The 57671-nt window shown below is 33.5% G+C and carries 55 protein-coding genes and 1 tRNA gene (2 of these 56 cut by a window edge); 25 read left to right on the top strand and 31 right to left on the bottom strand.

Annotated features, from left to right (window positions below; all coding sequences use genetic code 11):
• The 3 genes in view from hemE to hemA are tightly spaced (at most 5 nt apart) and all read right to left on the bottom strand, a layout consistent with a single transcriptional unit that may run on beyond the window.
• On the bottom strand, nucleotides 1–842 hold the 5' portion of the coding sequence (gene hemE, locus LBV24_RS03705) for a uroporphyrinogen decarboxylase (protein ID WP_224477251.1). The gene continues 184 nt to the left of window position 1, outside the view; only the first 842 of its 1026 coding nucleotides appear in the window; it begins with the start codon at nucleotides 840–842; its stop codon lies off the left edge, out of view.
• A 5-nt stretch (nucleotides 843–847) separates the two neighbouring features.
• A complete protein-coding gene (gene hemC / locus LBV24_RS03700; protein WP_224477250.1) occupies nucleotides 848–2422 on the bottom strand; it encodes a hydroxymethylbilane synthase in 1575 nt (524 codons plus the stop codon).
• Nucleotides 2415–3665, bottom strand: coding sequence for a glutamyl-tRNA reductase (hemA, locus tag LBV24_RS03695; RefSeq protein WP_224477249.1), 1251 nt, complete (start codon nucleotides 3663–3665; stop codon nucleotides 2415–2417). The genes hemC and hemA overlap by 8 nt, the downstream gene beginning before the upstream one ends.
• 200 nt (nucleotides 3666–3865) lie before the next feature.
• Here hemA and LBV24_RS03690 point away from each other — a divergent pair, with 200 nt between their 5' ends.
• From LBV24_RS03690 to LBV24_RS03660, 7 genes are all read left to right on the top strand, one after another.
• Nucleotides 3866–4777 carry a helix-turn-helix transcriptional regulator gene (locus LBV24_RS03690; RefSeq protein WP_224477248.1) on the top strand — a complete coding sequence of 304 codons (912 nt, stop codon included), beginning with the start codon at nucleotides 3866–3868 and terminating at the stop codon, nucleotides 4775–4777.
• A gap of 82 nt (nucleotides 4778–4859) precedes the next feature.
• A complete protein-coding gene (hemH, locus tag LBV24_RS03685) occupies nucleotides 4860–5897 on the top strand; it encodes a ferrochelatase (RefSeq protein WP_224477247.1) in 1038 nt (345 codons plus the stop codon).
• The gene (locus LBV24_RS03680) at nucleotides 5897–7258 is read left to right on the top strand and encodes an MATE family efflux transporter (RefSeq protein WP_224477246.1); all 1362 of its coding nucleotides are present in this window, start codon (nucleotides 5897–5899) and stop codon (nucleotides 7256–7258) included. Before hemH ends, LBV24_RS03680 begins: the two co-directional genes overlap by 1 nt.
• A 41-nt stretch (nucleotides 7259–7299) precedes the next feature.
• A complete protein-coding gene (locus tag LBV24_RS03675) occupies nucleotides 7300–10386 on the top strand; it encodes a WD40/YVTN/BNR-like repeat-containing protein (RefSeq protein ID WP_224477245.1) in 3087 nt (1028 codons plus the stop codon).
• 3 nt (nucleotides 10387–10389) lie between these two features.
• Nucleotides 10390–10938, top strand: a complete 549-nt coding sequence (locus LBV24_RS03670) for a CopD family protein (RefSeq protein ID WP_224477244.1) — start codon at nucleotides 10390–10392, stop codon at nucleotides 10936–10938.
• A gap of 41 nt (nucleotides 10939–10979) precedes the next feature.
• Nucleotides 10980–12434, top strand: coding sequence for a sensor histidine kinase (locus tag LBV24_RS03665; protein WP_224477243.1), 1455 nt, complete (start codon nucleotides 10980–10982; stop codon nucleotides 12432–12434).
• A 4-nt stretch (nucleotides 12435–12438) separates the two neighbouring features.
• Nucleotides 12439–13221 carry an enoyl-CoA hydratase/isomerase family protein gene (locus LBV24_RS03660; RefSeq protein WP_224477242.1) on the top strand — a complete coding sequence of 261 codons (783 nt, stop codon included), beginning with the start codon at nucleotides 12439–12441 and terminating at the stop codon, nucleotides 13219–13221.
• Here LBV24_RS03660 and LBV24_RS03655 read toward each other — a convergent pair whose 3' ends face one another.
• Complete coding sequence (locus LBV24_RS03655; protein WP_224477241.1) at nucleotides 13222–14646, bottom strand: Gfo/Idh/MocA family protein; 1425 nt, start codon at nucleotides 14644–14646, stop codon at nucleotides 13222–13224.
• Between the two features lie 369 nt (nucleotides 14647–15015).
• Between LBV24_RS03655 and LBV24_RS03650 the strand changes: the two genes are divergently transcribed.
• Complete coding sequence (locus tag LBV24_RS03650; protein ID WP_224477240.1) at nucleotides 15016–16089, top strand: PA0069 family radical SAM protein; 1074 nt, start codon at nucleotides 15016–15018, stop codon at nucleotides 16087–16089.
• Between the two features lie 60 nt (nucleotides 16090–16149).
• Here LBV24_RS03650 and LBV24_RS03645 read toward each other — a convergent pair whose 3' ends face one another.
• Nucleotides 16150–16707, bottom strand: coding sequence for a hypothetical protein (locus LBV24_RS03645; protein WP_224477239.1), 558 nt, complete (start codon nucleotides 16705–16707; stop codon nucleotides 16150–16152).
• 279 nt (nucleotides 16708–16986) lie between these two features.
• On the opposite strand from LBV24_RS03645, the gene LBV24_RS03640 reads away from it, so the two are divergent.
• Both LBV24_RS03640 and LBV24_RS03635 read left to right on the top strand, forming a co-directional pair.
• On the top strand, nucleotides 16987–17859 hold the full coding sequence (locus LBV24_RS03640; RefSeq protein WP_224477238.1) for an AraC family transcriptional regulator: 873 nt from the start codon (nucleotides 16987–16989) through the stop codon (nucleotides 17857–17859).
• Between the two features lie 12 nt (nucleotides 17860–17871).
• On the top strand, nucleotides 17872–18045 hold the full coding sequence (locus LBV24_RS03635) for a hypothetical protein (protein ID WP_224477237.1): 174 nt from the start codon (nucleotides 17872–17874) through the stop codon (nucleotides 18043–18045).
• A 1-nt stretch (nucleotide 18046) separates the two neighbouring features.
• Here the strand turns inward: LBV24_RS03635 and LBV24_RS03630 are convergent, their stop codons facing one another.
• The 3 genes from LBV24_RS03630 to LBV24_RS03620 form a co-directional block, all read right to left on the bottom strand.
• A complete protein-coding gene (locus LBV24_RS03630; RefSeq protein WP_224477236.1) occupies nucleotides 18047–18700 on the bottom strand; it encodes an HD domain-containing protein in 654 nt (217 codons plus the stop codon).
• Complete coding sequence (locus LBV24_RS03625; protein ID WP_224477235.1) at nucleotides 18700–19437, bottom strand: lysophospholipid acyltransferase family protein; 738 nt, start codon at nucleotides 19435–19437, stop codon at nucleotides 18700–18702. Before LBV24_RS03625 ends, LBV24_RS03630 begins: the two co-directional genes overlap by 1 nt.
• 63 nt (nucleotides 19438–19500) lie before the next feature.
• A complete protein-coding gene (locus tag LBV24_RS03620) occupies nucleotides 19501–19911 on the bottom strand; it encodes a BrxA/BrxB family bacilliredoxin (protein WP_224477234.1) in 411 nt (136 codons plus the stop codon).
• A 118-nt stretch (nucleotides 19912–20029) separates the two neighbouring features.
• On the opposite strand from LBV24_RS03620, the gene LBV24_RS03615 reads away from it, so the two are divergent.
• The 3 genes from LBV24_RS03615 to LBV24_RS03605 are packed head-to-tail and all read left to right on the top strand — an operon-like array spanning nucleotide 20030 to nucleotide 21348.
• On the top strand, nucleotides 20030–20821 hold the full coding sequence (locus LBV24_RS03615; protein WP_224477233.1) for a TerB family tellurite resistance protein: 792 nt from the start codon (nucleotides 20030–20032) through the stop codon (nucleotides 20819–20821).
• Nucleotides 20822–20830: 9 nt separating this feature from the next.
• Nucleotides 20831–21019, top strand: a complete 189-nt coding sequence (locus LBV24_RS03610) for a hypothetical protein (protein ID WP_224477232.1) — start codon at nucleotides 20831–20833, stop codon at nucleotides 21017–21019.
• A gap of 5 nt (nucleotides 21020–21024) precedes the next feature.
• Nucleotides 21025–21348 (top strand): TraR/DksA family transcriptional regulator, encoded by a 324-nt coding sequence (locus tag LBV24_RS03605; protein WP_224477231.1) that lies wholly within the window; start codon nucleotides 21025–21027, stop codon nucleotides 21346–21348.
• Between the two features lie 5 nt (nucleotides 21349–21353).
• Here LBV24_RS03605 and LBV24_RS03600 read toward each other — a convergent pair whose 3' ends face one another.
• Nucleotides 21354–23648, bottom strand: coding sequence for a TonB-dependent receptor (locus LBV24_RS03600; RefSeq protein ID WP_224477230.1), 2295 nt, complete (start codon nucleotides 23646–23648; stop codon nucleotides 21354–21356).
• A 99-nt stretch (nucleotides 23649–23747) separates the two neighbouring features.
• Between LBV24_RS03600 and LBV24_RS03595 the strand changes: the two genes are divergently transcribed.
• Together LBV24_RS03595 and LBV24_RS03590 are read left to right on the top strand one after the other, a co-directional pair.
• A complete protein-coding gene (locus LBV24_RS03595; RefSeq protein ID WP_224477229.1) occupies nucleotides 23748–24404 on the top strand; it encodes a metal-dependent transcriptional regulator in 657 nt (218 codons plus the stop codon).
• Between the two features lies 1 nt (nucleotide 24405).
• Nucleotides 24406–25230 carry a ZIP family metal transporter gene (locus tag LBV24_RS03590; RefSeq protein ID WP_224477228.1) on the top strand — a complete coding sequence of 275 codons (825 nt, stop codon included), beginning with the start codon at nucleotides 24406–24408 and terminating at the stop codon, nucleotides 25228–25230.
• 3 nt (nucleotides 25231–25233) lie between these two features.
• Here LBV24_RS03590 and LBV24_RS03585 read toward each other — a convergent pair whose 3' ends face one another.
• The 7 genes from LBV24_RS03585 to LBV24_RS03555 all read right to left on the bottom strand — a co-directional run bounded on the left by LBV24_RS03585 (nucleotide 25234) and on the right by LBV24_RS03555 (nucleotide 34450).
• Nucleotides 25234–26361 carry an efflux RND transporter periplasmic adaptor subunit gene (locus tag LBV24_RS03585; RefSeq protein ID WP_224477227.1) on the bottom strand — a complete coding sequence of 376 codons (1128 nt, stop codon included), beginning with the start codon at nucleotides 26359–26361 and terminating at the stop codon, nucleotides 25234–25236.
• Between the two features lie 9 nt (nucleotides 26362–26370).
• A complete protein-coding gene (locus LBV24_RS03580) occupies nucleotides 26371–30699 on the bottom strand; it encodes a CusA/CzcA family heavy metal efflux RND transporter (RefSeq protein WP_224477226.1) in 4329 nt (1442 codons plus the stop codon).
• Nucleotides 30700–30773: 74 nt separating this feature from the next.
• Nucleotides 30774–31166, bottom strand: a complete 393-nt coding sequence (locus LBV24_RS03575) for a hypothetical protein (RefSeq protein ID WP_224477225.1) — start codon at nucleotides 31164–31166, stop codon at nucleotides 30774–30776.
• A gap of 71 nt (nucleotides 31167–31237) precedes the next feature.
• The gene (locus tag LBV24_RS03570; RefSeq protein WP_224477224.1) at nucleotides 31238–31375 is read right to left on the bottom strand and encodes a FeoB-associated Cys-rich membrane protein; all 138 of its coding nucleotides are present in this window, start codon (nucleotides 31373–31375) and stop codon (nucleotides 31238–31240) included.
• Nucleotides 31376–33475: a ferrous iron transport protein B gene (gene feoB, locus LBV24_RS03565; RefSeq protein ID WP_224477223.1), complete on the bottom strand. Its 2100-nt coding sequence runs from the start codon at nucleotides 33473–33475 to the stop codon at nucleotides 31376–31378. It abuts the gene before it with no gap.
• Nucleotides 33459–33695 (bottom strand): FeoA family protein, encoded by a 237-nt coding sequence (locus tag LBV24_RS03560; protein ID WP_224477222.1) that lies wholly within the window; start codon nucleotides 33693–33695, stop codon nucleotides 33459–33461. Before LBV24_RS03560 ends, feoB begins: the two co-directional genes overlap by 17 nt.
• An 80-nt stretch (nucleotides 33696–33775) precedes the next feature.
• Nucleotides 33776–34450 (bottom strand): SCO family protein, encoded by a 675-nt coding sequence (locus LBV24_RS03555; RefSeq protein WP_224477221.1) that lies wholly within the window; start codon nucleotides 34448–34450, stop codon nucleotides 33776–33778.
• A gap of 192 nt (nucleotides 34451–34642) precedes the next feature.
• On the opposite strand from LBV24_RS03555, the gene rseP reads away from it, so the two are divergent.
• Together rseP and LBV24_RS03545 are read left to right on the top strand one after the other, a co-directional pair.
• Nucleotides 34643–35983, top strand: a complete 1341-nt coding sequence (gene rseP, locus LBV24_RS03550; RefSeq protein WP_224477220.1) for an RIP metalloprotease RseP — start codon at nucleotides 34643–34645, stop codon at nucleotides 35981–35983.
• A 95-nt stretch (nucleotides 35984–36078) separates the two neighbouring features.
• Nucleotides 36079–36152 (top strand) — tRNA-Asn (locus tag LBV24_RS03545).
• Nucleotides 36153–36187: 35 nt separating this feature from the next.
• On the opposite strand, the gene LBV24_RS03540 is transcribed toward LBV24_RS03545, so the two are convergent.
• Nucleotides 36188–37144 carry an NAD-dependent epimerase/dehydratase family protein gene (locus LBV24_RS03540; protein WP_224477219.1) on the bottom strand — a complete coding sequence of 319 codons (957 nt, stop codon included), beginning with the start codon at nucleotides 37142–37144 and terminating at the stop codon, nucleotides 36188–36190.
• 165 nt (nucleotides 37145–37309) lie between these two features.
• Between LBV24_RS03540 and LBV24_RS03535 the strand changes: the two genes are divergently transcribed.
• Both LBV24_RS03535 and LBV24_RS03530 read left to right on the top strand, forming a co-directional pair.
• Nucleotides 37310–37843, top strand: coding sequence for a hypothetical protein (locus LBV24_RS03535; protein WP_224477218.1), 534 nt, complete (start codon nucleotides 37310–37312; stop codon nucleotides 37841–37843).
• Between the two features lie 93 nt (nucleotides 37844–37936).
• Entirely contained in the window at nucleotides 37937–40000 is a 2064-nt protein-coding gene (locus LBV24_RS03530; protein WP_224477217.1) for a M13 family metallopeptidase, read from the top strand.
• Between the two features lie 60 nt (nucleotides 40001–40060).
• Here the strand turns inward: LBV24_RS03530 and LBV24_RS03525 are convergent, their stop codons facing one another.
• Nucleotides 40061–40768 carry a hypothetical protein gene (locus LBV24_RS03525; RefSeq protein ID WP_224477216.1) on the bottom strand — a complete coding sequence of 236 codons (708 nt, stop codon included), beginning with the start codon at nucleotides 40766–40768 and terminating at the stop codon, nucleotides 40061–40063.
• Nucleotides 40769–40836: 68 nt separating this feature from the next.
• The gene (locus LBV24_RS03520) at nucleotides 40837–41643 is read right to left on the bottom strand and encodes a Rossmann-fold NAD(P)-binding domain-containing protein (RefSeq protein WP_224477215.1); all 807 of its coding nucleotides are present in this window, start codon (nucleotides 41641–41643) and stop codon (nucleotides 40837–40839) included.
• A 115-nt stretch (nucleotides 41644–41758) separates the two neighbouring features.
• On the opposite strand from LBV24_RS03520, the gene LBV24_RS03515 reads away from it, so the two are divergent.
• Entirely contained in the window at nucleotides 41759–42244 is a 486-nt protein-coding gene (locus tag LBV24_RS03515; RefSeq protein ID WP_224477214.1) for a CBS domain-containing protein, read from the top strand.
• Here LBV24_RS03515 and LBV24_RS03510 read toward each other — a convergent pair.
• The gene (locus tag LBV24_RS03510) at nucleotides 42241–42591 is read right to left on the bottom strand and encodes a hypothetical protein (protein ID WP_224477213.1); all 351 of its coding nucleotides are present in this window, start codon (nucleotides 42589–42591) and stop codon (nucleotides 42241–42243) included. The two genes, LBV24_RS03515 and LBV24_RS03510, sit on opposite strands and share 4 nt — an antisense overlap.
• Nucleotides 42592–42769: 178 nt before the next feature.
• Between LBV24_RS03510 and LBV24_RS03505 the strand changes: the two genes are divergently transcribed.
• A complete protein-coding gene (locus tag LBV24_RS03505; protein ID WP_224477212.1) occupies nucleotides 42770–43102 on the top strand; it encodes a single-stranded DNA-binding protein in 333 nt (110 codons plus the stop codon).
• 66 nt (nucleotides 43103–43168) lie between these two features.
• Here the strand turns inward: LBV24_RS03505 and LBV24_RS03500 are convergent, their stop codons facing one another.
• From LBV24_RS03500 to metG, 5 genes are all read right to left on the bottom strand, one after another.
• Nucleotides 43169–44476 (bottom strand): T9SS type A sorting domain-containing protein, encoded by a 1308-nt coding sequence (locus LBV24_RS03500; protein WP_224477211.1) that lies wholly within the window; start codon nucleotides 44474–44476, stop codon nucleotides 43169–43171.
• A 357-nt stretch (nucleotides 44477–44833) separates the two neighbouring features.
• Entirely contained in the window at nucleotides 44834–45358 is a 525-nt protein-coding gene (locus tag LBV24_RS03495; RefSeq protein WP_114302014.1) for a ferritin, read from the bottom strand.
• 108 nt (nucleotides 45359–45466) lie between these two features.
• Nucleotides 45467–46369: a histone deacetylase family protein gene (locus tag LBV24_RS03490; protein ID WP_224477210.1), complete on the bottom strand. Its 903-nt coding sequence runs from the start codon at nucleotides 46367–46369 to the stop codon at nucleotides 45467–45469.
• A gap of 23 nt (nucleotides 46370–46392) precedes the next feature.
• Nucleotides 46393–48768: a hypothetical protein gene (locus tag LBV24_RS03485; protein ID WP_224477209.1), complete on the bottom strand. Its 2376-nt coding sequence runs from the start codon at nucleotides 48766–48768 to the stop codon at nucleotides 46393–46395.
• Nucleotides 48769–48878: 110 nt separating this feature from the next.
• Nucleotides 48879–50933, bottom strand: a complete 2055-nt coding sequence (gene metG / locus LBV24_RS03480) for a methionine--tRNA ligase (protein ID WP_224477208.1) — start codon at nucleotides 50931–50933, stop codon at nucleotides 48879–48881.
• Nucleotides 50934–51017: 84 nt separating this feature from the next.
• Between metG and LBV24_RS03475 the strand changes: the two genes are divergently transcribed.
• From LBV24_RS03475 to LBV24_RS03465, 3 genes are all read left to right on the top strand, one after another.
• A complete protein-coding gene (locus LBV24_RS03475; RefSeq protein WP_224477207.1) occupies nucleotides 51018–52040 on the top strand; it encodes a S66 peptidase family protein in 1023 nt (340 codons plus the stop codon).
• Nucleotides 52041–52060: 20 nt separating this feature from the next.
• On the top strand, nucleotides 52061–52420 hold the full coding sequence (locus LBV24_RS03470) for a YraN family protein (protein WP_224477206.1): 360 nt from the start codon (nucleotides 52061–52063) through the stop codon (nucleotides 52418–52420).
• Between the two features lie 95 nt (nucleotides 52421–52515).
• A complete protein-coding gene (locus tag LBV24_RS03465) occupies nucleotides 52516–53184 on the top strand; it encodes a hypothetical protein (protein ID WP_224477205.1) in 669 nt (222 codons plus the stop codon).
• A gap of 133 nt (nucleotides 53185–53317) precedes the next feature.
• On the opposite strand, the gene LBV24_RS03460 is transcribed toward LBV24_RS03465, so the two are convergent.
• From LBV24_RS03460 to LBV24_RS03445, 4 genes are all read right to left on the bottom strand, one after another.
• Nucleotides 53318–53656 carry a hypothetical protein gene (locus LBV24_RS03460; protein WP_224477204.1) on the bottom strand — a complete coding sequence of 113 codons (339 nt, stop codon included), beginning with the start codon at nucleotides 53654–53656 and terminating at the stop codon, nucleotides 53318–53320.
• Nucleotides 53657–53735: 79 nt separating this feature from the next.
• A complete protein-coding gene (gene nadD / locus LBV24_RS03455; protein WP_224477203.1) occupies nucleotides 53736–54314 on the bottom strand; it encodes a nicotinate (nicotinamide) nucleotide adenylyltransferase in 579 nt (192 codons plus the stop codon).
• Between the two features lie 2 nt (nucleotides 54315–54316).
• On the bottom strand, nucleotides 54317–54901 hold the full coding sequence (gmk, locus tag LBV24_RS03450) for a guanylate kinase (protein WP_224477202.1): 585 nt from the start codon (nucleotides 54899–54901) through the stop codon (nucleotides 54317–54319).
• 15 nt (nucleotides 54902–54916) lie between these two features.
• Nucleotides 54917–55774, bottom strand: coding sequence for a YicC/YloC family endoribonuclease (locus tag LBV24_RS03445; protein ID WP_224477201.1), 858 nt, complete (start codon nucleotides 55772–55774; stop codon nucleotides 54917–54919).
• Nucleotides 55775–55905: 131 nt separating this feature from the next.
• Here LBV24_RS03445 and LBV24_RS03440 point away from each other — a divergent pair, with 131 nt between their 5' ends.
• Nucleotides 55906–56388, top strand: a complete 483-nt coding sequence (locus tag LBV24_RS03440; protein WP_224477200.1) for an acyl-CoA thioesterase — start codon at nucleotides 55906–55908, stop codon at nucleotides 56386–56388.
• Nucleotide 56389: 1 nt separating this feature from the next.
• Here the strand turns inward: LBV24_RS03440 and LBV24_RS03435 are convergent, their stop codons facing one another.
• Together LBV24_RS03435 and LBV24_RS03430 are read right to left on the bottom strand one after the other, a co-directional pair.
• Nucleotides 56390–57520: a peptidogalycan biosysnthesis protein gene (locus tag LBV24_RS03435; protein ID WP_224477199.1), complete on the bottom strand. Its 1131-nt coding sequence runs from the start codon at nucleotides 57518–57520 to the stop codon at nucleotides 56390–56392.
• 4 nt (nucleotides 57521–57524) lie between these two features.
• Nucleotides 57525–57671 carry the end of a DMT family transporter gene (locus tag LBV24_RS03430; RefSeq protein WP_224477198.1) on the bottom strand. The gene runs 747 nt beyond the window's last position, so 147 of the gene's 894 nt are visible here — the last part of the coding sequence; its start codon lies off the right edge, out of view; its stop codon occupies nucleotides 57525–57527.

Raw genomic sequence — 57671 nt, 5'->3', positions numbered from 1 at the left:
TGTAGTGTTATGTTGCCACCTGTTAAATAGCGTGCATTTCTAGCAGAACAAGTCCAGTCTATTCCCAATGCTGACGCATTGGATTTTGCCATTTCTCCAAGAGCAAACCAACACCCTTTACCAAAAGCAATAACAGGAGCGTCATCCTTCAACGCCTCTATAATTTGATTAATGTACTGCCATGAGAATTCTTGATAATCAACTGGAGATAACATGCCACCCCAAGAATCGAAAATCTGTACCGCATCACATCCTGCCTTTACTTTTGCCTTTAGATATGCAATTGTTGTATCAGTAATTTTTTGTAACAGTTGATGTGCCACTATAGGATTGGTAAAACAAAATTCTTTGGCCTTATCAAAATTTTTACTGCCCTGTCCTTGTACGCAATAGCATAAAATGGTCCAAGGTGATCCGGCAAAGCCAATTAAAGGAATCTCGTTATTCAATAATTCCTTGGTAGCCTTAATGGCTTGCATCACGTAGTCTAATTCTACATTTACATCCGGAATAATGACATAGTCTACGTCTTTTTGATTACGAACAGGATTTGGTAAATATGGACCAAAATTTGGTTTCATTTCTACCTCTATGTTCATGGCTTGAGGAATAACCAAAATATCGCTAAATAAAATTGCCGCATCCATACCATATCTCCTTATAGGCTGAACAGTAATCTCACTTGCAAGCTCTGGTGTTCTACATCTTGTAAAGAAGTCATATTTAGCCTTTATCTCCATGAATTCAGGCAAATAACGCCCTGCTTGACGCATCATCCATACAGGAGGACGTTCAACAGTTTCACCTTTTAATGCTCTTAGATATAAATCGTTCTTAATCATAGTTATTAAACATAATTTTCATTCACCAGCTCAATCACACTTTCTACAGTAGGGACTTTCGCTATTCTCACATCTTCAAAAAATTGATTTGCTACTTTGGCTGTAGTTTCACCGATACAAAATGCTATACCAGAAGCCTTGTTTTGTTTTAAATAGCTTTCAACGGTTGATGGGCTATAAAACATTACTCCATCAAGATTGCTCTCAACCTTATCTGCATTGTATTTCGTTTGATAAGCCTCTACTTCATTAACGGTTATATTATTTTCTACTAAGATATTTGGCAGGTCGTCTAATCTTAAATCACTACAGAAATAAGTGACTTCTGCACCTTCCATATATTCCACAAGGTGTTCGGCTAATTTTTTAGCGTTTGCTTCAATATGCTTTACATTACCTATGCGTTTTTCAATCATTCTCTTTGTGCGTCTTCCAACACAATAGATATTTTTAAATTGAAGTTCTGCAGGTGCAAAATTATGTAGTAGGGCTTCTACACCATTTTTACTGGTAATAATTACATTTTCAATCTCTTTTCTGACTACACTTTTAGGAATACGGTTAAGACTAATTTTTATGGCATCATTACTATCTGCAACAACATTATTATGAAATAACTGCAACTGCCCATCCGTTAATTTTTTAGTAGAGTAGATATTGGTATTTCTGTCACCACGCTGTAATTGATCCATCAACGTTTTACCACCTTTACCAATTATATAGTCGGCACAAAATTCACCAATATCTGAATGCTCACCAAGCGGAACCACTTTTGAGACTTCTATTTTTTTTGAACCGTCTTTACTTAATAAGATTCCTTTGAAATTTACCTCCTCATTTTTAATATATGCTAAAGCACCTATTGGAGCTGTGCATCCGCCTTCAAGTTGTCTTAAGAACTTTCGTTCAATAGTTGTACAAATTTCTGTTTCCTCATGGTTAATTTCAGCGCATATTGTTCGGATTTCCTCATCACTTTCTAAAGCGGTTATCATTACAGCACCTTGGGCTGGTGCCGGAATCATCCAATGAAGATTAATAGCATTTTCAGGCTTAATATTTAGCCTACCTATACCAGCCGCTGCAAATATTGCAGCGTTCCAGTCATTGCTTTCGAGTTTTTCTAATCTAGAGTTAACATTACCACGAAGCCCAACAACGGTATGTGTTGGATATCGATTTAACCATTGTGCACGTCGGCGTAAACTACCTGTGGCAACAATAGCATCCTTAGCAGAAAGAAACTCTTCGTTGTTTTTATAAACAAGTGTATCATTGACATTACCGCGTTTTATAACTGCTGCTTGTACAATTCCTTTTGGTAATTGCGTTGGTACATCTTTTAACGAGTGTACTGCGATATCAATATCTTCATTGAGCATAGCAATATCTAAGGTTTTGGTAAATATGCCTGTAATACCCAGCTCATAAAGTGGTTTGTCTAGAACAATATCTCCAGTTGATTTTATTGGGACTAATACCGTTTTATGACCAAGTTTTTCAAGAAGTGATTGTACGGTTTTAGCTTGCCACATAGCGAGTTTACTATCTCGTGTGCCAATGCGAATTATTTTAGACATTATCGGTAGTTTCTAACTGGAATATTTTTTTGATAAGCTCAATGCTTTCGTCTGATGAACTGTTGTCTTCGCGTAAGTGATGTGCAAACTGATTTGTAATCTTTTGAATGATATTATTTGAAATCAATTCCGCTTGATCTTCATTAAAATCAGCAATTTTTTTGCGTTGAGAATTTAGTTCTGAATTTTTAAGATGTGTCAATTTATGTTTAATTGCCTGTATAGTAGGGACAAATTTTAGAGTATCTAACCAAGCGTTAAATTCTCCCATGATCTCAGAAATAATAGACTCTGCCTGAGGAATATAGGCTTTACGTTTTACTAAAGTATCATCTGTAATCCTTGCTAAATCATCCATGTGAACCAATGATACATTTTGAAGATCTTTCACATCCTCGTTAACGTTTTTTGGAATAGACAAATCCAATATTAATAACGGACGATTTGTAGAAATAAGGTTTTTGAAAACGGTAGGATCTTGTGCACCAGTTGCTACAATTACGATATCAGAATTATTAATTTCTGACTGTAACTCCACATAATCTTTAACAATAAGATTAAATTTTCCCGCAACTTCTTCGGCTTTGGTTTTAGTTCTATTAATTAAAGTTATATGAGAGTTCTTAGTATGCTTAACTAAATTCTCACATGTGTTTCTTCCAATTTTACCTGTACCAAAAAGCAAGATATTTTTGTCAGCAATATCCTGAACATTATTCATGATATATTGAACTGAGGCAAACGAAACTGACGTCGCACCTGATGACAATTCTGTCTCTGTTTTAATCCTTTTACTGGCCTGTATAACCGAATTGATTAGTCGTTCTGTAAATGAATTTAACAATCCTTGTTTTTTTGATTGTCTAGCACTAACCTTTATTTGACTAATTATTTCAAAATCTCCTAGAATTTGACTGTCTAAACCAGAACCCACTCTAAATATATGGTTTATTGCCTCCTTGTTTTTATAAACATAGGCCACTTCTTGAAATTCTTCTACAGTACCCTTGGTGTTTTCACAAAGTAAATGAATAAGCTGATATGGATGCTCCGCAAAACCGTAAAGCTCGGTCCTATTGCATGTAGAAATAACAACAAGACTTTCAATGCCACTATCTTTAGCCTGTAACAACAAATTATTTTTGGCAGTATCACTTAGGCTAAAATGACCACGCACTTCTGCATCAGCTTTTAAATAGCTGAGGCCAATGGTATAAAAATGTGTGCTTTTTTGCTGTTGCATTCGCTCGTTTACCTGACTTGGAAATTAACAAGGCAAAAATAATTTTGTTACTATCAAAAAAATAACGCTAGAGGAACTTTAAATGTCGTTTGTGGGTTTTTAAGTTTCTTTTTTATAAAAATATGATAATTGTCATATTTTTGCCTTGAATAAAGGGTTTTTTGACTTTTTGTTTAGAACGAATCTAAATAATAGGAAAAATGGATTTAAATATTTCGTCTTCAAAAAGTGTCGCTAGAGGTACTTTTGAAGAAACGTTTTTAGAAGATGGTTTTTTTGTACTAATGCATAAAAATGAAAATAACGATGTTGAAATTCTTGAACGCGAGATAGATAGTAGTTATTTACAATTTCATTTTTGCACTAAGGGATTAGCTGTATTTGTTTTTAATCAAGGCAATTACAAATTAAATATCAATGAAGAAACCTCTTTATTACTTTACAATCCTCAGCGAAATTTACCTATACATGTAGAGCTTCAGCCACACTCTTGGATTGTTTCTGCTGTTATTTCTATAGAGAAATTTCACAATTTATTTTCAAAGGATGCTAACTACGTTACTTTTTTAACTGATGAAAACAAGGACAAAAAATATTACAATGATGGCAAAATAAATCCATCGATGGCCGTGGTATTAAATCAAATGATTAGTTATAACCTTAATTCATCTGTAAAGCCATTATATTTTAAAGGTAAAGTGTACGAGTTATTAAGCCATTATTTTAATAGAAGTGAAGATGCAGATGTAGAACAGTGTCCTTTTTTAGTTGATGAAGTCAATGTAGCAAAACTAAAAAGAGCAAAGGACATTGTTGTTTCAAGAATGGCAGAACCACCAACACTAAAAGACTTAGCGACAGAAGTAGATTTAAGCCTTAAAAAATTGAAAGAAGGATTTAAACAAATTTATGGCGATACAGTTTATGGTTTTTTGTTTGATTATAAAATGGAAGTTGCTCGAAAATTACTTGAATCTGGTGAATTCAACGTAAATGAGGTTGGGCTAAAAGTTGGTTATAGTACAGCCAGTCATTTTATTGCAGCGTTTAAAAAGAAATTTGGGACTACACCAAAACGCTATGTCAGTAGCACAAACGGCCAAAAGAATTAATCTATAGAACAATATTAAAATACAATAAAACCCATTTAGTTTTGGGTAATTGAGTTGTATTTTTGCATTGCAAAAAAATAAGATGAAAAAAGGAATATTATTAGTAAATCTTGGTTCGCCAGATAGTCCAAATCCTAAGGATGTAAAAAGATATTTAGGCGAATTTTTAATGGACGAACGTGTGATTGATGTACCACTTTGGGCACGTACTCTTTTGGTAAAAGGAATAATTCTAAACACAAGGCCAAAAGCTTCAGCAAAGGCATACAAAAAGATCTGGTGGGATGAGGGATCGCCATTAATTGTTTTGTCAGAAAGACTTCAAGAAAAAGTTCAGAACCAATTGGATGTCCCAGTGGCTTTAGCTATGCGCTATGGCAGTATGACTATAAAAAAAGGTCTTCAAGAGTTAGTAGATAAAGGATGCACAGATATTAAAACCATTCCATTATATCCTCAGTTTGCTATGGCTACCACTGAAACCATTGACGTAAAAGTAGATGAACTTGTTTCAAAATATTTTCCGCAAGTAAAAATTACACGCACACCTGCGTTTTATAATAGACAAGATTATATTGATGTACTGTCTGCGAGTATAGCTGAAAAGCTTGAGGACTTGGATTATGAACATATCCTCTTTAGTTATCATGGTGTTCCAGAGCGCCACATTAGAAAAAGTGATGTAACTAACGGCAATTGTAAAATGGATGGCAAGTGTTGTTTTAAAAAGGGTAGTCTACAGCATGAGTTTTGCTACCGTCATCAATGCGAAATTACTACGATAAATGTTGCTAAAAAATTAGGCTTAAAGAACGGAACTTATTCTACAACGTTTCAATCTAGATTAGGCTTTGATCCATGGTTAAAACCATATACGGACCGCACCATTGAGCGAATGGGTAAAGAGGGTATTAAGAAAATGGCTATTGTAACACCGGCTTTTGTTAGTGATTGTTTAGAAACCCTTGAAGAAATTGCTATGGAAGGGGAAGAAATATTTCACGAAGTTGGTGGAGAAGAATTTACTGTTATTCCTTGCCTAAACGAACGAGATGATTTTGCTCAAGTACTTTCTAATATTACAATGGAGTGGATTGCCACTGAAACTGTAATTGCCTAATGGCTAAAGTAACCTCTCAAGATTTAGGACATCAACCCATTGGTAAATTACTAATAAAGCAGGCAGTACCAGCTTCTATTGGTATTTTAGTGATGTCTTTGAATATTCTTGTAGATACCATTTTTGTTGGTAATTGGATAGGATCTGTAGCTATTGCGGCAATTAATGTTGTATTGCCAGTTTCATTTTTTATTGCGGCATTAGGAATGGCAATTGGTATTGGAGGGTCATCTATTATCTCCAGAGCACTTGGTGCTGATAATCGTAAAAAGGCGCTTACAACTTTTGGCAACCAAATAACGCTCACTTTATTATTAACTGTCGCATTAGTAATCCCAGGTTTATTATTTGTTGATAGTATTATTCCTGCTTTTGGTGGTAAAGGTGCAATTTTTGGTCCTGCCAAGGTATATTATGTTATTGTGCTTTACGGTATTCCGTTTTTAGCGCTTTGTATGATGGGTAATACTGTTATCAGAGCAGAAGGCAAACCCAAATTTGCCATGTATGCCATGATGATTCCTTCCATTGGAAATTTGGTTTTAGATTATATTCTTATAAGAATATTTGATTTCGGAATGCATGGTGCAGCTTGGGCAACTACCGGTTCTTATTTACTTTGTTTAGCGTTTATTCTTTGGTTTTTTCTATCTAAGAATTCGGAATTAAAAATAACAGATTGCTTTTATAAATTGAATTTTCCAATAATTAAAGAAATTGGCAGTTTGGGATTTGTAACCTTGTCAAGACAGGCTGTGGTAAGTGTTACGTATTTGTTGATGAATAACATTTTGTTTGATTTTGGTGGTGAAACATCCGTGACAGCCTACGCAATTGTAGGTAGAATGTTAATGTTTGCCTTATTTCCTGTTTATGGTATTACTCAAGGATTTTTACCAATTGCAGGATATAACTATGGGGCAGAAAATTATAGCCGAGTCCGGGAATCAATAATGACAGCCATAAAATACGCGGCCTTACTAGCGGGAATTGTTTTTGTTTTCTTAATGATTTTTCCTGAAGCTATCACAAGCTTATTTACTCAAGACCAAGCAGTATTAGTAGAAACACCTCCAGCAATGCGATGGGTATTTGCTGCAACTCCAATTATAGCGATTCAATTAATAGGCGCGGCATATTTTCAGGCTATTGGTAAGGCAACACCAGCATTATTACTTACTTTATTAAGACAAGGCCTTTTCTTTATTCCCTTAATTTTCATTCTGCCTCATTTTTATGGTGAGTTAGGCGTGTGGATTGCATTTCCTGTATCAGATATACTTGCTACAATTGTGACAGCTTATTTTTTACATAGAGAAGTGACGTTAAATTTGTTACCAAAAGAATCAGAATCATATTAAATTCTTAATTTTAGGATTCTATAACTAACCTTTTAATTACAATGAGATTTTCTTCGTTTTTTACAGTTTTACTGTTATCATTTTTTAGTTTAAACATTCAATCACAAAATATTCAAGAAGCTGATTATGCAGCTCTAGAATATAGACTTGTTGGACCTTTTAGAGGAGGAAGAAGTGCGGCTGTTACAGGTGTTCCCAATCAACCAAACCTATATTATTTTGGTGCAGCTGGTGGTGGAATTTGGAAAACTACTGATGGTGGACGCCAATGGGAAAACATTTCAGATGGATATTTTGGCGGTAGTATAGGATCTATCACGGTTTCTAAAAGTGACCCAAATGTTATCTATGTCGGAGGTGGTGAAAAAACAGTTAGAGGTAATGTTTCTTCTGGCTATGGTGTATGGAAAAGTGTTGATGCAGGTAAAACTTGGTCGAAATCAGGTTTAGAAAAATCAAGGCATATACCAAGAATTGCAATTCATCCTACTAACCATAATATTGTGTATGCTGGTGTAATGGGTAATATTTATAAGCCAACACAGGAGAGAGGTGTTTATAAAAGTACAGATGGTGGAAAATCTTGGCGCAAAGTATTGTTTTCGAATGCACATTCAGGTGTTGTAGATTTACAAATTGACCCAACAAATCCTAGAATTTTATACGCATCAACCTGGAGGGTACAACGTACTCCATATAGTTTAAGTTCGGGAGGTGAAGGATCTGCACTTTGGAAGAGTACAGATAGTGGTGAAACTTGGACTGAGATTTCAACAAACAAAGGATTTCCTGAAGGTATTTTAGGAATTATAGGAGTAACGGTTTCTCCCGTAAACAGTCAACGTGTTTGGGCAATTGTAGAAAACAAAGACAAAGGAGGCCTTTATAGAAGTGATGATGGTGGTGAATCTTGGAATCAAGTGAATAGTGAACGAAAATTAAGACAACGTGCTTGGTATTACACAAGAGTTTACGCTGACACCAAAGATGTCAATACCGTTTATGTACTAAACGTAAGCTATCATAAGAGTACAGATGGAGGAAGAACCTTTGGGAACTATCGAGCGCCACATGGTGATCACCATGATTTATGGATTGCTCCGGAAGACCCAAATAGAATGATAATTGGAGATGATGGTGGAGCACAGGTTACTTACGATGGTGCTGAAACTTGGAGTACATATCACAACCAGCCAACTTCTCAATTCTATAGAGTGACAACAGATAATGCCTTTCCATATAGAATATATGTAGCTCAACAAGACAACTCAACAATAAGAATACCTCATAGAACAGATGGTAGATCAATTTCAGAAGATGACTGGGAAAGCACGGCTGGAGGTGAGTCTGCCCATATTGCAGTAGATCCTGAAGATAATGATATCGTTTATGGTGGTAGCTATGATGGATTTCTAACTAGGGTGAATCATAAGACAGGTACCGTAAGAGCTGTAAATGTTTGGCCAGATAATCCTATGGGTCATGGAGCTGAAGGAATGAAATACAGATTTCAGTGGAACTTCCCAATAGTATTTTCAAAACACAATCCGGATAGATTATATACTTTCTCACAACACGTTCATGTTACAGAAAACGAAGGTCAATCTTGGGATATTATTAGTCCTGATTTAACAAGAAATGATCCTGTAAAACTAAAATCTTCTGGTGGACCTATTACTCAAGATAATACTTCGGTAGAATACTACTGTACTATTTTTGCCGCTCAGGAGTCTCCGCTTAAAGAAGGGTTGTTATGGGTAGGTAGTGATGATGGCTTAATCCATGTTACTCAAGATGGAGGTAAGACTTGGGATAATGTTACGCCAAAAGGTATGCCAGAGTGGATGATGATTAATAGTATTGAACCAAGTGCGTTTGATGAGGGAACTTGCTATGTTGCTGGTACAAAGTACAAAACCGGAGATTTTGCACCATATTTATATAAAACAACTGACTATGGTAAGTCTTGGAAGAAAATAACCAACGGAATTAATGAAGAACACTTTACAAGGGTATTGAGGGAAGACCCAAAGCAAAAGGGGTTATTATATGCAGGAACTGAAACAGGAATGTATATCTCATTTAATGACGGTAAGGAATGGAAACCTTTTCAACTAAATTTACCAATTGTACCAATCACAGATTTAACAATTAAGGACAATAACCTTATTGTTGCTACTCAGGGAAGAAGCCTTTGGATGATAGATGACCTTTCCGTTATACATCAGCTTTTTAATAATGAGGTAAAAGGGAATCGTTTGTTTAAACCAAAAGATACTTATAGAATGCGTGGTGGCAGTAGAAAGGGGAGTAAGACTACTGGGACAAACCATCCTAATGGTGTTATAACCTATTTTAATTTAAAGGATGTAAATGAGGATGATAAAATATCTCTAACCTATTTTGATAAGAAAGGAGATACGATTAAAACATTTTCAAATGCTAGTAAAAAAGACAAGTTAAGCGTCAAAAAAGGGGCTAATCAATTTGTTTGGAATATGACTTATGATGGCGCTGAGCGATTAAAGGGAATGATCTTATGGTGGGCAAGTTTAGAAGGACCAAGAGCGGTACCTGGAAATTATAAAGTGAGTCTAAACGTTAATGGAGAGGAGCAATCGCAACCATTCACAATACTGGCTGATCCTCGTGCTGAGAGTACATTGGAAGATATGCAAACTCAATTTGATTTTATAAAGGATGTCAATAAGACAATGGATGAAGCACACAAATCCATAAAGAAGATTAGAAATATTAATACACAACTAAGTGCGTTTCAAAAACAATATAAAGGAGATGACAATGTTGTAGAATTGCTTAAAAAAGCAAAAACCTTGGCAGAGCAATTATCAGATATTGAAAAGGCATTATACCAGACACAAAACAGAAGTGGCCAAGATCCATTAAACTTTCCAATAAGACTTACAAATAAGTTAGGACACCTCAATTCTTTAGTTAGAATGGGAGATTTTGCACCTACAGAGCAAGATATAGCTGTAAAAAATGAGCTTACTGGAAAAATAGAAAAACAGTTAAATACATTTAATGACCTTATTAAAAGTGAGGTAAAAGAATTTAATGAAGCGTTTAACGGTTTGAATTTAAACTATTTATTTGTTGAAGATTAATAAATGGAGTATTACAATTATATTAAATCACTACATCTCATTTTTGTCATTACCTGGTTTGCTGGTTTGTTTTATATACCGCGTTTATTTGTATATCAGATAGAAGCATTCCATAAACCATCTCCAGATAAAGAAATATTGGGGAAACAACTTAAACTTATGGCCAAGCGCCTTTGGTTTATTATTACTTGGCCATCAGCAATTTTATCCACTTTATTCGCAATTTGGCTGATGATATTAATGCCAAGTTGGTTTCAACAAGGTTGGATGCATGTTAAGCTCACCTTTGTGGCTTTACTTTTTGTTTATCATTTTAAAACGCATTTCTATTATAAACAATTGCAAAGAGATGAGGTAAAGGTGAGTTCTAACTTTATGCGCATCTGGAATGAAGGTGCGACATTTATATTATTTGCAGTGGTCTTTCTTGTTATTTTGAAAAGTACAATTAATTGGATTTTCGGAATTATTGGATTAGTGGTTTTGGGAATATTAATAATGCTAGGATTTAGAATTTATAAAAACATCAGAGCAAAAAACCCAGACGCATAATTGGCTTGATTATTGCTATATTTAGTGCATTATAATCACTAATGAAGATTAAAAAACTCTCTTTAAGATCTAGAATATTTGTTGCCATGATACTTCTTGTATTATTAGCATCTATTCTAATTGCTGCCGTTACAATTTACCAATATAATGAAGAGGCTAAAGATTATCACGAAGAGCGTTTAGAGCGTAAGGAAAAGGCAATTAGGCAGAGTATTAATTTTGCAATTAAGGAAACCACCTATCCAGTTACTACAGAAAACATACCTCTGATTTTTAAGGATGAAATTTTTGATATAGATGCAATTCATAACCTTCAAATAAATCTTTATGATCTCGAAGGGCAATTACTTAAAAGCTCAAAGCGCACAATTCAAAGGGACACTACAGAAATTTGTATAGATGCAGAAATCCTTAATGCATTAGCCAATACTGTAGAACACAGACATGTGGTTAAAATTCAAGAAAATGGACAGACATTCCAATCGTCATATTCATATATCACGGATGAAAAGTTTAAGAATTTAGCCATCTTAAACCTACCTTATTTAGAGAATGATGACTTTCTAAATAGGGAATTAAATGAGTTTTTGCTTCGCCTAAGTTATGCCTATTTGGCTATGATATTGGCTGCTATTGTTTTTGCCTATTTCATATCTAAATACATAACTAAATCACTAAAAACAATTAGTGATAAAATGAATGAATTACGCTTAGAAAAACGAAACAAAAAGATTGAGATTAAAAGTTCTAGCGAAGAAATAGAAACCCTTGTAAATTCATACAACGGTATGATTGATGAGCTGGAAGCAAGTGCTGTAAAATTGGCCACTAGTGAGCGTGAACAGGCATGGCGCGAAATGGCAAAGCAAGTAGCTCATGAAATAAAAAATCCACTTACACCAATGCGTTTAAGTGTTCAGAGTTTTCAACGTAAGTTTGACCCAAATGATGAGGACATTAATCAAAAAGTTGATGAATACAGTAAGACATTGATTCAACAAATTGACACAATGAGTTCAATAGCTTCAGCTTTTTCGAATTTTGCTAAAATGCCTGCCCAGAAAAGTGAAAAACTTAATGTTGTAAGCATAGTAAAATTGGCACTAGATATTTTTAACGAAGGCTATATTACTTTTGAAACTGAATCAGATGAGATTATTGCAAAGTTTGATAGAAACCAGTTAATCCGAGTAGTTACAAATTTGGTTAAAAACAGTATTCAAGCCATACCTAGCGATATTGAGAATCCTATGATAAATGTTAGGGTGTTCTCTGAAGACGATGAGGTGAAAATTACTGTAGAGGATAATGGTAGTGGTATTACCGAGGAAACCAAATCTAAAATATTTGAACCAAAGTTCACTACTAAAACCAGTGGCATGGGTCTTGGGTTAGCTATGGTAAAAAATATTGTGGAAACCTTCAACGGAAGTATTAACTTTACATCTCAATTTGGAAAGGGAACTACATTTACAGTTTCATTTCCTAAAGAATAATACTATGAGCTATTCAAATATACTTTCCCAATCTTCAAATGGGATAACTACTATTACTATTAATAGACCAAATAAATTAAATGCCTTAAACAAATCAACAATTCAAGAGTTGCACGAGGCTTTTGATGAAGCAAATAATGACTCTGCCACTAAGGTTATTATTATCACTGGTAGTGGTGAAAAAGCCTTTGTTGCAGGAGCTGATATAAGTGAATTTGCCGATTTCAATGTTGAAGAAGGGGGTAAACTAGCAGCGCAAGGTCAAGCTTTACTATTTGATTTTGTAGAGCATCTTAGCACACCAGTAATTGCTGCTGTAAATGGTTTTGCCCTTGGTGGTGGATTAGAGTTGGCTATGGCTTGTCATTTTAGAGTAGCAAGTGATAATGCTAAAATGGGATTGCCTGAAGTTTCTCTAGGAGTAATACCAGGCTATGGTGGAACACAGCGCTTACCACAACTTGTGGGCAAGGGAAGAGCAATGGAAATGGTTATGACAGCAGGTATGATTGATGCAAATCAAGCATTAAATTACGGCCTTGTAAATCATGTTGTTCCGCAAGAGGAGTTGTTGCCATTATGCGAAAAAATAGCAGGTAAAATAATGCGTAATTCATCAATAGCTATTGCAGAAGCAATTAGAGCGATAAATGCAAATTATGAGGATGGCGTCAATGGTTTTGACGTAGAAATAGAGTCCTTCGGCAATTGTTTCGGTACAGAAGATTTTACTGAAGGTACTACGGCATTTTTAGAAAAACGTAAGGCGAATTTCCCAGGAGCTTAGTTATTTAACTTCCCAGCCTTTTCTGTAATCACGTGTTACCCATTCATTAGCTTTTTCATAGTTGGTAACTTTCATAGCTTCACCATCCCAAAGAAGTTTTCTTCTTCCAGGATAATCAAAAGGTGCCCAATCAGTTGGTTTTTTACCATCTTTTAAAACTTTATACTGAAATGCTTTTATGGCAAGATTACCCATTAAAACAGACTCAGTAAGTGGTCCGGCATATTCAAATGGCGATGATGTTTTAATACCTGATAAACAAGCTTCAACCCAATTGTCTATATGACCGTTTAATCCATTTTTAATTCGTGGTAAGGATGGTTCGGGTTTTTTGAAGTAATTCATGGTACTACTTGGTAATAGTCTCGGATTACCTGAGTAACAATCTGTAACCAACATACCCTTAGTGCCGTAAAAAACACTACCGCCACTCCAGTTACCAATAAACTCACCGTCTTTTAATTCATCTGGTAAATCTGGCATTATGCCACCATCATACCAGTTTAAATTAACCTGGCCATGTTTCTCAGTATCAAATTTCAATCTAACAATAGAAGAAGGTGGACAGGCTTTGTTATAATTGGCCTCTACAAAGTCACCAGCCCAAACTGTAGTGCAACTTGCTTCAGCTTCGTGTGGATAACCAAGACCCAAAGTTCTGAACGGTGTTTCCATGATATGGCAACCCATATCACCAAGCCCACCAGTTCCAAAATCCCACCATCCTCTCCACTTAAAAGGTAAATAAGCAGAATGATACGGTCTATTTTGTGCTGGTCCTAACCAAAGATCCCAATCAAGATGCGACGGTACGGGCTCCCCTTCATTAATATTTTTTAACCCTTGTGGCCAAACGGGTCTGTTTGTCCAGCAGTCAACTTTTTCGATAGTTCCAATAACACCTGAATCTATCCACTCTTGTGCTTCTCTAATTCCATCACTCGAACTTCCTTGATTACCCATTTGAGTCACTATGCCAGTTTCTTTGGCGACATTGGCCATCAGGCGAGCTTCATATATATTGTGGGTAAGCGGTTTTTCTACATAAGCATGTTTCTTTGCCCTCATAAACGGCAATGCAATTACAGCATGTGTATGATCAGGAGTGCCAACGGTAAATGCATCAATTTCGTTTATATGATTGTCATATAACTTTCTAAAATCCTTATACTTCTTTGTCTTTGGGTGCATTTTATAACTCCCTTCAGCCAACTTATCATCTACATCGCATAGTGCCACAAACTTTACATTTTTGTTAGAGCTAAGACCTCTTACAATTCCTGCACCACGACCACCAACACCAATAGAAGCTACATATAGAGTATCGCTTGGTGGTACATGATTTTTACCTAAAACATAACTAGGAACTATGGAGAAAGCTACAGTTGCACCAGCAGTTTTTTTGATGAATTTTCTTCGCTTCATAAAAACAAATTTTGTTGGTTAGTACCACATGAAGGTACAACAAAATTCAATAAATTATGAAAGCACATTTAGAGTGATAAAACAATTCTTTTTTTATCTGGAACTGACTATTTTATGTAACATGTAAAAGGGGCTAACCAATACAAGTATAATTAGAAATAATGGACTTAAAAACGCTAATAAAACATATAACTTTTTCATATTAATTACTGTTTATTGCAAAACTCGAATTTTTATAACTATTTAATTACAAGCGTATTAATTAATTTCTGTGCTATTTTAACCTTATAGTGAGTAATATAGAAATTGCAATTCTTAAAACTACAAGCTGTAGCCATCAATAATTAGTAATCACTTTAATTTTATTGTATGAATTCTAGAACTAAAATTAAAGGACGAGGTGCTCAACTAAATGTAAAAAACAGATTTGTTGAGTTATCTCATGAAATGAGAGAAGATTTTTTAGAATATTGTAGCAAGGAAGGAGAATTAGTTGATGGTAACAAGACAAAATATATTGATGTTTATCCGAAGACCATTGTGAATAAGGTTACTAGCCCTGATGTAGGTATGGCATATTCAATGAATCCCTATCAAGGTTGTGAACATGGTTGTATCTATTGCTATGCTCGTAACAGCCATGAATTTTGGGGATATAGTGCAGGTTTAGACTTTGAACGAAATATTCTTGTAAAAAAAGATGCGCCAATACTTCTAGAGAACATACTTAAAAAGAAATCCTGGAAAGCGAAAACCATAGTTATGTCTGGCAACACGGATTGTTATCAACCGGCAGAAAGTATCTATGAGATCACAAGGGAATGTTTGAAGGTATTTTTAAAGTATAAGCATCCCGTAGGTATCATCACAAAAAATGCTTTAATATTACGAGATTTAGATCTTATAAGTCAATTGGCCAAGCAAAACCTTATATCTGTAAATATATCAATAACCTCCCTTTCGGAGCATACGAGGCGTTTATTAGAACCTAGAACTGCAACAACTAAAAAGCGCCTCAATGTAGTTAAGAAATTAAGTGAAAACAATATCCCTGTTAATGTAATGCTGGCACCCATAATTCCTTCAATTAACAGTCATGAAATATTACCGATAGCAAAATGTGTTTCTGAAGCAGGAGCACTTAATATGGTACATACAATTGTGCGGTTAAATGGTGCAATTGGAGAAATATTTACAGACTGGATCAAAAAGTCATTACCAGACAGTGCTGACAAGGTTCTAAATCAAATTGAAGACTGTCATGGTGGTAATCTTAATGAAAGCCGTTTTGGAATTAGAATGAGAGGTGAGGGTAAAATCGCCAAACAAATAAATGACACAGTTAAGCTGGCCAAAGCAAAATATTTTAAAGGAAGGTCTATACCCAAACTTAATGATACTTTGCATGAAAATTATAAAACAAATCAACTCAAATTGTTTTAAAAAAAGAAGTGGACCTAAGTCCACTTCTCACTAAATAAAAACTAATATATAAACAACAATCTATATTCTAAATCTCTTGGTGAACACGCGGTTGTTAAACTTAACAACAGCAGTATAATCTCCCGATAAAGTTTCATCTAATCTGTATACTCCATTTAATACTTGATTACCTTTAATAGTATCAGAGTAAATTAAATTATCTTCAAAATAAAGGTTCACCTTCATTTCATTTGTATCTATTCCAAGTTTGGAAATTATTATTCTAGAATCTTCATTTCTAAAAACTGGTTTAAATATCTTTTCTTTAGCATTTGAGCTAAAAGTTACTTCCTTATTCTTCACTTTAATTGAAGTCAACTCAATTTCAAAATCCTTGTTGATTTCAATAGTATATATTCCGTTTGATAGTTGGGTAAAATCGTACAGCCTAGTTAGATTTCCATTGTATTTAACGGTACCTGAATAAATAGTATTACCTGATTCATCATAAACAGAAATCTTACTTCCTTCATTTATAAAATGGTAAGTTGGTGTTTTGTCTGTTTTCTCACTTGCGTGGCTTGTGTATGTTCCGAACATCACTGCTACTACTAAAATTCCCTTTAATAAATTTTTCATCTGTTTCATCTTTTTTGGGGTTAAACTGAATAATTAAATTTTCTTTTATCGTTTTTATTTGTTGTTGAAAATTGTTTATAAATCAGTTCTTAGGATTCAACGATACAAAGGTATTTGAGATGCTTAGTGCAGAAAACAAGAATATTGGCATATTTATATTCAAAATTAACCTTATAATTGTTTTTGTGTAGAAATTGGGTTAAAATAGTATACATTATTGATAATTGTGTATACATTTTGTTTTTGTGTTACACCTAATTTTGTATAAATGAGAAAGTTGTGAAGACGAGAAAACCTACTTTAGAGAAGATAAGCCCAGAATTTGGGAGTTCCATGCGTGTAATTAAACATGAAACTTACCTCGGCAAGAAAAAACCATTTTGGCATTTCCATCCAGAAATTGAATTAGTTTACGTAAATAAAGGGAAAGGTAAGCGCCATATTGGTAATCATTTATCATACTTTAATAATAGCCAGTTACTATTAATTGGTTCTAATCTTCCACATAATGGATTTACGGATAGATTGACTATTAATGGAACAGAAACTATTGTACAGTTTAGAGAAGAGTTTTTAGGACAACACTTTTTTAATGTACCTGAGATGGAAGCTATCAGTAATTTGTTTGATCGTGCGAAGAGTGGCATACTATTCGGTGTTAAAACAAAACAAAAATTCGGTAAAAGAATTGAAAAGCTTTCTGAGAAAGAGGGATTTAAAAAAATATTGCTTTTACTTGAGATTTTGCATGGCTTAGCAAAGTCCGAAGACTATGTGATTCTTAATGCAGATGGGTATGCTTTTGAAACAGAACCTCAAGATAGTGCCAAAATAGATATCATTTTTAATCATATAAATGATAATTTCAAGGAGCACATTAGTTTAGATGAAATAGCTGATAAGGTTAGTATGACAGTACCTGCTTTTTGTAGATATTTTAAAAAGGTAACAGGGAAGACTTTTACCAAGTTAGTAAATGAGTATCGTGTCGTACATGCTACAAAATTGTTATCAGAAAGTCAAATGAGTATTACAGACATTTGTTATGATTGCGGGTTTAATAATTTTTCTCATTTTAATAAGTTATTCAAGGAATTCACTGGTAAAAGTGCATCCAAATATAGAGGTGAACTAAAATTGATGGTACAATAAAAGAATTTAAGTATGGACAAGAAAATAGATGTGGCAATAGAATATTACACGTCCAAAGGGCAGAAAATTCTAGACAAGGTTAATAAAAGAAACAATGTAAGTGCTGATGAGTTAATTAAATTGGGTGAAGAAATGGCCATAATTGAATATAAATTAACTGCGCTTGAGATTGCAAAGACCAATTAATTTATAATTTCCCATTCCATTCACTATAAAATCGGGTTAAAAACTCTTCCATATAATTATGTCTATCTGAGGCTATTTGCATACCTGTTTTGGTATTCATTTGGTCTTTTAGTAATAACAGTTTTTCATAAAAATGATTAATGGTTGGAGCTTTAGAATTTTTATATTCATCCTTACTCATATTGAAGTTTGGCTTAATTTCAGGATTGTAAATAGCTCTGTTTTTAAACCCACCATAGTTAAAACATCTGGCTATTCCTATGGCTCCAATAGCATCTAACCTATCTGCATCTTGTACAACCTCCATTTCTTTTGAGGTAAACTGAAATCCTTTTTCAAAAGTGTTTTTGAATGACATGTTTTTTATAATGTTTATAACATGCTCTATAACCACACTATCGACATTATTTTTAATTAGGAATGTACTAGCTTTTTTAGGGCCTATGGTTTCGTCACCTTCATGAAATTTAGAATCTGCAATATCATGCAATAATGATGCTAAGGCAACAACTTCTAGATTAACGTTTTCTTGTTTTGCAATGTGTAAAGCATTATTAAAAACACGTTCGGTATGAAACCAATCATGGCCTCCTTCAGCATGTATTAATTCTGACTTAACGAAGTTCTTAGTCTTTTCAATTAATTCAATATTCATTAAACTACAATATGTGATGTTATGGTTTTTTCAATTTCCGATATTAACTTCAAATGATCGGATTGCTCACTCAGTTTAATGGGTTTATGAACAGTATATTTAATGTTGGCACCAATACCCATTGGAAATTTACCATATCTTAAGGTTTTCCATGAATTGTTTATGGTAATAGGAACGACCAGCGCACTTGGCATATGATTAAACATGGTTATCAAACCTTTTGTTTTAAATGGTTTAGGATTTCCATCTCTACTTCTGGTTCCTTCGGGAAATATTACTGCAGCCCATTTATTTTTTTCAACCCGCTGTGCAAATTCTTCGATTGCTTTTATTGAACCTAAAGCATTTTTTCTGTCAATGAGAACAGATCCGCCATGCCTTAGATTATAAGAAACACTCGGAATCCCTTTGCCTAATTCTTTTTTGCTGATAAACTTTACATGATGTTGTCGCAGATACCAAATTAGTGGTGGGATATCATACATGCTCTGATGATTTGTAACAAGTATTAAGGGAATACCCTTATCAATTTGATGAGGATTATTAAAAGTAAATCTAGTTCCTAAAATATTAAGACATCTTAACAGGAAAAACTGAAGAAAGTCTACACTTATTTTGTGAGCTTTATATCCAAAAACATTGTTACAAAACCATTGTATTGGATGAAATACAACCAAAGTCAGCCCAAAAAAAATGAAGTAAATTACTGTAATAGGATAGGCAATTATTTTTTGCATGGCACAAAATTAAAAAACCACGATAAAAATCGTGGTTTTTTTAAATACTTCTTATTTATGGATCTAACAATGATCGTTATAAGCATCCATTAGATTTTCTGCAATTAATTCTGCAGGTCTTCCTTCAATATGATGACGCTCTAACATATGCACCAATTCACCGTCTTTAAATAATGCCATACTTGGCGAACTTGGTGGAAATGGAATCATAAATTCTCTTGCTTTATCCGTAGCCTCTTTATCTACACCTGCAAATACAGTAACTAAATGGTCAGGACGCTTTGCATTTTGTAAGCTCATCCTTGCTCCTGGTCTTGCATTAGCTGCGGCACAACCACAAACAGAATTTACAACTACTAAAGTCGTTCCTTCTTTTGCTAATGCACTTTCTACAGCATCTGTTGTATGTAATTCTTCAAAACCAACGTTTGTTAAATCTTCTCGCATTGGTTTCACTAATTCTGCTGGATACATATTATAATTTTTTAATTAACACTTTTTAGTTTCGCAAAGATACCAAATGTGTAACAAATAGTTAATCGTATACACTAACAAATAGTATATTTATGCATTCATAAAAACTATAGTAAAAATGAGTTTTGCAAAATGGATAGGAGGAGCAATTGGGTGGTCATTTGGTGGCCCAATAGGTGCTATAATTGGATTGGCAATAGGGAGTTTTGTTGATAACATGGCAGATGCTGGTAGTCCTCTTATTGGTGAAAGACAAACAGGAAGAAAAAGGCGTGATCCTTACAGAAGGATGCCTAATTATGACAAGCAACGCAGACGACCTAAGACACAGTCGGGAGATTTTGAGGTAAGTCTACTTATTTTGGCTTCAATTATCATAAAGGCTGATGGTAAACAAGATCAGCGAGAATTAGATTTTGTACGCCAACAGTTCAGAAATATGTATGGTAAAGAACGTGCTAACCATGCCTTTGATTTGTTTAAGCGAATTACCAAACAGAATGTATCTAAGCGTCAAGTTTGTTTACAGATAAAACAGATGATGGATCATGCCTCGCGTTTGCAGTTATTACATTTTTTATTTGGTATAGCCAAAGCAGATGGTCATGTTACCGAAAGAGAAATAAAAGAAATTTACACTATATCTGGGTATTTAGGAATAAGTAATAAGGATTACGAAAGTATTAAGGCAATGTTTTATAACAGTACTGATAATGCCTATAAAATACTTGAGATAGATAAGTCAGTTTCTGATGATGTTGTTAAAAAAGCTTACAGGAAAATGGCTAAAAAGTACCACCCAGACCGCGTAGGTCACTTAGGAAAAGAACACCAAGAAGGTGCAGAGGAAAAGTTTAGACAAGTCCAAGAAGCATACGAGCACATCCAAAAGGAAAGAGGCTTTAAATAATCTTATCATATGATTTGGGTATTTGGCACCATATTCATTTTTGTTTTTGCCTTTGTGATTATAAAGCTTACAATAAACACAAAAGAAAACCCAGATTCTAAATTGAGAATTTTAGAACATCCGAGTAGTTTTAAAAAACAAGATGTTGAAATGGTAGATGATAGCCTTAAGGAAGTCAATTCAGAGCATTTAAATTAGATCTTATGAATGAAGACGAATTAATATCTAAAATAGAGGAGGAGATTAGTGCAACAGAGAAAAAGATTAAAGACCTACAAAATCTAACTAAGCCTATTTCTCCTAGTGATGCAATTGGTAGAGTGAGTAGAATGGATGCTATCAATAACAAAAGCGTAAATGAAAACTCATTGCGTCAGGCAGAGGTTAAACTCAGCAATTTAAAACGTGTATTAGAAAACGTTGGGACCCCAGATTTTGGGATTTGTGTAAAATGTAAAAACCAAATTCCAATTGGTAGAATTCTCATTAGACCCCAAAGCTTGCTTTGCGTTAATTGTGCCAGATAATAAATTTATAATGATAAAATTCTTAGTCCAATAAAGAATGTTCTTGGCATTCCTGGTCCATAGACATAATTACTATCTCTGTTCTTACCGGTATCAAAATCATCTTGATAAGCATTGAATATATTTTTAATTCCTCCAAAAACTTCAAGACCAGTACCTATATTATCGATATCTAAACGGTAACTTGTTCGCCAACTAAACTCATGAAATGATGGCGTTGTTTTATATTCATTAACTGTTTGTTCTGGTGCACCAGCAAAATGGGCTATAAGCATATCACCAGTATAAACGTAGTTTAAATTTGTATTAAATTTATTGTTGGGCATATAACTTAATGTGGCAAAACCATATTCATTCGGAGTTCTCAAGAATTCTCGTCTTGGTGCTAAACCTTCAATAGTTTCAACTGCTGTATTAAACTCACTTGTCTGTAGTGTAAAACCTGCTTCTAGTTGCATTTTTCTTTTATAGTTTGCTCGGGTTTCTAGAGTAATACCTTGTACTACTGCAGCATCACCATTTTGTTTCTCAAATCGTTGACCAAATTCATCTTCTCCAATAGGATTAAGATAGAAAGCGTCTTTAAGTTTGGTATAAAAACCTTCTACTGTAAAACCAGCAATGAAATTTTCTGTGGACTTATCATAATTTATGGAAGCGCTAAAACTATTTGATCGTTCTTCTACCAAATCATCATCCAATGAAATTCTAGATACGCCTCCTCCTGCAAATGCGATATGTAAATCTGTATCGAATGCCTGAGGTGCTCTAAATCCGGTGCTCCATGTAGCACGTAATTGAACGTTAGATTCTGATTTATACAATAAAGAAAAACGAGGACTAACAATTAGCTTGTCCACTAGGTTGTTACTGTCTACTCTAAAACCAGAAAGTAGATTAAGTTTTTGGGTGATTTCCCAATCACTTTGAAAAAATGTCCCTGAGTTTTTTGTTGTTTGATCTATTTTGTAGTTATACGAATCAATTACATCTAACACATCATCAACCAAATATTCTGAACCTATTGTCAATACATTGGTGCCATTAAGAAAATCATTTAACCGATGATTAAGTTGTACACCGCCTTGCAAAGTTGTTGTTTTTGAAGTGCCATAAGGAGGATTTGCAATATGATTTTGAATTTCGTCTTCATCATCTGGGAAAATACCAGTATAATGATCTCGATCTGTTTGTTGACCAGCAAAATATGTGATTAATGAACTATTATCCTTATTGAAGTTAATTTGGTAATCTAAACTTCCCATAACAACATCGTGTGTTCGTTCTTCGGCTTGTTGTGTTAAATAAGCTGGTCCATCAACCATCTCACCTCCATAGCGATATTCATTGAGCTTACTGAAACTAACTTCGAGTTTTTGATTCTCGGATGGTAAAAAGAAAGCATTTGCACCAAAAGAGTTATTCTTCAGACTCGTTAATTCTGAAAAATTATCATCATTATGATCATATAAATCACGATTCCGGTTATTAATGAATAATGAAACTCCGGCTTTTTCTGATTTAGAAACTACTGTAGCATTGCCCGAAACCATATGGTCATCTGAACCACCATTAATATTTTGATAGGTATAGTTAACTTCAAAATTATCATTTTTAGGAATTTTAGTAATAACATTAACCACACCTCCAATTGCACTTGAACCATATAGTGATGAACCTCCACCGCGTATGGTTTCAATACGCTCAATCATATTTACCGGTATTTGTTCTAATCCATATAAGCCCGTGAGTGGGCTAAAAATGGGACGGCCGTTTATTAAAATTTGAGAGTAACCACCACCAAGACCATTAATACGCAGTTGCGTATAGTTACAAGTTTGGCAATCAGTTTCAACTCTTAAACCAGGTTGAAATTTTAATCCATCGGAAAGATTACAGGCCTGAAGTGAATTAAGGCTTTCACTGTTTAAAATATTAACGATTACCGCAGAGTTGTTTTGTCTTTTAAAAGTGCGTGTCCCAGTAATTACGATTTCATCTAAAAGCTCTGTTTCTAAATTAAAGTTTAGGGTTGTATTGCCTTCAATAGTTACTTTTTTTCTAATGGTTTTAAAACCAGTCATTGAGACAACGATTGTATAAGTGTTTGCTGGGACATTTTTAATTTCATAATACCCATCGTCATTACTAACGGTTCCATACGAGGTAGTCTCTAAGTATATATTAGTGTATGGCATAGGGTTGCTCTCTGAGGAAATTTCACCAGAAATTGTAAAACCTTTTTGTCCATATACAAACTGGCCAATAATTAAAATGATAAAGACAATTCTTTTAGCCATCCTTCAATTTTTGAAACAAAGGTAAAATAAAATTTAGACTTGTCTAAAAATATATTTGGATTAGTAAAATAAAACTATATTTGTAGAAATATTATAGTTATGATTACCCTATCGGAGGAGAATTATTTAAAGGCAATTTATCATTTAGAGCGTCAAATGGGTGGCGCTGTAAGTACTAATGCCATTGCTGATAAAATGGAAACAAAAGCTTCTTCCGTTACTGATATGGTAAAGAAATTGGCAGATAAGGACTATGTTATCTATAAAAAGTATCAAGGTGTTAGTTTAACAAATAAGGGTAATAAAACAGCAGCTAATGTTGTCCGTAAACATCGCTTATGGGAAGTGTTTTTAGTGGAGAAACTTAATTTTTCATGGGATGAAGTACATGATGTTGCAGAACAACTAGAGCATATTAAATCGCCTAAGTTAATTAATGAATTAGATACATTTTTAGAATTCCCAACACACGATCCTCATGGTGATCCAATACCAGATAAGGATGGAAATATTTCTAAGCTAGATAAGATTAGTTTGTCTAAAGTTCCATTAAATGATTTATGCACATGTGTTGGTGTTATAGACTCTTCGGCTGAGTTTTTAAAATATCTAGACAAGCATAAAATAGCCTTAGGAACTCAAATAAAAGTTATAGAAAAAGAATCTTTTGATGAGTCAATGACGATTGTAATTCATGATTCAGAACTCAATATTTCAAAAACAGTTGCTAACAATATATATGTAAAAACGCATTGATATGATAGATAATATAATTCAATATTTTGAGACAATAGACCCTGTTTTAGGAGCGCTTTATGCTTCTTTATTTACGTGGATATTAACTGCTGCAGGTGCTGCCTTAGTATTTTTTGTAAGAGGAATGAACAGAGCACTTTTAGATGGTATGTTAGGATTTACAGGAGGCGTTATGGTAGCCGCAAGTTTTTGGAGTTTACTGGCACCAGGAATTGAGATGAGTGAAGGAGAAGGATTTGTAAAAGTAATCCCTGCAGTTGTTGGGTTTGCGTTAGGCGCCCTTTTTATTTTTGGATTAGATAAAATATTACCGCACTTACATATTAATTTTAAAGAGGATGAAAAAGAAGGGGTTAAAACTCCTTGGCACAGAACAACACTTTTAGTTTTGGCTATTGCCTTACACAATATACCAGAAGGTTTAGCAGTGGGTGTATTGTTTGGTGGAGTTGCCGCCGGAATACCAGAAGCAACAATTGGAGGTGCTGTTGCACTGGCTCTTGGGATTGGTATACAAAATTTCCCTGAGGGTCTTGCTGTATCAATGCCGTTAAGACGTCATGGCGTGAGCAAATTTAAAAGTTTTTGGTATGGGCAAATGTCGGCAATTGTTGAGCCAATAGCGGCTGTTGTGGGTGCATTGGCTGTAACCTTTTTTCAACCTATATTACCATATGCTTTGGCCTTTGCTGCTGGTGCAATGATATTTGTTGTTGTAGAAGAAGTAATACCAGAAACCCAACGCGATAAATATACAGACATCGCCACACTTGGTTTTATTGGTGGTTTTATTATTATGATGACCTTAGACGTTGGTTTGGGGTAATTCTTATATCCCAATTAAACTAAAGGCACCATTATTTAGAATTTTATTTTCCTCATTCAAGTTGGTACTTTCATCAATTGATGTATAGCCATCATCTGTATTGCCTATATCGACCATTATTTTATTAAAATAATAGTCGGTTTTAGTCTCTTCATCTAAAACCAATACAAAATGAGATCCATTTTCTTCTATAACCGCATCACTAGGGAGGGCTTTATTTAATTGACTATCGGTTATTATTTCGGCATTTACAAACATACCCGTTAAGAATCTTACAGATTCATCTGTAGGATGTCCATGAACTTTTATTGTTCTATTCTCGTCTATGGTTGTTCCCACTAAATATACTTCCGCTTCATAAGATTGATTGGAAGTTTCAGGAATTCGAAAATTTATTTTTTGCCCTTTATTTATGTTCAAGATATCCTTTTCAAATACCGATAGTTCCAGATGAATATGTTCGTTATTGACTATCTCCAAAATTGATGATGCTGGCGACACGTAACTACCTTTATTTACATTGACTTTAGTAATACCACCACTTATTGGTGCATATAGATTTACTGTTGAAGTAATATTTCCGCTTTCAACGGCACTAATAGAAATATTTAGCATTTGCAACTGTTTTCTAAGCCCATTATATTTTGCTTTTATGGAGTTGTAATCACTTTCAGCCTTGATAAAACTTTTTTCTGAAATTATATTCTCATCTCGCATTGTTTTATGCCTATTAAATTCTGCTCTTAAGTAATTAAGTTGTGCTTTTACCTCCATATATTGTTGCTGTAAGGTTACAAATTCAGGATTTTCAAGTGCTACTAAGAATGCTCCTTTTTTAACCATATCTCCTTCAAGCAAAGGTGTCTTTGTGATATAACCACCCATTGGAGAATTAACTATGGCCTTGTTTTCTGGTGGGACATCAATCATTCCATTCACCTTAATTTTTATTGGAAATGGTTTCATCTCTATTTGGGTAAACGTCATTTTGTTGGCTTCAAATTGATCTTTTGAAATTTTGATACGTGTATCGATATCGCTTGTGGTAGAAGCCTCTGTTTCTTTATTTCCACAGCTTATGGACAAAAGAAAGACTAAGCTGATGATTATTTTATTTTGAATACGCTTCATAACGTTAATTTATAAGGTTAAATAATTAAGATGTATTACGGTTTGATTGTATGTGTTAAGATTCTCTAAGTGACTTAACTGAATGTCATAGGCATTTTCTACACTAATGATAAATTGATAAAAGTCAATCTCACCATTTTTAAAGCTCACATTTGCTGTTTTTAAAATTTCATTAGCAAGCATTTTTCCTTCGGTTTCATAATATTCCAAGGCTTTTTGATTTTGTATCAATTGAGCATTTAAAGTTTTAAACCTGGTGTTTAATTGAATTTTGTACTCTGTGGATTCCTCATTAGAAATATCTATTGCAATCTTTGAAGCCTTAATTTTAGAATTTTGAGCTCCAAATAAAAGAGGAATTTTCAATCCAAATTGATAACCGTACAATGAAGAATTTAAACCTGAATTTGTGCCTTGAAAATAGTTAAGGCTTAAATCTGGCAAGAGTTTTTGATTTTCTAGTCTTTGTCTTGCCTTTAAGAGGTCTTGCCTTTTGTCAAAGTAAAGGACTTCAGGACTACTGTTTAATTCAATTATTGCTAGAGGTACTTTGGTCAATTTGGTTTCAATTATTTCTAGACTGTCTTGATATTGTACAATCTTAATTAAATTTTGGTATGCTATCTTAAGGTCTTGTTGTGCTTGTTCTAAATTTATGTTTACCTGTCTCTGTTTAGATGAAGCCGTAATTTTTTCGAGATAATTTGTTTCTCCTAATTCAAAACGTCGCTTAGCAATTCTTGAAAAATCGGAATATAGACTATCGAGCTGAGTGTAAATTGACACTTTTTCTTTGGCAAATAAATAGTCGTAGTAGCTTGAAACAACCTTTTTTCTAATGGATTTTTCTTTTATAGAAAGATTCGTAGTTTCTAAGTTAACAATTGCCTTATTAACTTTTTTTCTAGCAAAATAAACAGTAGGAAACTCAAAGTCTTGCTGTACGCCAAAGACACCAATAGGCCGTTCATTAATAGCCAAATTGTTCTCATCATATTGATAATAAACCTCAGTTTTATCAAAATCAAACGCACTATTAATTAATAAATCTGATTGATCTACTTTTAATCTACTGGCATTAAGACCTGCATTATTCTCAAGTGCTATAGTTATTAATTTATCAAGTGATTTAGGATCGTTTTGACCATATGAATTAAAGGATAGTAAGCCAAAGATTAAGATTGCAGAAATTGTTTTAGCCTCAGTAGACATTCTACCTTTATTTGGTTTATTGAATAATGCATAAAGTACTGGTAGCACAACCAGCGTTAAAAGTGTAGCCGTAATTAATCCTCCAATCACAACCGTTGCCAAAGGTCTTTGTACTTCAGCTCCTGCACTTGTAGAAATTGCCATAGGCAAGAATCCTAAAGCAGCAGCTGTTGCGGTTAATAATACTGCGCGAAGACGATCTTTTGTGCCTTGTTTTATAAGTGTTTCCATATCATTAAATCCTTGTTGTTTTAATTCTTTAAAATGTTCAATAAGTACAATTCCGTTGAGTACCGCAATACCAAAAAGTGCAATAAACCCAACTCCTGCAGAAATACTAAACGGCATATCTCTCAACCAAAGGAATAATACACCTCCTACGGCAGCTAATGGAATAGCTGAATAAATTAAAAGTGCTTCTTTGATTGATTTAAATGCGAAGTAGAGTAGTATAAAGATTAATATTAGAGCTATTGGAACGGCAACCAAAAGTCTTGATTTTGCACTTTGTAAATTTTCAAATTGACCACCATACGAAATGTTGTATCCAACTGGTAAATTGAGGTTTTTATCAATAATTCCTTGTACATCGTCTACAACAGATTGTAAATCTCTGTTCCTAACGTTGATACCAACAACTATGCGCCTTCTGGTGTCATCTCTAGATATTTTAGCGGCACCTTTTTGATATGATATTTCTGCCAATTCACTCAAAGGAACTTTTCCGCTATTTGGTAGATCTATATATAAATTCTTTATATGGTCAATATCTTTTCTGTTGGCTTTTTCTAATCTTACTACTAAGTCAAAGCGTTTTTCACCTTCAAAAACACTCCCTACGGATTTTCCTGCAAATCCCATTGAAAGCATATTATTTAAGTCTTCAATATTAAGACCATATCTGGCTATTTTGTTTCTATCGTAGTTTACACTCATTTGTGGCAGACCATCAATTTTTTCAACCGTGATATCCGCTGCACCCTCTACATTTTCTATCAGTGTTTTTATTTCACTTCCTTTTTTTGATAGAATTTCTAAGTCTTCACCAAATATTTTTATAGCTATATCAGCTCTAACACCGGTAATAAGTTCATTAAACCTCATTTCTATAGGTTGCGTAAATTCTACCTCCATCCCAGGAATTATGGCAAGTGCTTCTTTAAACTTATCCGCCAGCTCATCTTTAGAATTAGCTGAAGTCCACTCGCTCTTTGCATTTAGAATAATAATAACATCACTTTCTTCCATTGACATTGGATCTGTTGGTACTTCAGCCGCACCAATACGTGTGACAACTTGCTTTACTTCAGGGAATTCATCGAGTAAGATTTTTTCTATTTGTGTGGTAATTTCAACAGTTTTACCCAGAGAGGTGCCTGTTTTCAAAACAGGTTGAATTACAAAATCTCCCTCATCTAATGTTGGGACAAATTCTCCACCCATTGTTGAGAAAAGATATGAAGTAACAATCAATATTAACAATGCGATACCTAAGACTAACCTTTTACTTTTTAATGCCCAACTAATTATTGGATCATATAATGAGTTTAGCCAGCGCATTAATCTGATTGAAATGTTTTTGTTTGTCTGTTTCGTTGGCTTTAAGAAAATTGAAGCTACAACAGGTACATATGTAAAACAAAAAATCATTGCACCTATTAAGGCAAAACTAAATGTGAGTGCCATAGGCCTAAACATTTTACCTTCAACACCACTGAGCGATAATATTGGGATGAATACAATGAGAATAATCAGTTGACCGAATATGGCTGAATTCATCATTTTTGTTGTGCCTCTATATGTGATTTGATCTTTATATACCTGACTTTCCTGCTTATTAAGATTGGCAAATTGAAGATGTTCTTGGGTAATTTTAAAGGCAATAAACTCTACAATAATGACTGCACCATCAATAATAATCCCAAAATCAATTGCTCCAAGACTCATAAGATTGGCATCTACGCCAAAAATGTACATTAACGACAAAGCAAATAATAAGCATAAGGGTATAATAGAAGCAACTACCAATCCAGACCTTAGATTTCCTAATAAAAGGACCACTACAAAGACAACAATAAGACAGCCTAAAACCAAATTTTCTGTTACAGTAAAACTTGTTTTTCCTATCAGTTCACTACGATCTAAGAAGGCATTTATGTATACGCCTTCTGGGAGTGACTTTGAAATGGAAGCAACACGTTCTTTGACTGCCTCAATTACTTCTTTAGAATTGGCACCTTTGAGCATCATAACCTGTCCTAAAACTTTTTCACCCTCACCGTTACCGGTTATGGCACCAAATCTGTTGGCGTTGCCAAAACCAACTTTTGCTACATCTTTAATATAAATTGGCACACCATTATTATTTTTAATTACAATGTTGCCGATATCCTCTAATGAGGAAACCAAACCATCTCCACGAATAAAATAGGCCTGATTTACCTTTTCAATGTATCCTCCACCTGCAACACTATTATTTTTTTCTAGCGCAGTGAATACTTCTTGAGCAGTAATATTCATTGCGTTTAGTTTGTTGGTATTTAGTGCGACTTCGTACTGTTTTAAGAATCCACCCCAAGTATTAACCTCAACCACTCCTGGTATTCCTGAAAGTTGACGTTTTACAATCCAATCTTGAATTGTTCGCAGGTCTTGAGCAGTATAATCATCTTTATAAGCTTCTTCTACATCTAGAATATATTGATAGATTTCTCCTAAACCAGTTGAAATTGGGCCCATTTCTGGTGTACCAAAACCTTCCGGTATTTTCTCTGAAGCAGATTTAATTTTTTCCGATATAAGTTGTCTGGGCAAATAGGTCCCAATGTCATCATCAAAAACAATAGTCACTACAGAGAGACCAAATTTTGATACGGATCTTATCTCTTGTACACCTGGTAAATTGGCCATTTCTAACTCCACTGGATAGGTAATAAACTGTTCCATGTCTTGAGTTGAAAGATTGCGAGATGTTGTAATAACTTGTACTTGATTATTGGTTACATCTGGTACAGCACCAATTGAAATTTGGCTCAAGGAGTAAAGACCAAATCCTATAATGAAGGTGGTAAGTAAGAGAATAATAAACTTATTCTTTAAACTAAAATTGATAATATGAGATAGCATAATTCATTGGTTAAATGGATATGCAACTTGTAACTATGTACAAGCTGTAAACAAAAAATAAACGAAGTGAATTATTACAATTTAGGAGGTTGCAAAAGTCCTTTTTTATGTAGTGTTGAAAAGGAACTTACATAATAGAAATTAGATTCAGTAGAATCTGTTATTTCAATAGTATTTATAGTGTAATTTTCAAAATCAAAACAAGCAATAATACTTAGGGTGTGTCCTTGGCATTGAAAAGGAAGTTGCTCATGATCTTGTTGTTCTTCATGATGATTTTTAGTGTGCTCGGCTTTTAATTCCCCATAATGCTTAGATAAGAAAACAAAGAAATTATCACCATGTTCTTGCTTGTGAAATTGAGCATGCTCTATTAGTTCATCAATTTGCAGGATATCATTCACCCCAATCCCAGCACTTTGAACCAGAATCATAAAGGACAGTGATATAGCAATTAACTTACTCATTCTAACAAAGTTAGTAATTTATATGATAAGAGAGTTGACAAATGTCAGTGTTTAGAAATTACATTTAAGGTCTAATGACAACCACAATCGTCATTACCACATGATTTATTTGTTCTCTTTTTTGGCCACCAAACAAATGTTTTAAACAAATAAACTAATGCAATTGTAAGTGCTGAAAAAGCAAGTATGTATTGAATTATAGCATTCATTTATTTTAATATTTGAAAGGCTATTAATGCTACAAGATAAGCAAAACCACTCATAATTACCAGTTGGTACATTGGCCATTTCCAAGAATTGGTTTCTTTTTTAACAATGGCAAGAGTACTCATACATTGCATGGCGAACGCATAAAATAATAATAATGATATCCCTGAAGCAAAATTAAATAGTGGTCCACCAAGAATAGGATTTACCTCTCCAGCCATTCTGTTTTTAATGGTTTCTTCCTCATCACTACCTACGCTGTAAATAGTTGCAAGGGTCCCAACAAATACTTCTCTCGCCGCAAAGGAACTTACTATGGCAATTCCGATTTTCCAATCATAACCAAGAGGTCTTATAACAGGTTCTATTGCTCTACCTGTTACACCGATAAATGAATGTTCTAGTTTATGCGAAGCAATTTTTTGACTGAGTTCCTCTTCATTCAAGTTGACATTAGCGTATTGTTCTGTCACAATACGTTCTGCATTATTAAATTGCTCACCTGGTCCATAGGAAGCTAAAAACCACAAGACAATAGAAATAGCTAAAATGATTTTACCCGCACCAAATACGAATGCTTTCGTTTTCTCAATAACTGTTAGTGCAACATTTTTAAATAAGGGAAGTTTGTAATTTGGCATTTCTACAACAAAGAACGTTTTACTTCTAATTTTGAGAACCTTGTTTAAAATGTAGGCAGAACCTACGGCTGCACCAAAACCAATGAGATATAGTAACATTAGTGTTAGAGCTTGATAACTCAGCCCTAAGAACCTTCCTTCGGGTATAACCAATGAAATTATAATTAAATAAACAGGTAATCTAGCCGAACAGGTTGTAAATGGTGTTACTAAGATTGTTATTAATCGCTCTTTCCAACTTTCTATATTACGAGTTGCCATAATAGCTGGGATAGCACATGCTGTACCAGATATTAAGGGCACTACACTTTTACCACTTAAGCCAAATCGTCTCATAATGCGATCCATTAAGAATACAACTCGACTCATATAACCACTTTCCTCCAGAATAGCGATAAAGAGAAATAAAAATGCTATTTGAGGTATAAATATTACTATACCGCCAAGACCAGCTATTATACCTTCTGCCAATAAATCTGTAAAAGCACCATCTGGTAAGGTGCTTTTAGTCCATTCACTTAAAGAAGCAAATGCACTATCAATAAAATCCATTGGTACGCTAGACCAATCGTAAATTGCCTGAAAAATTGTTAGAAGAATAACGCCAAAAATTAAATAGCCCCAAACTTTATGTGTTAGAATTCTATCGAGTTTTATTCTGAGGTCTTTAGCAGAGGCCAAATCAATAGTTTGCCCTTTTTTAAGCGTATCATTTATGAATTGATAACGCTTAATAGTCTCTTTTTGCTGAAGGCGTTTTAAATCTGTTTTTGATTTGGTCTTAAAACTTGAAACATCGTCTATTGTTTTTCGATTTGTTTTACCAAAGTTTACATCTTGAGTAATAACTAACCAAAGTTTATATAGCAACTGATTGGGGAAGGCTTTTCTTAAATTGTCGAAATAATTTTTATCTATAGAAGAAGCATTAAGACAAGGTGTTGTAGAAAGGTCTTTATAATTTGTAATCAGTTCTTTTAAATCATCAATTCCCTTGTTTTTTCTTGTACTAATAAGGGCAATTTTTGTTTGAAGCTTTCTTTCTAAATATTCTATGTCTAACGAAATGCCTTTGTAAGCCATTCGATCAGACATATTTATTACTAGAATTGTTGGTATTTCTAGGTCTTTAATTTGGGTAAATAATAACAGATTTCGTTTTAAGTTTTCAACGTCACTTATAACAACTGCGACGTCAGGAAAATCTTTATCATTTTTGTTGAGTAAAAGCTCAATGACTACATTTTCGTCTAAAGAAGAAGCGTTTAAGCTATATGTTCCGGGTAAATCAATGATATGGGCTTTAACACCACGTGGAAGCTTACAGATACCCTCTTTTTTTTCTACTGTTATCCCAGGATAATTACCTACTTTTTGGTTTAATCCTGTGAGTGCATTAAATACTGAGGTTTTACCTGTGTTTGGATTTCCAATTAAGGCTACATTAATCTGCTTGCTCATCTACAGTTTCTATTAAAATATGAATAGCAGTTTCTTTTCTTATTGCTAAATGTGAACCGTTAATATTAAGATACATTGGGTCTGCAAAAGGAGCAACTTGTACTAGTTCTACTAAATTACCAGGTAAGCACCCCATTTCAAGTAGTTTTAATGGGATATGGATAGATGAAACATCTTTAATGATGCCTTGTTGTCCACGTTTTAAATCAGCTAAAGTCACCCGATTCCTTATTTAGAATAATTTTAAAGAAGCAAAAATAAGCTAAAAATTTATGTGTCGTTGTAGGATTTGAGAAGAATTTAAGATTCTTCTTTTAAAGTTTCAATGTCCTCTATGAGTCTATCAATGTCTTCTGGATTTGTACCATCGTAGAAACCTCTTATCTGTCGCTTTTTATCAATGAGCATAAAATTTTCTGTATGTATCATGTCGTACTCATCACCAGAACCATCTGTTTTTACAGCGAGGTAGCTTTTTCTGGCAAGCTCATAGATTTGCTTTTTGTCTCCTGTAACTAAGTTCCATTTTCTATCTATAACACCCTTCTTGTTCGCGTATTTTTTAAGTTGCTCAACTGTATCTATTTGTGGTGTTACCGAATGGGATAACAACATTATATCATCATCATTTATAATTTCCCTTTGAATCTGATACATATGATCGGTCATTATAGGGCAAATCGTTTGGCAGGTAGTAAAAAAGAAATCAGCTACATATATTTTATCCTTGTAAGTCTCTTGGGTAACTATTTCACCATTCTGATTTACTAAGCTAAAGTCTGCTATTTTATGATATTTGGCCTTGTGTTGTAGCGTACTATCTACTAATTCTTCACTGACCATTGCAGGTTGATAGATTGGTAATGGCTTATTTACATTAAGGATACTATAGATAATCATGACAATAACAACACATAAAACTGTGAAGAAAATTCCGAATTTTTTATAGTCTTTAAAAAATGAAAGAAACGACATGAATTGCCTTTATTTATTGATTTGGCAAAGGTACGACTCATTGTTGTTTTCTTTGATATTTTTAACAGATTTGTAGCTCTATTTTTAACATAAATCTAAATCCTTGTTAAAAATGAAATGATTGAATTTAGAATTATTTTCTAAATGCATTGAAAAGATTACTTTTGTCAATCGAAATTTGAAAGTGACTAAATGGAATTTATAATTAAAATATCTCAATTTTTACTCAGCTTATCTTTGCTTATTGTTTTACATGAGCTTGGGCATTTTATACCAGCAAAGCTGTTTAAAACTAAGGTGGAGAAGTTCTATTTGTTTTTCGATGTTAAGTTTTCTCTTTTTAAAAAGAAAATTGGTGAAACTGTTTATGGTATAGGTTGGTTACCACTTGGTGGCTATGTGAAAATTGCCGGAATGATTGATGAAAGCATGGATAAAGAACAAATGGCGCAACCGCCACAACCATGGGAATTCCGTTCTAAACCTGCTTGGCAGAGACTTATAATAATGCTTGGTGGTGTTACTGTAAATTTCATCTTGGCTTACGTTATATATGTGGCTGTTTCATTTGCATATGGTGATTCTGTAGTTAAAGTAGATAGTCTTAAAGACGGTTATTGGATTGCGAATCCAGCTTTAGAAGAAGCAGGTTTAAAAACTGGTGATAAGGTTATTGCAATAAATGACGCTCCAATAATTAATGATTCTGATATAGGTCTTAATATCATTAAGGCAGAACAAATTACTGTAAAAAGGGGAGAGGAAACCAAAACAATTGATTTACCCGAAGATTTTTTAGGGCAACTTTCATCTACAGGAAGTAAAGATTTGTTTGAGTATAGAGTGCCATTTATGGTAGCTCAAATAGCGGACAGCTCTGCTAATGCAAATAAAGACATTAAAGAAGAAGATATTATCACTTCAATAAATGGGAAGAAATTAAAGTATTTTGATCAGTTGGATAGTGTTTTGGGAGGATTAAAAAACACCTCTGTAACTGCTGAGGTTTTAAGAGATGATAAAACAATAACTACAGAATTGGAATTGGATAATTATGGAAACTTTGGTTTGAGACCCTTCAGAATTCATCCAAAATTTGAGGATTTAGGCTATTATGAAGTAACCAGAAAGTCTTATTCATTTGGAGAAAGTTTTGGAGCAGGTTGGAACAAATTCACAAAGACCATCAGTAACTATGGCGATCAATTAGCGGCAATATTTAATCCTAAAACAGGTGCCTATAAGGGTCTTGGAGGCTTCAAAGCCATATACGATCAATTCTCGAGTGTATGGAGCTGGCCTTATTTTTGGGGATTAACCGCTTTTTTATCTATAATGTTAGCTATATTAAACCTATTGCCAATTCCTGCTTTAGATGGTGGACATGTAATGTTCTTATTATATGAAATGGTATCTGGGCGTAAGCCAAGTGAGAAATTCTTAGAACGTGCACAAATAGTAGGATTCTTTATTTTAATCGCACTAGTATTATTTGCTAATGGAAATGATGTTTTTAAAGCTTTAACCAACTAAAATATTTAGTTGAGTAAGCTCAAAAAATTAATATTTCATATTGTAGAGATTAAAAAATAATTTATATTTGCGCTCGCTATTGTAAAAGATAACCTTCCTCAGTAGCTCAGTTGGTTAGAGCATCTGACTGTTAATCAGAGGGTCGTTGGTTCGAGCCCAACCTGAGGAGCAAAAAAAACCACTCAATTTGAGTGGTTTTTTTGTTTAGATATTTTTGTATTTGTTATGAAGCTCTTTTAGCATTACTTCGGTCATTGCATCTAAATCATAACTATGTTTCCAGTTCCAATCTTCTCTAGCTTTTCTGTCATCAATTGAAGATGGCCAACTATCTGCAATAGCTTGTCTGAAGTCTGGTTTATAATTTATCTTAAAACTTGGCATATGCGCTTTAATACTTTCAAAAACATCATTTGGTGTAAAGGAAAGAGCTGATAAATTGTAAGATGATCTTATGGATATATTTTCCGAAGGCGCTTCCATCAAATCTATAGTTGCCTTAATGGCATCATCCATAAACATCATTGGTAAGCTCGTATTTTCAGATAGAAAACACTCGTATTTTCCTTTTATAATTGCATCATGATAAATTTCAACTGCGTAATCTGTAGTACCACCACCTGGCATTGCCTTATAGCTAATTATACCAGGATAACGTAAACTGCGTACGTCAACACCATATTTATTATGATAGTATTCACACCAACGTTCACCAACTTGTTTGGTAATACCATAGACCGTTGTTGGTTCGCAAATGGTATGTTGAGGTGTATTTTCACGCGGTGTAGTAGGTCCAAAAACAGCGATACTACTAGGCCAATAAACCCTCTTTATGGTTCCGCCTTTTGCTAGGTTGAGAACATGAAAAAGAGAATTCATATTTAGATCCCAAGCTTCCATTGGGTATTTCTCTCCAGTTGCACTTAATAGTGCGGCCATTAAATAGATGGTGTCTATATTATAATTTTTGCAGCAATCTTTAATGGCATTAAAGTTTTTTGCATCAATAATTTCAAAAGGTCCGGAGTTTACTAAATCTAAATTTCTGGTATTAATATCACTTGCAATAACATTATTGGTACCATAAGTTTCTCGCAATTTAGTGGTCAGTTCGGTACCAATTTGCCCACATGCACCAATAATTAGAATTTTAGAAGACATTGTATAAATTTAAGTATTGTCAAAAATAACAAGAATTACTTCATTAATAATTAATTAAATGTCAAAAAAGAGACAATAATTACGAATATGTTAATTGTTATTTTCTGTTAATACTATAAAAGGCAAATTATAGTTTAATTATATTTACAATCATTTAAAATCTATATGAAATCAGTTTTTCTATACTTAAATTTCTTCATGTTTATATTGGTAGGTTGTGGAGAATCTGCTGATACCGATTCCACTACTGAACCAATTGATGAGCAAAAGAAAGATGAGAAAATCACACAGAAAACTATTGACGGTTTTGAATACACAGATTATGTATTGAGCGAAGAGGCTGAAAAGGCTGTTGCTAATTGGGAGAAATATCAGGAGCTTGCTATTCAAGTAAGTTATTTGAAGAAAGCGGATCTGTCTTTTTTTGATAGTGAAGCGCAATTACTAATTGATTTTGTCGAGAAATTTAAATCGACAATCCCAGAAGATTTGCAGACTAACCCTATAGTTTCGCGTGTGGTAATAATAGAAACAGCTTTATTAAGGCTTAATGCAAATTTAACTTTAGACAATATAGATGGTGAGGAGAAAACGCAAAGTTTAAAAGCTGTTTTTGTGGCAATGTCTAATTTAAATTTTCAGATCAATAAAAAATTAGAGCGGGATCTTTACGATAAAATCACTTCTGATAATTTTTAGATTAAGTTAAAGTCCTAGCAGTTTGTAACATTTACAGCCAAAAGAAGTCTTATTAATAATTATAGTTAATTCGAATTAATTAAAACTACATTTATGAATACCAATCTAAGTCGCGTACTAGCGATATCAGTATTGGCTTTCTTTACTATTGTTGCATGTAAGGAAGAGGCCAACAAGGACACTGCAATGGCAGAAAAAATCCCAGGAATTGTATTAGAAAACATGGACACTTCAGTTAGTCCTAAAGAAGATTTTTACAATTACGTTAATGGAACCTGGATGAAAACTAACACAATCCCAGATGACGAATCTCGTTGGGGAGGATTTGGTGTATTACGTAAATCTACTAGAGCAGACGTACTAGAAATTATTAATACGTCAAAAGAGTTAGGAACCTACAAAGAAGGTTCAGATCAGAAAAAAGCACTATTGATATTTGAATCTGAATTAGACACTGTTGCTAGGGCAGAGGCAGGTGTAAAACCTTTAAAACCTTATTTAGAAGCAATAAAAGGGGTTAATTCTGTTGAAGACTTACAAGTATTAGCAGCGACGAACCTTGGTGTTTCAATACCTTTTGCTGGCTTAGGCGCAGGACCAGATTTAAACAACAGTACAATGAATACGTGTTGGGTGGCTCCTGGAGGTCTTGGGTTACAACGTGATTATTACCTTGAACAAGACGATAAGAACAAGGAAATAAGAGAGCAATACAAAGCGCATATCACTAAAATGTTGCAGTATATAGACTATACTGAAGAAGATGCAAAAGCAGCGTCTGAATTGATTTTGAAATTAGAAACACAATTGGCAGAGCCAAGGTTAGATAAGGTTGCAAGAAGAGATATTAGAAACATGAATAACCCAAGAACTGTAGCTGAACTTCAAGCTATGGCTCCAAGCATCAATTGGTCCAAGATGATTGATGATATGGGAATTGAAAAGCAAATAGACACCATAATGGTAATGCAACCGAAGTATATGGTTGCAATGAATGACTTTTTAAACAATACATCTATTGAGGATATAAAAACCTTAATAACATGGAGAACTTTAGATGATGCTGCACGGTATTTAAGTCCTGAAATTGAAAAGGTAAATTGGGAATTCTATGGTAAAACTTTAAATGGATCTAAAGCTATGAGACCTGCCGACGAGCGTGCTCTAGGTACTGTTGATGGTACAGTAGGTGAGGCTATTGGTCAGTTGTATGTACAAGCTAAATTTCCACCAGAAGCTAAGGAGAAAGCAGAAAAAATGATAGCTAATGTTATTACTGCGTTTCAAAATAGAATTGAAAAGTTAGAATGGATGACACCAGAGACTAAAAAGAAAGCAATTGAAAAGCTTGATAAGTTTACAGTAAAAATTGCTTACCCAGATGAGTGGAGAGATTATTCAGAAATGCAGATTAAAGAAGGTAATTCTTATACTGAAAATATGATGGCAGTATTAGAGTGGCAACAAAAAGATAACCTTAGTGAAATCAATGAACCAATAGATAAAAAACGTTGGGGAATGTCACCACAAACTGTAAATGCGTATTTCAATCCAATTAATAATGAAATTGTATTCCCTGCAGCGATTTTACAACCGCCATTTTATAACTATACAGCAGATGAAGCTGTAAATTATGGAGGTATTGGTGCTGTAATAGGTCATGAAATTTCTCATGCATTTGATGATTCTGGTGCTCGTTTTGATGCAGATGGAAATGTAAACAACTGGTGGACACCAGAAGATTTAGCTGAATTTGAAAAAAGAGGTAAGGCATTAGCTGATCAATACTCTGCTATTGAAGTATTAGATAGCGTATATATTAATGGTCCTTTTACTTTGGGAGAGAATATTGGAGACCTTGGTGGAGTATTGGGTGCCTATGATGGATTACAATTATTCTTTGAAGAAAATGGAAGACCAGATGATATTGATGGATTTACTGCTGAGCAACGTTTCTTTATGTCTTGGGCTACGGTTTGGAGAACATTGACAAGAGATGATGCTTTGAGAAATCAGATTATGACAGATCCACATTCACCTGGACAAGTGAGAGCTGTACAGCCTCTTAAAAACATAGATGCTTTCTATGAAGCATTTGATATTAAAGAAGGGGATAAGATGTATCTCCCACCTGAAGAACGAGTTAGAATTTGGTAATACCAAACAAAAAAATGCGACCAACCGGTCGCATTTTTTTATGCTATAAATTTATAGCAATTAGTTTTTATTTGCCTCAGCAGCAAGTTGTGCTTTTTGAGATTCTAATGCTTGTCTACTCACCTTAGCAAGGTTAAAATTAGGGTCGATAGCTAAGGCATCGTTCATTAATTTTAAAGCCGTATCTATATTTGCAGTTTTATTTTCAGTAAAAGATAATAGTCCCTTTAGGCATAAAAAAGCAGCCTTTAAAGAAGTCTCATAAGGTTGTTGTGTTTCGTAAAATGCTCTTTTCTGATCTTCTTTAGAATTTGCCAAACCGTATTCAATGTTTGTTCTTGCACCGGCAAGATCATTGATTTGAATTTTCATATCAGCCATATCATATGCTAAATAAGGATTTGGGTCTCTTTTATAGAGCTCTTCATAATGCTCTAAAGCCATTTTTGGCTGATTAAGATTTTTTAGTGCTAGAGCTTTTACTTCGACATTCATGTCTGAATCCGTCGCATTTTTTTCAACACCGATTGTATTTAAGGCTTGGACATATTTACCTTCAGAAAGATAAAGATAAGCCAGTGTATCTTGCCTTGCAACATTAGGTTCTAATACATTTAAGTGTGTTAAGGCACTAATTATACCTTGTACATCACCTTGCTTTTTCATTTGTTTGTAGTAAGTCTCGTAGTGAGCTTTTAATCCGTCATTACCTTGTGCAAAAATGCTAATTGAAAATAATAACATCAATGCAATTGTAGTCTGTTTCATTATTAATTAATTTTAGGCGCTAAAACTATAAAAATTAATGGTAAATGACCTTAAAATTCTATTAATTTCTATAGCGCATGTTTAAACTTGTAGCTCAAAAGCTGTACCAGTTTTTCACTCTCTACAATTTTTCCTTTGCTTGTTGCTGTATTTTCAAACTTTGGTGGTGGTAAATTGTTGTCTTTTGAATATGAGGTGTAATAGGATTTTCTTGTGGGATGAGCTGGATAGACTGCATTGATTACTGTATCAAAAATTTGCTTTTCAATTATTTGGGCAATGATATCAATACAATCTTCTTTATGGATTAGGTTAATTGGTGCTTTGGGGTTTTTAACACCAGATCTGCCTGACAGGAAATTTCCTGGATGACGATTTTCATCAATTAGTCCTCCAAATCTTATTATGGTAGTTTTAAAATAACTATTGCTCATTAAGAGATTTTCGATTTCTATGAGTTGTTTAGCGATTTCATAATTATTGGGCTTGAAATTAGAACCAATAATAGGTATGTTACTTTCATCTTTAAATACTGAAGTAGAGCCTATGTAAATAACTTTCTGGATTTGATTTTTAATTATTGATTCAATCAATTGAGAAATTTCGGCGATATGATTTTTATTTGGATGCTTTCTTAATCCTGGTGGAACATTTATGATAAGTAAGTCACTATGTTCAAGAAAGCTATTAATATCACCCAATATTCTATCTTCAGTTAGTTTGATTGCAAAGGGGAAAATGTTGTTTGACCTTAACCGTTTTAATTTCTCATTAGAAGTTGTAGAACCTTTTACTGTAATTCCTTTGTTAACCAAAGCAATTCCGAGAGGGAACCCCAACCAACCACAACCAATTACACTTACTTGTTTTATCAATGTTTTCTGAAGATTAATTTAACAAAAATAGGGTTTAAAATGTTGGTTATCCGAGCAATTTTGCTGAATGATTAATTTTCTGTAACTTTAAAAGTAACTCTAAAATTTTGAGGTTATGGGCATTAAAAGTTTTCAAGGATCGCGTAAGCAACAAAATGTTGCTGCACCAGTAGCGTTAAAAGTAAGAGATTACATGACGACCAGTTTAATTACATTTAGACCAGATCAATCTGTACAAGAAGTTGTAGAATCTCTAATTAAGTATAAAATATCAGGTGGACCTGTTGTAAATAATAAACAGGAACTGGTTGGTATTATTTCTGAAGGTGACTGTTTAAAACAATTAAGCGAAAGCCGTTATTATAATATGCCACTCGACCATGATAATGTTGAAAAACGCATGGTTACAAATGTTGAGACCATTGATGGTAATATGGATGTTTTTGATGCAGCAAATAAATTCCTAAACTCAAAAAGAAGACGATTTCCAATAGTTGAGAATGGTAAGTTAATAGGACAAATAAGTCAGAAGGATATACTAAAAGCTGCACTAGAACTAAAAGGTGAAAACTGGAATAGTACGGTTAAAAACCGTTCTTAATCGCTACGCTTCACGAGGGCGAAATAATCATTTTCTAAAGGTAAATACCCTTGGTCATATACAAAATAGTATATGGTCCCGGCTTTTGTTTTATATAAGCTTGTTATATAGTTAAAGTCAAATCCCTTTTCTATAAGTTTTGCTCTAGAGGTTTTAGTTTTTTTATCTGGGTTGAGCTGTTCTAAAATTCTATAATTTTTTCTTAGTCTATTATTGGTATTCCGTATAAGGTTTTTAGAATCTTTGTTTATTCTGTTGTTATAGGCATTTCTACACCCATCACTACAAAACTTTTTGTCAATTCTTCCAATTATTTTATCTCCACACTCTGGACAGTTTTTTTGCATATAGCCTTTGTTTACTGCAAATATAGGTAATTCCTAACCGATTACAAACGACTACAAACATTTACAAACGATTTTAAACAAGTAAATACCGAATAAAATTTGGAAGCCGTCTCATCTTTGCATTGTCGAAACATAAGAACTCGATAGTATTAACTGTTTAACATTAAAATTTAGAATTATGAACACATTAAGAAACAAAGTACAGTTGATTGGTAATTTAGGAAACGATCCAGAAATCATCAATTTAGAATCAGGTAAGACATTAGCAAAGTTTGCAATTGCTACAAATGAAAGTTACAAAAATTCACAAGGCGAAAAAGTTACAGATACACAATGGCATAATATAGTAGCTTGGGGTAAAACCGCTCAAATAGTTGAGAAGTATGTGACTAAGGGAAAGGAAGTAGCTATAGAAGGTAAATTAACTACGAGAACTTGGGAAGACAAGGATGGTATGAAACGTTACACAACAGAAGTGGTATGCAATGAACTACTAATGTTAGGCAAATAATTAAATTAATCACAAATAAAAAGAGCAACCAATTTGGTTGCTCTTTTACTATGATATAAAACTAGTTTAGTTTTTTACTACTTTTTTAGTAATACTATTTCCTGTAGATGAATTAGTAATTTTCACAAAATAAAGTGCATCATCTAAATCACTTAAGTTTGAAAGTGTAAGTCTACCATTTGATGCATCACTTTTTTGAGACATAATTAATCTACCGTTAATGTCTATTAGATTTAACTCAAAGGAATCACTATAGGCTTTATTTAAAGTCACAGTGATTTCATCTACAAATGGATTTGGACTTACATTAACATTAGAAACTGTAAAATCATCCACAGATAATGCTCCTGGACAAATGCCCCAACCCATATCTTGAAAGAATCCTAATGTAATAAAACCAGGATTATGATTTGCTTGACCAGGACCAATGGCAGAGGTCATTAATGAGTTTACATCTCCATTAGGGAATGTAGAATCATTCCAGTGGCTATAACTTGACCCTGGATTCCATGAAGTAGGAGCAAAAACCCTAGGAAGTGTACCACCTTGATTTAATTGTTGAATAGCAGTTGGTGCATTACAGTATAAATCATTGCCAACTAATTCATCAGCCAAAGCTGCAGAAGGGTCTGGAAAACTTAAAATAGCTGCTCCAGAACCATTTTCTATAAAGGCATCATAAATACTTGCCGCACCATTAAATCTAATTGAACCCTCATCTTCAGGGAAACCACCTTCCCAATTTGCAAAACCGGCAAAACCGAGTCCATGACCAAGTTCGTGTAAAACTACAGATACAAAATCGAATTGATTTGCAGGTGGATTTGCATCCGTACCATAATACCAATTTGTATCACTACTAAAATTGGCACTAATATCGTTTGTTCCACCAAACTGGCTTCTATCTTCACCTTCTAATTTTTCCCATAAGGCAGCAGGATAAAAGGTGTTTGGTTGAGATCCTGGCGCACCTGAAGTAATAGTAATATAAGTTTCAGCTCCAGCACTTCCTAAGACACCAGGCCCTAGCGAAGCAAATGTCGCACTCAAATTAATTGGAACTGGAGATTCTATTGAGTTAGCCCAAATATCTACTGCATATTGAAATGCTGCCTGAGCTTCTGGTGTAAAACCATTATAATTTACTACAAAAGTTGCACACGGAGTACCACCTGCATCCATTTTTGCGGCCGTCACGGGATCTCTAGGAATTGATATTAGTCCTGTAAATTCACCTGGAGGAAGTGTACAAATTGGTTCACTTGGTGTATATGTTTGCAACTCAGTTGTTTCATCTTGCGCTCCTAATAAAAGCGTAGAAGCCATCACAAAACAGGCAAACAGATTTTTAAAATTAAAGGTAATTTTTGTCATAGTGTAATATTTTTTGGTCATTAAAAATAGTGCAAAATTCCATAACTGATGGAATTCTTGCAAAATAATTAACAACGCAAGTGTTTAAAGACTTGACAATAGAATTTAGAAGTTTTAAGCAACTTTTTTCAGTAAATCAAAGCAAGGACACTTTTTACATCGCTTATGCTCTGCTTTTTTATACTTTTTGCAACATTTGGATTTTACGTTGCCTAAGCAATCAAAGCCTGAAGTTTGAAGAACTTTAATACGTTCCTTTTTAAGCTTTTTATCTTTCTTTTTCTTGCCCATTAAATCGTATAAGATTAACGGTACAAAAATACTTATTTTTATTTATTCTAAATAAATTTTAACACTTTAAGCTTCGCCACTTAAATCTTGGGCGGCCGAGTTTACTGTAAGTTGCTGTATATCTCTATCAAACAGGTAAAGCCCTCCCTTATCGTCTCCAATCATGTTTACTTTATCTAAAATGGTTCTCGCTACAGCTTCTTCTTCTATCTGTTCTGCGACGTACCATTGTAAGAAATTATGCGTGGCATAATCTTTTTCTTGTAATGAAATATGAACCAGTTCATTAATACTTTCTGATACAAAAATTTCATGCTTTAATAGCAATTCAAACATTTCTTGAAAACTGCTATAAGTAACCTCTGGCGCATTTAGTTCAGAAATGTGTGCATGACCACCTCTTTCATTAACAAATTTTATCAATTTTAACATATGCTCTCTTTCTTCATCTGACTGATCGTACATAAAATTTGAGATACCTTCTAATCCTTTCACTTCAGCCCAAACAGCCATTGCTAAATATACTTGAGAAGATTCGGCTTCTATTCTTATTTGCTTGTTTAAGGCAGTTTCTATTGATTTTGATAACATGATATTTACTTTTTTGTAAAGATACTCACTTAATTGCTGATTTTAAAGTAGAATAGCACTTCTGAAATGAATTATTATAATTCAGATTTAATCTAATTTATGTTTCAGTTAAAAAAAGATTTCTTGGGCCAATCTAAACGTATTGGCATGTGCATCTACTATGGTTTTAATATTCGGTGAATATCCACCACCCATACTGCACATTACGGGAATGTCATTTAATTTACACTGTTCTAAAACATACCGATCCCGTTCCTTACATCCTTCAACAGTGAGACCTAATTTACCTAGTTTGTCAGATGCAATGATATCTACTCCAGATAAATAGTATATGAAATCTGGCTTTTCCTGGTGGATTAATTTGGGTAGGGTTGATTTTAGTATTTTCAAATATGTAGTGTCATTGGTGTTATTTTCTAATGCAATGTCAAGGTCACTAGTTTCTTTTTTAAATGGGTAATTACTTTGGCCGTGCATTGAAAAGGTAAACACCGAACCATCATTTTGAAATATTTGTGCAGTGCCGTTGCCTTGATGCACATCTAAATCTACAATCAGAACTTTTTTTACCAATCCTTTAGTTTGCAAATACCTCGTACCAATAGCTTGATCATTCAGTAAACAAAAAGCTTCACCTCTGTTTGTATATGCATGATGCGTACCACCTGCAATATTCATAGCAATTCCATTTTCTAATGCATGTAGGCTTGCTTTAATGGTGCCATCTGCTATTGTAACTTCACGTTCAACTAAGACTTCACTTAGAGGAAAACCAATTTTTCTTGCTGCACGTTGGTCTAATGTTATATTGACCAAATCGTAGTAATATTCTGGTTCATGTACAGCAAGAATATACTTGTCATTGGGTTTTGAAGGTTCAAAAAAATTATCCTTTATACATGTGCCTTCATGGAGCAATTGCTGTGGAAGTAAATCGTATTTTTCCATAGGAAAACGATGTCCTTCTGGCAATGGATGTTTATATATTGGGTGATATGCTATTTTAAGCATTGTCTATTATAAAGGCTACTTAACTAGTTTATTGAGATTGATTTTTTATCAAAAATAAAAGTTCCATCCTCAACCATGCCCTCAATAAACAATGTCACTGGAACAGTTGGTTCTTCCATTTTAATGCTTAATGTACCATTGCCATTAATTTTAAGCTCTGGCTTCCAATCTATGGTACCGTATCCTGTATAAAAATCTCCGTAGTAAGAATTATATTTAGGGACATAGAACTTTTTCTTGGCACTAAATTTCAGTGGTAAATCAAATTCCTCTGCAGTCTTATTTCCTCTTGAATCAAAAAAGCTGTTCTGTGAAGAGTAAATTCTAACTACACCATTTAAACCTCTGAATCCTTCCCCAAGTCCACCAAGATTTATATATATGTAATCCACGTCTGCCATTGTATAAGTAGAAATAATATCTACACCTACTAAAGGAATATCATCTAAAAATATTGTCATAGGGCCACGACTTGCCCTAGAACTAAAATAAGCTGGTTCGTTTGTAACAGGATCTATTCCCTTGTATACCCTATTAAATGCCAAATATTGGTCTAACGAAGTATAGGTAAGACGATCCATTTGTGTTAAAACTTTAGTGGTTCCAAAACCATGATTGTTCAGTTTTTGGGTTTTTAATTGTTTTTTATCACGTGTTGAATTCACCACAATTTCATCAAGTTCTTGGATGCCATCTAACTTTTGTTTTAAAGGCGCAGTTACCTTTAATCGTTGACTAATGTCGTAATTGAACTTTGGCTGTAGTGGATTAAAGTTTGTTCTTAATTCTGGGATAGAATTCGGTATTGGTTGTAAATAGAGTTGTGCAGGTGCTAAATCCTCTTCATTCTTTATTCTTGAAATAAAAATCCTGTTGGTTTCGTTAGGAAATAAATTTTCGAAAATTAGGCTATTATCACCATCAGAAACCTGCTTGTATCTTGGTTGACTGTCTTTAAAATGGTGTAAGACAAAAGTATCTTCTATATGGTCTTTATTGTTTACGTTAGCTATAACGGATATGCCTTGCTCAAATGGATATGGCAATTTCTCAGGGACGAATAAATTGTTCCAGTCGTAACTGCTCCAGCCTTGAGTTAAAAGTAAATTATCAAGTTCATATCGTTTTTTTTCATCAATATTTTCAAAATAAAATTTACCGTATTCAATAGGTCCTTTAACATATGGCTGTAAAAACACCTGAGATAATATATTATTATGTCTATTGTATGATCTTGTATCTTGAGGTAGCACAGAAACACTAACATTGTTATACGACTCAGAACTAACACCTCTAAAATTTAGATTTATTGTTATGGAATCAGCATTTTTAGTTGCAGAGATCTTGTTCGTGTCAACTATATTAATTCCTTCATAATTAAAGAAAAGTCGCTCAGCAACTGGTTTTTCGTTTTCATCAAAAAGAGTTAAAATATTAGTTCCTGAAGGAATATTGGCATACTCAATGGCTTTGTTAATTACCGTTGCATCATTAAAATATATATCCATTATTTCATAATCCTTACCATTATGAAGCATTAAAGTATATCGATTGTTTTTTAATTGGTCTAGTGTTTCTTCATTGGTTACTACTGAAGCGAATAGTTTTGATTTAAGGCGTTTAACAGATAGAACCACACCATTTTTTTCAACAATATGACCTAATGGGAAACTGAAATTTTCATTGCCATAGTTAATTTTAACCCAGTAGGTACTGCTGATATTGGCTAGTAAAGGAAATTTACCGATACCTACACTGTTCGTTTTAAAAGTTGTAAGAACCTTATTATTATTATCTAATACTTCACCACTAACATTGGCAAGACCAAAACCTTGACTATCCTTAATTACCACACCAATATTATTTACAATACCATGTAATAGATGACCGCTTTCAGGAAGGAATTGTGCATCAATAGAATTTTTAACTAATGGCTTTTCAATATATGGCTCAACATCTGGATCAATGACTTTAATTGCTTCAGTAAAGAAATTAGTTTCGTTAAAATTACGCATATAATTGGTGTAGGCTTTTACGTTATATATGCCTGAAGTAAAAAGTGAATCTATCTGAATTACGTTTGAGGCAATACCATTAGCAACTCTTACTAGTTGTTGCTTAATCACCTTATTGTTTTTATCTGATACACTTACATAGAGATTTGTTGTTATTAATGATGGTGTTTTTTCCTTTTTGTCCAAAACATAAGCCGTAAAGCCAATGTTCTCTCCCTTGATGTACGTTGATTTATTTAGGTGAAGGTATACCACTTCTCGAGGTGTATCAACATACTCTTCATAGGTTTCAAAAATATCATTGGTATTTTGAGAAAAACTAAAAAAAGTAACTAGAAATAGTATTAGAAAGGATGAAAGTGAGGTTAGAGTAGATTTAATCATAGCAATTGAATTTTCTTGTTAAAGATATCAAAAACCACACCAGTAAATACTTACTTTAACTCCATTTTAAGCAAAAACAAATTGAACATAAGCCTTTAATAGTAAAGCTATTAACTGATTTTTAGGCCGTTGGAAACCTCACCCAAATCAGGGTTAACAAAAACTAGATTTCCGGTTTCATCTTCAGTCATTAATATCATTCCTTGACTTTCTACGCCTCTTAATTTTCTTGGCGCTAAATTCACTAAAACAGTGACACGCTTTCCTATTACTTCTTCTGGCTTAAAACTTTCAGCAATACCGGAAACTATAGTTCGGGTGTCAATTCCTGTATCAACCTTAAGCACTAAGAGTTTTTTGGTTTTAGGCATTTTTTCTGCTTCTAGAATTGTACCAACCCTTAGATCTAATTTTGTGAAATCATCAAAGGTTATTTCTTCTTTTTGTGGCTCAATAGATTGATTAGCATTTTCATTTGCCTTTCTATTGGCCTCTAGCTTATCTAATTGATTTTGAATTTCATCATCCTCAATTTTAGAAAACAGAAGTTCAGGTTTGCCTGTTTGAATTAAATGTCCTGACGGCAATAGGATATCTTCTTTAGAAATAGAGCTCCAGTTATTGGTATGAGATTTTAAAATTCCTTTTAATTTGTTAGATGTAAATGGTAAGAATGGTTCACATAAAACTGCTAAGGCTGATGCAATCTGTAATGCAACATACATAACTGTTTTGGTTCGTGCTTCATCCGTTTTTATTGTTTTCCATGGTTCTTCATCAGCTAAATACTTGTTGCCTAAACGAGCAAGGTTCATTAATTCTTGACTTCCTTCTCTAAACCTAAAGCGCTCTATTGAACTAGATATAACTGACGGATATGCTTTTAAGGTTGTTAAAGTCTCTTTGTCAATATCCTTAAATTCTGATGGTTCTGGTATTATACCGTTATAATATTTATTGGTTAATACAACAACACGGTTTATAAAATTACCAAAGATGGCAACAAGCTCATTATTGTTCCTCGCTTGAAAATCTTTCCAAGTAAAGTCGTTATCTTTTGTTTCAGGTGCATTAGCAGTTAATGCATATCGCAGTACGTCCTGTTGATTTGGAAATTCCTTTAAATAATCTGGTAGCCAAACTGCCCAGTTTTTTGAAGTGGAAAGCTTGTTGCCTTCTAAATTTAAAAACTCATTAGCAGGCACATTTTTTGGCAATATATAAGAACCTTCTGCTTTTAACATCGATGGAAAAATAATACAGTGAAAAACAATGTTGTCTTTACCTATGAAATGATATAATTCTGTATTCTCATCTTTCCAATAATCTTCCCAGTTTTTCCCCATGCGTTGAGCCCACTCTTTTGTTGAGGATATATAACCAATTGGAGCATCAAACCAGACATAAAGCACTTTACCTTCGCCACCCTCAACTGGGACAGGAATTCCCCAATCTAAATCTCTTGTAACAGCTCTTGGTCTTAGACCATCATCAATCCATGATTTCACCTGGCCATAGACATTGGGCTTCCAATCTTTTTTATGACCTTTTAAAATCCATTCTTTCAGAAATTCTTCATGTTTATTTAATGGAAGAAACCAGTGCTTTGTTTCCTTTAAACTTGGTACGTTACCCGTTATTGCTGATTTTGGATTTATTAAGTCTGTTGCATTTAGACTTGTTCCGCAGTTTTCACATTGGTCACCATATGCTTCTTCATTACCACACTTTGGGCAAGTACCAGTCACAAAACGGTCTGCCAAAAACTGATTTGCTTCGGCATCGTATAATTGCTCAGAAACCTCTTCGACAAACTCATTTTTATCATATAAGGATTTAAAGAATTCTGAAGCAGTTTCATGATGAATTTTTGCAGATGTGCGTGAATAGTTATCGAATGATATTCCAAAATCTTCAAATGACTGCTTAATTATTGCGTGGTATTTATCTACAATATCTTGAGGAGAAACACCTTCTTTCTTAGCTTTTATTGTAATTGGGACACCATGCTCATCACTACCACATATAAAGGCAACATCATTACCTGTTAATCTTAAGTATCTTGAGTATATATCTGCAGGTACATAAACACCTGCTAAATGGCCAATATGAATAGGACCATTTGTATATGGTAATGCTGCTGTTATGGTATATCTTTTAGGCATTATTTTTAGCTTTAGCAAGCCACAAAAGTACGTAATATATAAGGGATTTAGAAAAAAAATGTAAATTTACAAAAAGCCAGTTTTATGAGTTTGAGACACCTATTTGTTTACTTAATAATTGGTGCAATTATTTTTCATTCAGATCGCTTATATGCACAAGATGATACCGAAAATTTTACTAGAATGACATCACAATTAATACGACCACCATATCTTAAAGCTGGTGATACGGTTGCAATTGTTGCTCCTTCTGGAATTTTAAAAAGTCGTGAAGGGGAAATACAACAAGCTATAGCACTATTGAATGATTGGGGACTTAATGCAAAATTAGGTGATAATGTATTTAATAAGGCAGATCATTTTGCTGGTACGGACGAAGAACGTTGTGAGGATTTTCAAAACGCACTAGATGACTCGAGTATTAGTGCGATTTGGTGCGCACGTGGAGGTTATGGTACTGTAAGAATATTAGATAGGTTAGATTATTCAAAATTTAAAGAACACCCAAAATGGATTATTGGTTACAGTGACATTACAGCATTGCACAATCAATTACACAACGAAGGTGTGGAATCTTTACATGCATTGATGTGTGTAAGTTTAACTAAGGATTTAAGTGAAATACAGGATTCTGTTGAAACTTTTAAGTCTGCAATATTTGGAAATCCAACTAATTACACTCTCAAGGGATCAGAATATAATAGAGAAGGAGATGCTACTGGACAGTTAATTGGTGGCAATCTAACAATGTTACACACTATGTTGGGATCTGATACAAGTATTGACACATCAAATAAAATTCTATTTATTGAAGAAATAGGTGAGTATAAATACCATATTGATAGAATGCTTCAAAGCCTCAAAAGAGCTGGATATTTTGACAACTGTAAGGGCATTATAGTTGGTGATATGTCAAAACTGAGAAAAAACACTACGCTTTGGGGAACATCCATTGAACAGTTAATCCTTGACGCCTTATCTGAATACAGTTTCCCAATTGCATTTGGGATGCCGGCAGGCCACGAAAAAGATAACAGAGCTTTAATATTGGGGAGAAGGATAAATTTAAGGGTTAATAAAAACGGAGCAAGAATTACCTTTAATTAAAATAATCAATTGAATAGTTAGTGGCACAACACAATGAACTAGGTAAGAAGGGTGAACAATTAGCGGTAGATTTTTTAATTAAAAATGGCTATGACATCTTAGATCGCAATTATCGGTTTGATAAAGCAGAAGTAGATATTATTGCACAAAAACAAGAAATTTTATCAATTATTGAAGTTAAAACTAGAACCAATATTGATTTTGGCAATCCACAGGATTTTGTTAAGCCAAAACAGATTAAAAATTTGGTAAAAGCGGTTAACGAATATGTAACTGAGAATAATTTAGACCTAGAAGTAAGGTTTGATATTATTGCAATAGTAAAGGAAGAACAATCTTTTAAAATAGAACATCTACTAGACGCATTCTATCACTTTTAATATGTTAAAATAAAATACATTTTAACGATTAAATTAGTAATTAATCGAAATTTTTATTAAACTTGATTATTACTAACCCCAAAATTTACTGGATTATGAAACCTAAATCTACCTTATTCTTTATTTGTCTGTTCGCTTTACTTTTTTATTCTTGTGAAAAAAGTGAATTAGACTATTCAGCAAATGTTCAAAAATATTTTATTATAAAAGAATCTAAGAAAAAGAATGTCATTGCTAAAAGATCATCATTAGATGATCCATGTATTACTGTAGATTTGATTGCAGGACAAAATGAAGTAGTTGGTTCAGTAACAATTGATAGAAATGAAACACATTTAATTTTAACATATAGTACAAACGAGGATTGGGATTTAGATTTAACCCATATGAGCATTGGTGATTGTAATGAACAATGGGCACCACAAACCGGTTCAGGAAATCCTAAAATTGGTCGCTTTGAGCATACAGAACCACATACAGAGAGCATTAAAGAAGTGGTTTATTTTGTGGATTTAGAAGCTCTGCCTGAATACACAGATATTTATTGTTTTGCTGCACATGCAGAGGTAAGTGGCCCAAATGGAGGAGAAACGGCATGGGCTGGTCAAATTGGTGGGCAATATGCTAACTCAAATTCTCAATCTGATGAGTTTACTGTTAAAGATTTTGAAGGAAATAACTGGGCCATGTACATAGAGGCATCTAAGACCTCTTGTGATGTTGTTGATATTGATACACCAGACGATGATGGAGGAGTAAGATAAAATACTTGATTGATAAAAATTTAAAAAGGACAACTTTCATATGGTTGTCCTTTTTATTTTTAATAGCAATACCGAATTTATAAATTCTTAAGAATGCATAACAAGAAAAAATTACAGGTATTACTTTTAACTTTTAGAGATAGATATTTGTCACAGCAAATAAAAGACTGTAGAATAGAACATTCACAATCTTATCTTTAAATTCTAATGTCTTAAACCTTTTATATTCTGGTTTTAAAGTATCAAATGATAAAACAGAAACTGTAAATATTACACTTAAACCAATAAACCAATACAATGATTTAGGGTAGGGAAGAGTTATGTTAGTTATTAAAAATATAATAATTAAGACACTTGATATAATTAACCTTTTCTCACTTCTAGCATTTAAGTTGTTTCTTATAGAAATGCTTCTTGTTTTATTGAGAATAAAGGCAGAAAGTATAGATAAAATAGTTATGGATAATATCATATTTTCTTTTCAGATTTTACTTAATAAAAATAATTAATACGGAGAACAAATTGAAATTTAATCGAATTTTAACAAAGAATTATTTATAAAAATTCATTTCGTCTATATAATGCCACACTTTATCGGGGAGCATTGGCCTGACGTTATTCCCAGCCTTAACATTTCTCCTTATAAACGTAGAAGACAGTTCCATTATTGGAGCAGAAATGTTAAAAATTTTTGGATGATCTTGAAATCGGTTTTCAATATTACCTGAGGAGAGTCTTGGGTAAATTAAAATATTGTGATTTTCAAGAATTTGTTCGTAATTCTTCCATTTATGAAAACTTTTAAGATTGTCTTCACCCATAATTAATGAAAATTCATGTTGTGGAAATTTTTCAAACAAATATGTCAAGGTATCAATTGTATAATTAGGTTGTTTTAAACCAAATTCAATATCGCTAGGGCGCAGTTTATCATAATCTTTAGTTGCCAAATATACCATCTCCAAGCGCTGATGGTCATCTAATAAACTGCTCTTCTTCTTAAATGGGCTTTGAGGAGTGACAACAAACCAAACCTGATCCAAATCACTATGTTCTACTAAATAATTAGCTATAATTAAATGCCCAACGTGTATTGGGTTAAACGTACCAAAGTATAATCCAATCTTCATTTTTATTGATCTAAAAATTCTGAAACTTTATTATATGCATTTTCTAATGCCTCTTCTAAGTTAGAATTGACCACAATTGTATCAAAAAGAGGTGCAGTGGCGAGTTCAGCAGGTGCTTTTGCAACTCGCATACTTATTTTTTCAGGACTTTCTTCACCGCGATCTTTTAATCGTCTTACCAGTTCATTTAAATCTGGTGGTTTAACAAATACTGCTAGTGTTTGCTCAGGGAATTTACGTTTTATTCTTAAGCCACCAGAGACATCAATATCAAAAATCACATGCTTCCCTTTGGCCCAAATTCGTTCTACTTCTTCTTTTAATGTACCATAAAAATTATCTCTGTAAACTTCTTCCCACTCTAAGAATTCGTCATTTTTAATTTTGTTTTTAAACTCTTTTAAGGAGAGGTAATAATAATCTTTTCCGTTTACTTCGTTACTTCGTTTTTCTCGAGATGTTGCAGAGATAGAAAATTCTAGATTTAACTCAGGTTGTTTCAATAAATGTCTAACAATTGTTGTTTTGCCAGATCCTGATGGTGCTGAGAATACAATTAATTTACCTTGTTTTACTTTATCTGCCACAATTATTTCTTTTGGTTAAAGTACATTCAATAATTGTTCCTTTATTTTTTCCAACTCGTCTTTCATTTGCACCACAAGTTTTTGCATTGGTGCATAATTAGATTTTGAGCCAATGGTATTTATTTCTCGTCCAATTTCCTGAGTTATAAAACCAAGTTTTTTACCATTTGAATCATCTGAATTTAAAGCTTTTATAAAATAATCTAAATGATTGTCTAACCTCACTTTTTCTTCAGTGATATCAAATTTTTCAATATAGTAAACTAGCTCTTGCTCAAAACGATTCTCGTCTACCTTTTCTTTTATGTCAGCAATGCCTTTTTCTAATCTTGCCCTTACTCCATCAATACGATCAGGATCCATTTGTATAACCTGATTAAGAAGATCTCTAAGCGTTGAAATTCTGTTGGTAAAATCTGCTTTTAATATAGCCCCTTCATCCTTTCTGTAACTCACTATTTTGGTTACGGCTTCATTAATACCATCTTCAATAGATGACCACTCTTCCTCATCAATGTCATCACGTTCAGTTGTAACGGCATCGGGCAATCTAACGGCCATTTTTAATAATTCAGTTGTATCACCATCAACAACTTCTTTAAGTTGTTTAATATATTCTTGTACAACAGTTTTATTTATTTTGGAAGTTGTATCCTCACCGGTTATTTCAACATAAAGCGAAAAATCTACTTTCCCTCGAACAAGATGTTTGGCAATAAGTTTTCTGATATCCAATTCCTTCGCCCTATAAGCAGATGGCATACGAGCATTAACATCCAAGTTTTTACTATTTAAAGATTTTAATTCTATAGATATTTTTTTGGTCGGAAGCTGTAATACAGTTTTCCCATAACCAGTCATGGATTGTATCATTAATAAGATAAAATTAAAGTTGCGCTAAGGTACAAAATAGAATGGTTTCAAAACTTTTAAAATAGACATTAAATCAACAGGATGTACATACAGACTTTTATAACTTTGCAATCTTAAAATTAGAGATATCAATGTATAAAAAGGAGTTTGAAATTAGGTGGAGCGATGTTGATGCAAATGGTCATTTGGCCAATTCTGCATATACCAATTTTATGAGTCATGCACGAATGGCTTTTTTTAATAAACAAGGGTTTTCAATGAATGAAATTAGAAAATTCAATGTTGGCCCTGTGGTATTTTATGAACACATGTATTATTTTAAGGAATCATTCCTAGGAGCTCCAATAACAGTAACAATTGAGGTTTCAGGTTTAAGTGATGATGGTATGCTGTTTAAATTTGAACACAATTTTTATAATGAGAAGGGTGAAAATTTAGCATATTGTGAAATGCAAGGTGCTTGGATAGATTTAAAAACTCGAAAACTAACTCAATTACCTGAAGAATTACTTTCCTTGGCACAAAAGTTTCCAAAGTCTAATAGCTTCAAAACCCTAACAAAGGAAGATACGCGCAAATACGGGATTAGACCCAGAAATATAGAGCTGAACTGATTTATTTAAACGGTTGATGTTGTTTAAAAGACTTTATCTGAACGTTTTTTATAAACGGCTTTAGTATTTGATTTGGCAAGTACCATTTGTGCCTACAATAACAGGTTAAACTTTTTGGAATCGCTCCTAATGTACTTTTTATTTCTGAAGCCGTTCTCCCTAGGTTTATTTGATCTGATTTTGTTGAAATCCCTAGCCTAACATAATCATTTAATATACGAGGGTAAATGGCAAACTCTTTGTTTTTAGAATAATCTATACCTATAAAATGAGCATCTAAATGCGTTTGATTTTGCATTGCTGAGAGAAAACCAACCAACTTACTATCAAGAAAATATCCTCTTACAATAAACTTGTCTTTAAAGGTTGATTTAAGGTGAATATAAGTGTCTAGATTTAAAATCTGAGCATTAAAATCTGCATTGTCAATTGTATTTTGGTACAAGGCTTGGAGCTCGGATTTGTATTTGTTTATATCCTCTACGGTAAACATTTTTACTTCTAATGCCTCACTTTTCTTATCTGCTCTGTTAGCTTTAACTCTATACTTGGATTTTAGAGCGTTTTTGTAAGTTTCAAAGGAATCCCATTCAGGTTTTAGATAGATTATCATATTAGATTCTACCTGCATTGAAGCATAATCGTATGATTTTAAATGATCCGTTATATAGAGTGATTCATTCTCAAAATCTTTGATAAAAATTGTATGCAGACGCTTAGAATTTTTATAAAATTTTTTTACGCCATTGGCAATGGCCTTAAAAGTCTCAATCTTATCTTCTCCTTTTTTTAAAAATGTACCATACTCGCCACTAAGAAAAACATTGCCGCAAAAAAGAACACGCAAATGACTGTTGCAAAATAGATTATTGATAATTCGCCTCAGAGTCGAGGACATTCTTATGTTTTTTGTAATGGTTTCAATGCCTATAGTTACTATTTGTGTATTGGCAAAAGCAACAGCTTCATTATCCTTTAGAATAAAGATGTAGTTAAATTCAATATCTGGATTAGATAATTCAAAAGCACTTAAAAATTCAGGTGAATAATAAATATTGGTACAACAGTCTAAACTGTCCCAATAGGAATTGGGTATTTCGTTTATAGACTTAAATATTTTTGAATCTAGCACCAATTTAAGTTGCTTTTTTGAGTTTTTTCGTAACTAAGTAAACCCCTGTAAATATTAATACCATAGCCGATATTTTCAGTAAATCAATAAAGTCTGCACCAATGTATAGTGCAAAAAGACCGGCAATAACAGGTTGAAGATAAATAAATAT

Origin of the sequence: Winogradskyella vincentii, assembly GCF_020166345.1 — a bacterium.
Classification (GTDB): Bacteria; Bacteroidota; Bacteroidia; order Flavobacteriales; family Flavobacteriaceae; genus Winogradskyella; species Winogradskyella vincentii.
Note: the sequence above shows the minus strand (reverse complement) of the source record. Positions and strands in the feature narration are given on the sequence as shown.

Excerpts from the sequence above, each read along its gene's own strand:
- hemC (WP_224477250.1), bottom strand. The coding sequence starts at position 2,422 with ATGTCTAAAATAATTCGCATTGGCACACGAGATAGTAAACTCGCTATG.
- hemA (WP_224477249.1), bottom strand. The coding sequence starts at position 3,665 with ATGCAACAGCAAAAAAGCACACATTTTTATACCATTGGCCTCAGCTAT.
- LBV24_RS03690 (WP_224477248.1), top strand. The coding sequence starts at position 3,866 with ATGGATTTAAATATTTCGTCTTCAAAAAGTGTCGCTAGAGGTACTTTT.
- hemH (WP_224477247.1), top strand. The coding sequence starts at position 4,860 with ATGAAAAAAGGAATATTATTAGTAAATCTTGGTTCGCCAGATAGTCCA.
- LBV24_RS03680 (WP_224477246.1), top strand. The coding sequence starts at position 5,897 with ATGGCTAAAGTAACCTCTCAAGATTTAGGACATCAACCCATTGGTAAA.
- LBV24_RS03675 (WP_224477245.1), top strand. The coding sequence starts at position 7,300 with ATGAGATTTTCTTCGTTTTTTACAGTTTTACTGTTATCATTTTTTAGT.
- LBV24_RS03670 (WP_224477244.1), top strand. The coding sequence starts at position 10,390 with ATGGAGTATTACAATTATATTAAATCACTACATCTCATTTTTGTCATT.
- LBV24_RS03665 (WP_224477243.1), top strand. The coding sequence starts at position 10,980 with ATGAAGATTAAAAAACTCTCTTTAAGATCTAGAATATTTGTTGCCATG.
- LBV24_RS03660 (WP_224477242.1), top strand. The coding sequence starts at position 12,439 with ATGAGCTATTCAAATATACTTTCCCAATCTTCAAATGGGATAACTACT.
- LBV24_RS03655 (WP_224477241.1), bottom strand. The coding sequence starts at position 14,646 with ATGAAGCGAAGAAAATTCATCAAAAAAACTGCTGGTGCAACTGTAGCT.
- LBV24_RS03650 (WP_224477240.1), top strand. The coding sequence starts at position 15,016 with ATGAATTCTAGAACTAAAATTAAAGGACGAGGTGCTCAACTAAATGTA.
- LBV24_RS03645 (WP_224477239.1), bottom strand. The coding sequence starts at position 16,707 with ATGAAAAATTTATTAAAGGGAATTTTAGTAGTAGCAGTGATGTTCGGA.
- LBV24_RS03635 (WP_224477237.1), top strand. The coding sequence starts at position 17,872 with ATGGACAAGAAAATAGATGTGGCAATAGAATATTACACGTCCAAAGGG.
- LBV24_RS03630 (WP_224477236.1), bottom strand. The coding sequence starts at position 18,700 with ATGAATATTGAATTAATTGAAAAGACTAAGAACTTCGTTAAGTCAGAA.
- LBV24_RS03625 (WP_224477235.1), bottom strand. The coding sequence starts at position 19,437 with ATGCAAAAAATAATTGCCTATCCTATTACAGTAATTTACTTCATTTTT.
- LBV24_RS03620 (WP_224477234.1), bottom strand. The coding sequence starts at position 19,911 with ATGTATCCAGCAGAATTAGTGAAACCAATGCGAGAAGATTTAACAAAC.
- LBV24_RS03615 (WP_224477233.1), top strand. The coding sequence starts at position 20,030 with ATGAGTTTTGCAAAATGGATAGGAGGAGCAATTGGGTGGTCATTTGGT.
- LBV24_RS03610 (WP_224477232.1), top strand. The coding sequence starts at position 20,831 with ATGATTTGGGTATTTGGCACCATATTCATTTTTGTTTTTGCCTTTGTG.
- LBV24_RS03605 (WP_224477231.1), top strand. The coding sequence starts at position 21,025 with ATGAATGAAGACGAATTAATATCTAAAATAGAGGAGGAGATTAGTGCA.
- LBV24_RS03600 (WP_224477230.1), bottom strand. The coding sequence starts at position 23,648 with ATGGCTAAAAGAATTGTCTTTATCATTTTAATTATTGGCCAGTTTGTA.
- LBV24_RS03595 (WP_224477229.1), top strand. The coding sequence starts at position 23,748 with ATGATTACCCTATCGGAGGAGAATTATTTAAAGGCAATTTATCATTTA.
- LBV24_RS03590 (WP_224477228.1), top strand. The coding sequence starts at position 24,406 with ATGATAGATAATATAATTCAATATTTTGAGACAATAGACCCTGTTTTA.
- LBV24_RS03585 (WP_224477227.1), bottom strand. The coding sequence starts at position 26,361 with ATGAAGCGTATTCAAAATAAAATAATCATCAGCTTAGTCTTTCTTTTG.
- LBV24_RS03580 (WP_224477226.1), bottom strand. The coding sequence starts at position 30,699 with ATGCTATCTCATATTATCAATTTTAGTTTAAAGAATAAGTTTATTATT.
- LBV24_RS03575 (WP_224477225.1), bottom strand. The coding sequence starts at position 31,166 with ATGAGTAAGTTAATTGCTATATCACTGTCCTTTATGATTCTGGTTCAA.
- LBV24_RS03570 (WP_224477224.1), bottom strand. The coding sequence starts at position 31,375 with ATGAATGCTATAATTCAATACATACTTGCTTTTTCAGCACTTACAATT.
- feoB (WP_224477223.1), bottom strand. The coding sequence starts at position 33,475 with ATGAGCAAGCAGATTAATGTAGCCTTAATTGGAAATCCAAACACAGGT.
- LBV24_RS03555 (WP_224477221.1), bottom strand. The coding sequence starts at position 34,450 with ATGTCGTTTCTTTCATTTTTTAAAGACTATAAAAAATTCGGAATTTTC.
- rseP (WP_224477220.1), top strand. The coding sequence starts at position 34,643 with ATGGAATTTATAATTAAAATATCTCAATTTTTACTCAGCTTATCTTTG.
- LBV24_RS03540 (WP_224477219.1), bottom strand. The coding sequence starts at position 37,144 with ATGTCTTCTAAAATTCTAATTATTGGTGCATGTGGGCAAATTGGTACC.
- LBV24_RS03535 (WP_224477218.1), top strand. The coding sequence starts at position 37,310 with ATGAAATCAGTTTTTCTATACTTAAATTTCTTCATGTTTATATTGGTA.
- LBV24_RS03530 (WP_224477217.1), top strand. The coding sequence starts at position 37,937 with ATGAATACCAATCTAAGTCGCGTACTAGCGATATCAGTATTGGCTTTC.
- LBV24_RS03525 (WP_224477216.1), bottom strand. The coding sequence starts at position 40,768 with ATGAAACAGACTACAATTGCATTGATGTTATTATTTTCAATTAGCATT.
- LBV24_RS03515 (WP_224477214.1), top strand. The coding sequence starts at position 41,759 with ATGGGCATTAAAAGTTTTCAAGGATCGCGTAAGCAACAAAATGTTGCT.
- LBV24_RS03510 (WP_224477213.1), bottom strand. The coding sequence starts at position 42,591 with ATGCAAAAAAACTGTCCAGAGTGTGGAGATAAAATAATTGGAAGAATT.
- LBV24_RS03505 (WP_224477212.1), top strand. The coding sequence starts at position 42,770 with ATGAACACATTAAGAAACAAAGTACAGTTGATTGGTAATTTAGGAAAC.
- LBV24_RS03500 (WP_224477211.1), bottom strand. The coding sequence starts at position 44,476 with ATGACAAAAATTACCTTTAATTTTAAAAATCTGTTTGCCTGTTTTGTG.
- LBV24_RS03495 (WP_114302014.1), bottom strand. The coding sequence starts at position 45,358 with ATGTTATCAAAATCAATAGAAACTGCCTTAAACAAGCAAATAAGAATA.
- LBV24_RS03490 (WP_224477210.1), bottom strand. The coding sequence starts at position 46,369 with ATGCTTAAAATAGCATATCACCCAATATATAAACATCCATTGCCAGAA.
- LBV24_RS03485 (WP_224477209.1), bottom strand. The coding sequence starts at position 48,768 with ATGATTAAATCTACTCTAACCTCACTTTCATCCTTTCTAATACTATTT.
- metG (WP_224477208.1), bottom strand. The coding sequence starts at position 50,933 with ATGCCTAAAAGATATACCATAACAGCAGCATTACCATATACAAATGGT.
- LBV24_RS03475 (WP_224477207.1), top strand. The coding sequence starts at position 51,018 with ATGAGTTTGAGACACCTATTTGTTTACTTAATAATTGGTGCAATTATT.
- LBV24_RS03465 (WP_224477205.1), top strand. The coding sequence starts at position 52,516 with ATGAAACCTAAATCTACCTTATTCTTTATTTGTCTGTTCGCTTTACTT.
- LBV24_RS03460 (WP_224477204.1), bottom strand. The coding sequence starts at position 53,656 with ATGATATTATCCATAACTATTTTATCTATACTTTCTGCCTTTATTCTC.
- nadD (WP_224477203.1), bottom strand. The coding sequence starts at position 54,314 with ATGAAGATTGGATTATACTTTGGTACGTTTAACCCAATACACGTTGGG.
- LBV24_RS03445 (WP_224477201.1), bottom strand. The coding sequence starts at position 55,774 with ATGATACAATCCATGACTGGTTATGGGAAAACTGTATTACAGCTTCCG.
- LBV24_RS03440 (WP_224477200.1), top strand. The coding sequence starts at position 55,906 with ATGTATAAAAAGGAGTTTGAAATTAGGTGGAGCGATGTTGATGCAAAT.